Below are 57,671 nucleotides of genomic sequence, written 5' to 3'. Positions count from 1 at the left end.
ATATTGGGGATTGATGCCTCAAAAGTCGGTATTCAATTTGCAACGGAAACGGCAAGATTGAGTGATTATAAAACAGCAGCTTTTGAGTATCCCTGGCAGGAGGGAATGAATCGCCTGTTCGTTTACCAAAGCCTGTAAAAGTGTGTATTTGAGAGGAAGAAAATGATGAGAAAAGTAATTGGTGTTATGCCACTGTATGATAGAGAAAAGAAATGTTATTGGATACAGCCGGATTATCTGGAAATGTTGGAAGCAGAAAATGCGATACCTATGTTACTTCCTTTAACAAGTAACCATAATGAGTTAGATTATTTCCTTGAAATATGCGGTGGATTCTTATTAACCGGAGGACCGGATGTGGCGCCTTCTATTTATAAAGAGGAGCAAAAACCATGGTGTGGAACTTTGTGTGAGGCACGAGATGAAATGGAACAGTATATTTTAAAGAAAGCAGTCGAAAAAGACCGTTCTGTTTTAGGTGTCTGCCGTGGTATACAGCTAATGAATGTCTGTTACGGGGGAACTTTGTATCAAGACCTGAAGTCGGAATATGATAGTGATCTCGACCATCGTATACAACCGTCATACAATGAAATGATACATTTTAATACAATACAAAAAGATACCCCGCTTTATGATCTTTTAGGTAAAGAGCAAATGAAAGTGAACAGCTACCATCATCAGGCAGTTAAAAAATTATCGCCTCAATTTAAGCAAATGGCAATTTCAGAAGACGGCTTGATCGAGAGCATTTATATGCCGGATCGTAAATATGTAGTTGGTGTTCAGTGGCATCCTGAATTTTTATATCAGAAAGATGAAAACAACCGAAAGATTATATGCTCTTTTGTTGATTCAATATAGATGAGAAGTAGAATTTTATAGAAAAATCTTGACTTTACAGTTGTAAAGAAGTAGAAGAACAACGTGTTTGACGGCTTACCAGGAGGCAGGCCGTCATTTTATTGATAATGAAGAGTATGGTCTTTCCCATGTAGTGTGCCCGGGAAGCTGCAGCAGATATGAGTTTGCAAGAACGATCCTGAGTCTTACAGGAAAGACAGGAGAACTGGAATGGAATTGTATCCGGTTGTAAAGGAAGACGCTGCACGCCCGACTTATTCCGTTTTGGATAATATGATGCTCCGTCTCACAGGTATCGAGGAACCGCAAGATTAGAAAACAGCTTTGAAAGAATATCTGGATGAGACAGGAGGAATGGAATAATGACGAAAAATACTGCAGAAAAAACAAAGAAGAAACTTGGTATATCAAAAATCAGTTGACAAACAGAAAAGACACAGATAGAATGAAACTAACTGGAAGCGAGGAAGCTATGGCAGAGATGCTGTAGCTTTTTTATTTAAATAAGAAAGGTTGAGAGAATATGGAACTGAAAGCATTTGAGTATGAATTACCGGTACATTTGATTTTCGGAGCAGGAAAAGCAGAGTGCATTGGAAAAGAAGTAAAAAAATACGGAAAAAAAGTGTTGATCGTAACCGGACGTGGGAGTACAAAGCGTTCCGGATTACTGGATCGCGTAGAAAAAATGTTGGAGGCAGAAGGCCTGGAGCATTTGCTATTTGATGAGGTGGAACCAAACCCACTTGCATCTACGGCAGAAAAAGGAGCACAGATTGCACGTGAAAATGGCTGTGAAGTAGTACTTGGCCTGGGCGGTGGAAGTATTATGGACTGTTCGAAATCCATCGCATTTGCAGCAGTAAATGAAGGAAAAATATTTGATTATATTTATGGAAAAAAGACTGGTAAAGGAGCACTGCCGTTGATTCTTGTACCGACGACCTGCGGAACCGGAAGTGAAGGAAACTGTTTTGCAGTGCTGACAGATGATGAGACGAAGGACAAAAAGTCTTTGCGGGATTATTCTGTGATTGCCAAAGCATCTATTATTGATCCGGAACTGATGATGACAATGCCGAAGAAAGTTCTGGCATCGGTTGGCTTTGATGCGCTCTGCCATTGTATGGAAGCATATTTAAGCAAAGCATGTGCGTCGGTAACGGAATTATTTGCAAAAGAAGGAATCCGATTGATCGGTGAAAATCTGGTCAAAGCGTATGAAAATTATGAAGATAAAGATGCGTGGGGCGCGATTTCACTGGCAAGTACTTATGGCGGAATGGTGATCAATCAGGCAGGAGTTGCGGCACCTCATGGTCTGGAACATCCGGCAAGCGGGCTTAGAAATATTACACATGGAAGAGGACTTGCGGCGTTGACACCGGTTATTTATAAGAAGAGTATTCCGGCAGCACCGGAAAAATTTGCTGAAATTGCAAGACTTCTCGGCGGGAAAGATGAAAATGAACTGATTGATATTTTAGAGCAGTTATTGGAAACGCTGGAACTTAAAACATCTCTGGGCAACGAAGGTGTAAAAATGGAAGATGTAGACTGGATGACAGAGAATGCATTCAAGGTATCTCTTGCAAGCATTAATAATCACCCGAGAGTATTTACAAAAGAAGAAGTGCGGGAGATTTATATAGAAGCGATGTAATGCTGCCAGAGACAGTTTGTGGAAGCATGAAGTGAGTAAGAACCTGAGAGTATTATATTAAGTAAAGAATTATAATAAGGCGGTGGTATAGAATTGGACATCTATAGCACCGCCTTGTTTCATCGCTATGATTAAATTTAATGACGATTCATCGTCTGAAAAACTAAAACAGCAGATGAGGGACATAGAGTAATTTATATCTAAACTTTGTTTTTTGCATCCTTGCAGACAAGGATGTGATCCAGAATATGAAAAGCAACCTCTTCCTTGCTCATGATCGGAAGCTCTATAGTGGTATCTTTCGTCAGGATTGTCACGATATTCGTATCTGTTTCAAAACCGGCGCCGGCTTCTTTTAAGTTGTTAGCAATTACCATATCTAAATGTTTCTTATCCAGTTTCTTTCTGGAATTTTCAATCATGTTCTGCGTTTCCATAGAAAAGCCACATAAAAACTGCCCCGGTTTTTTGTGATCGCCGAGGTATTTTAAAATGTCATCGGTGCGTTCCAGTTCAATAGAAAGCTGTCCGTCTGCTTTTTTTGTCTTTTCAGAAGCAACAATAGCAGGACGGTAATCAGCGACAGCGGCAGCTTTGATGATGAGATCCATGTCGGCACTTCTCTCGGTGACTGCTTCGTACATATCACATGCAGTTACGACAGGAATCGTTTCAACAAAAAGCGGAGGAGTCAGGGATGTTTTTCCGGTTACGAGAGTGACATCCGCACCACGTAGCATACAGGCTCTGGCAAGATTATAGCCCATTTTCCCGGAAGAATGATTGGTAATATAACGGACTGGATCAATTGCCTCCTGGGTAGGTCCGGCTGTGATCAGTACTTTCATGCCTGTCATATCTTTTTCGCATGCACATGTTCTGTAAATATATTGAAGCAAAGTATCCGGTTCCGGCATTTTTCCGGCTCCGGTGTCACCACAGGCGAGACGTCCGCTTGCCGGTGTGATGACTTCCATTCCATAAGACTGCAGGCGTTTCAGATTATCCTGTGTGATTGGATTCTCATACATGGCGGTATTCATTGCCGGAGCAATCAGTTTTGGCGCTTTGCTTGCGAGAATCGTTGTTGTCAGCATATCATCAGCAAGACCGTGTGCCAGTTTTGCAATGACGTTTGCAGTTGCAGGGGCAACCATGATGACATCTGCCATCTGTGCAAGAGATACGTGTTCTACTTTAAATTCAAAATTGCGGTCGAAAGTATCAATGATACATTTGTGCCCGGTCAGAGTTTCAAATGTGACAGGTGTAATAAAATTTGTTGCATTTTCAGTCATGATCACATGGACATCTGCGCCGTTTTTTACAAGACTGCTTGCAAGAGTTGCAGTTTTGTATGCGGCAATGCCACCTGTTACGCCAAGTAAGACATGTTTATCTTTTAAGTTCATAAAAAACCTCTTTCTATTCTGATATTTTCTGATATTCTAATGTTCACTATATCGTTTTTTTCAGAATCTTGCAAGTGGATGACTTTCCTGTGGTATGAAATGCTTCATAATATGAAAGACAAACTTATACTAAACGCTAAATAATTTATAACATTTAGCGAAAACGATTGTTAAAATAATTGCAAAGATGACGATTTTCTTCTTTCATTCTGGCGGTGGTGTGACAATCAATGGTGGAGAAGTGCTTTTACGGGCAGATTTTGCACAGAAGATTCTGAAGTCCTGCATAGAACAGAGAATTAAAGAGAATCTGATTCGTTTAAATAAAGAATTTAAAGAAGATATCCATATAAGAATTTCGACGATTCTGACAGTAAATTTATCTGAAAAAAATATGAAAGAAATTCCTTCCGAAAATCTATCATAAAGCAAAGATTGTAGAATTATAAAGTACGTGAAATTATACAAGAAAATCCTTGTGCTATCGTGTCTGGGATGATACAATAACGAGCGTAATTGTATTGTATCCTGCAAGGCAGGAATGATAACAAGGAGGAATTGAATAATGAAAACAAAGAAACACGACACAAAGTGGATGGTAAGTGTTGCACTTATGGCAGCAATTGTAATCGTACTGGCGAACACACCGCTTGGGATGATCCAGCTTCCGATTATTAAGGCGACAACGGTACACATCCCGGTAATTCTCGGAGCAATTTTACTTGGACCGGCAGCAGGAGCAATTCTTGGCGGCGTATTTGGTATTTGCTCTCTGATCAGCAACACGATGGCTCCAACATTGTTATCCTTTGCATTCTCACCATTTATGAGCACAACAGGACTTACTGGTGTAGTAAAGGCAATCTGGATATCTGTAGGATGCAGAATTTTGATCGGAGTAGCTGCAGGATGGCTCTGGATTTTGTTTGAGAAGATTAAGATGAATGCAGTTATTGCACTTCCAATTGTTGGATTTGCAGGATCAATGGTGAATACAATCTGTGTGATGGGAAGTATTTATCTCTTGTTTGCAAAGCAGTATGCAGAAGCAAAAGATGTTGCGGTCAGTGCAGTATGGGGCCTTGTCATGGGAACCGTAACAGCATCCGGAATCCCGGAAGCGATTGCAGCAGCAGTGCTTGTACTCGCAATTGGAAAAGTCCTGCTCAGTGTATTCAAGAAGATGGATATCGGAATAGGACGTGCAGAAGTGGCAAAATAAATATAATACAGAATATAATTATAAGGCGGCAGATTTTTCTGTCGCCTTATTTATGCGATAGGAAATCATGCCTTCTAAATAAAGGGATATAAAAATTAAATGAAAAAATTTAGAAAAAGTATTGACATATAGTGCTAATCTGTGGTATAAATGTCTAGTGTCAATCACACAGACAAGCACATAGGGGATTGGTCAAGTGGTATGATAGGGGTCTCCAAAACCTTTGGCGGGAGTTCGATTCTCTCATCCCCTGCTCCTTAAGAATCTGAAAGTTAAGACTTTCAGATTCTTTTTGTTTTATAGAAGTTAACCCGGATCCTTCCGAAGCATTATGCGAAGATATGGTTTTGATACTGATGGGAACGAACAAAGTACCAGAAGAAATCTAAGAAAAATGAAAATGATTTCCAAATTATATTGACAAGATTAAATGCTGTGATAAAATGAAAACGATTTCCAAATTGAAGGGGAGAGATCGAAATGGCAAAAGCCAGATACAAGACAAAACAGATGACAGAGTTAGTTAATTATTTGAAATCTATACAAGGACAGCATGTTACTGTACAGGAAATTTTGTGTTAATAGCTGTAGTTTCTCTGTTTCCGGCATACTGTTGGATTTTGCTTACGTTCTCCTTGGTAAGCCAGAAGGTCAGGATGAATGATTGAATAAAACGTTTCTGGAAAATAGGATGGTATAAAAAGATACCGTCTTGTTTTTGTATGCTTTTTTAGAAAATATGCAAAATAACGGAGGGCTTTATTCATAAAAAAGCAAGAACATGGAACTGACCATGCTCCTTGATAATGGTGTGGATTTACACAGCTATCAACCGACAACAGCAGATCTTGCAAAAGTATCAGATTGTGATCTGTTCATCTATGTAGGAGGAGAGTCTGCTGCATGGGTAGACGGTGCACTGAAAGAAGCTTTGCAGTAGGAGGTTCCGATATGCAGACAGCTATACAAAAAGATTTTCCGAACAGGAAAGAAATAGTCAGGATGAATACCCCAAAGATGAGACAGAGATAGAGGTAACTGGTACATTCGAAACATATAAAGAATTCGAAGATGATATGTTGTATGGTCATCTTGTAAATTTAAAATTACAGATAAAATGAGAAAAGAAAAGAAAAAAATGAAACTGATTGCAAAGAAAATAAAAGAATACATAAAGAAAAGTAAAAGAGCAAAGCTATATGGAATATTCGGAATGATATATCTGATTATGGTTATATTTGTTATGAATGATGCCTGGTTGTATCAGACGCCGATTGCAAAACTGACAAAAGTTGAGACAAGCAAGGTGGGAGAGAATAAGAGCACCCGCGGAACACATGAGATCAAATATAAGCAAAAGATTCGGGGTGTCGTGCTGAATGGGAAAAATAAAGGAGAAGTTGTTGACTTTTCCAATGAATACACAGATACAGGAATGTTGAAACAGAAATATCACAAAGGCGATAAAGTACTGTTGAGTGGATCTTACAGTAATGTGGGTTCCGGTATTCAAGGAAAGAAAAGGGATGCTGAACTTGTCATATTATTGGGACTTTTGATATTTATATTGATGACCATTGCGGGAAAGAAAGGCATACTCACTATCGTGACGGTGGGAATCAACATCATAATATTTGCAATCGGATTTCTAAGTAGTAGTGATGAGGCAGACGTGGTAGCAATCTGTAATAAAATGGTAATTTTCTTTGCAGTTTTTACATTGGTTGGTTTAAACGGAATCCATAGAAAAACATGGGCAGCGCTAGTGTCAACATTGCTCGTACTGGCGATGATCATGGGAGTATTTGACGTTGTGATTCGTCATGTTGATGAGTTAGATTATTCTACGATGGAATATTTGGGAAGCATTGATACTCCAGACAAGATTTTTCATGCGGAGATTTTGTTGTCTGGACTTGGAGCAATTATGGATGTTGCAGTGGCAATTGCAGCGGCGCTGAGTGAACTTGTTACGAAGAAGCCGGAAGTTACATTCCGGGAGTTGTTTCGGTCCGGAAGAGAGATTGGATATGACATTATGGGAACAATGATTAATGTGTTGCTTTTTGTATTTGGATGTGGTTTGATTCCGATGTGTCTGATCAGAATGAATAACAGTGTTCGGCTTATGACGATTATCAGATTGCATATACCTTGCGAATTATGTAGATTCTTTGTAGAGAGTATTGGAATTGTATTGGCAATACCTGTATCCATTCTGATCACATCTGTGATGATGAAATTAACAGTGAGGAAGGTGAAGAAGACATGTTGATAATACTTGGTTTGCTGTTACTGTTCTTGATTGTCGTTATTGGTGGAGACAGAGGGGTTGTATCCATTATTTCATTGTGTGGAAATATGCTGTTTCTAAGTTTGGCAATCTGGCTCATGGCCGCGGGTGCACCGGTGCTTCTGGTTACAGTCGGAGCAGCTGTCATTATTTCCTGCATAACGTTATTTTATCAAAATGGCACAAATGTCAAGACAAAGAGTGCATTTATAGCAACATTACTGACAATGACAGTTCTATTTGTTTTTATCTATATAATAGTATGGAGCAGCGAAACGGGAGGGCTGAATGAGATTCAGGCGGCAGAAGAGGATGTGTTGTATTATAATATGGATCTTGATATCAATATGCGTAATGTTGCAATAGCTGTGATTATACTCAGTACATTAGGAGCTGTGCTTGATATGGCGCTTACTGTGACAACTTCTGTATATGAAATCAGCATTCATAAACCGGATATGAGTATTGTGGAAATTATAGAAAGTGGAATACAGATTGGAAGAGAAGTAATCGGAACAACAGTGAATACATTACTATTTGCTTATCTTGGAGAATCTTTATTGCTATTTTCGTATTTGAAGATGCGGAATTATACGCTGGAAACATTATTGAATTCAAAAATACTGTTTCAAAATTGTGTATCTATGATATTTGGTGCGATTGCATGCGTTATCGTGATGCCGATGGCGGCATTATTGATAGGCAAACAAAGCAGAAAAGCCTGAAAATAGATAAAAGACATTCGAATTATTTGACAAGGTATTCCTACTTTTGGTATCATGGTGACTGATTCATGTATCAATTTAGTCATGTGAAGTCCACAAAAGAAAAAGCAGGAGTGAGAAATATGAGAAACGTGGTGGAGATTCTGGATGAATTGCAGACAAGGGCAGGGAAGGATCCGGATTTGCGAAAACAGCTTCTTGGGACGCGCCTGGAATCCGATCCGGTGAGTGCTTTTTGCAGAACTTGCCGTGGGATGGGATACGAGCTATATGAGATGGAGCTGATTGCCAGTGGTGAAGAATTTCACGCGGCAATGAAACGCAGCACGAATGGCGGTGGTGAGAATTCCCCGATGCTGACAGCAGAAGATGACTTCTATGAATTATTTTTCTCTAGCCTGGAAAGCCTTGATGGAGCTAAGACTGAAGATACAGAGAAAAACTAAAGAATAGAGGAGAAATAAAAAATGTGGTTTTGGCTTGCATTGATTGCACTTCTTTGCTGGAGTGGCTCAGATCTTTTTTCGAAGATTGGCTGCCGTAATGGTAATGAAAAGTACAATCATTTAAAAATGGTAATTGCTGTTGGTGTAGTTATGGGTATCCATGCGGCGATTGAGATATTTGTTCAGGGAGTAGAGATTAACCTTCATGTAATCTGGACATATTTACCGGTATCTTTATTATATATCGGTTCTATGACACTGGGATATCTGGGACTGCAGTACATTGAATTGTCCATCTCTTCACCAATCTGTAATGCATCCGGCGCACTTGTAGCAGTAACAACGCTGGTAACCGGACAGTTTGATACAGAGCATAAGGCAATACTGATTGCAGTTATTCTTGTATGCGTCGGAGTAATCGGCCTGGGTGTTGTTGAGTCCAAAGAGGATGATGAGCTTCGCAAGAAGCGTCAGGAAGCAGGAAATTATCAATATGCGAAGAGTTGGCTGGCTCTGGCACTGCCGCTTGCATATTGCCTTTTGGATGCAGCAGGGACATATGCAGATAACCGTGTTCTTGAGACACTGAATGAAAGCAGTGCAAATGTAGCATATGAGCTGACATTCTTCATCGCAGCTGTTGTCTGCTTCATTTATGTGATTGTGATCAAGAAAGATCATTTTACATTGAAATTAGAAGTTCCAAAGTATACAGGAGCTATTTGTGAAACAGCAGGACAGTTGGCTTACATTTTTGCAATTGCAGACAGTAAGCATCTTACAATGAGCGCGCCGATGATCTCATCTTATTGCGTTGTGTCGGTTTTGTGGAGCCGTATCTTCCTAAAGGAGAAGCTTTCATGGAAGCATTATTTGATGATCCTGTTTGTCGCAATCGGTATTGTGATCATGGGAGTATATGACGTATAAGATTATTAGATTGCAGAATTCAGGCAGAATGTATACAAAAAGAGTATATAGAAAACAGAATAAATAATCAGTTATAAAAAGCAGATTCCGTATGAAGAGCATTCATACAGAATCTGCTTTTTGCGTCGCTATAATATTTATAGAAATCAGCCAGTGGCAGGTTCGGTAGGGTCTATTGTTATAATTATTCGGTTACCTTTGCAAACTGGCTGTTGTATAAGTCTTTGTAGAAACCGCCGGCGTGCATCAGTGCATCGTGTGTTCCCTGTTCGATTACTTTTCCGTCTTTCATCACAAGGATGAGATCGGCGCTTCGGATCGTTGAGAGACGGTGTGCAACGATGAAACTGGTACGTCCTTGCATGAGTCTGTCAAACGCTTCCTGAATCTGCACTTCTGTACGTGTGTCGATACTTGAAGTTGCCTCATCAAGAATCAGCATAGACGGCAGACAGAGCATGACACGCGTAATGCAAAGGAGCTGCCTTTGTCCCTGGCTTAAGCTGTCTTCGTGGAGCATCGTATCCAGCCCATCCGTCAGACGACGGATGAATCCAAGACTGTGGGATCGTTTAGCAGCTTCGAGAATTTCCTCATCTGTTGCGTCAGGCTTTCCAATACAGATATTCTCGCGGACAGTCCCGGATTTAATCCATGTATCCTGAAGAACCATACCAAAACTATGTCTCAGAGAATGGCGGGAAATCTCTTGAATGTTCTGTTCATCAATGGAAATAGAACCGCTCTGAACGTCATAGAACCGCATAAGCAGGTTAATAAGTGTTGTTTTTCCGCAGCCTGTAGGACCAACGATCGCTATACGCATACCCGGTGTTACGTTTAAATTAAAATCACGGATCAACTCTTTTGACGGATCATAACTGAAGGATACGTTATCAATGGTCACTTCTCCTTTTATATCTGTCAGCTCATTTGCTGAATCCGCAGATTCCGGCTCTGCTTCCAGAAGCTCAAAAATGTGGGAAGCACATGCAAGCGCATTCTGCAGCTCTGTAATGACGGAACTGATATCGTTAAATGGTTTCATATACTGGTTTGCATAGGAGAGCATAACGGACAGCCCGCCGACGGTCAACATTCCATAAGGAACAAGGAAGGCACCTAGAAGCGCTACACCTGCGTAAATGATGTTGTTGACAAAACGTGTGGACGGATTTGTCAGACTGCTGTAAAAGACAGCTTTCTGGCTGTATTCTTTCAGATCCTGATTGATCTCATCAAAGCGTGTAGATGCTGTGGTTTCATATCCAAAAGCATGTACGATTTTCTGGTTTCCAATCATTTCTTCAATAAGAGCTGTCTGCTTTCCACGTGTAGTACTTTGCTTGTGGAACATCTCATAAGAACGAGAAGAAATAAATTTCGCAACAAAGAAACTAAACGGTGTCAATACGATGACAAGTAAAGTAATCCAGATATTTTTGGATAACATGAAAAGTAAAGTTACAATAATTGTTACAATTCCGGAAAACAACTGAGTGAAGCCAAGAAGCAGACCATCAGATAATATGTCTGTGTCTGCAATGACACGGCTTACAATGTCTCCGGTACTGTGTCCGTCCAGATAAGAAAGTGGCAGACGCTGAATCTGCCGGATCGCTTTTGAACGGATATCCTGTACGGTACGGTAAGTCAGCTGGTTATTGATCATATTCATAAACCAGGTAATGATACTGGAAAGGATAACCAGAGTTGTTATGCGACCGAGGAAATATATCATTTTATGGAAATGTACCTGATGCTCCGCGATGATCTGGTCAATCGCATCTCCGAACAGGATTGGCACATATAACTGCATGACGACAGTGATGCAGGCAAACAGGATAGACAGAATCAGAAGGAAGCGATATCTTCCGATAAAACGTAATACTTTCCAGAGAGTTGTTAAGCTTTTCTGGTTGGAGCTGTTTTTGTTCGGGTTCATACGTTTGCCTCCTTTCTTCCTTTATTGCGTTCTTCCGGAAATTGCGAATAATAGATTTCCTGATAAATACTGCAATGTTCTAATAAGTCATCATGAGTTCCGGTACCGACAAGAGATCCATCATCCAGTACAAGGATGAGATTTGCCTGACGGATGCTGGCTGCACGCTGGGAAACAAGGAAAGTTGTTGTTCCTTTGCAGTAATTATGCAGTGCTTTTCGAAGTGCTGCGTCTGTGGCAAAATCAAGTGCGCTGGCACTGTCGTCCAGAATTAGAAGCTCCGGATGTTTGACAAGTGCACGGGCGATCGTCAGACGCTGACGTTGTCCGCCGGAGAGGTTACGTCCGTTCTGTGCAATATCAAAATTAAGACAACCTTCTTTTGCTTCTACAACATCTCTTGCCTGTGCAACATCCAGTGCATTCCAGAGCTCCTCATCTGTTGCATCCGGATTGCCCCAGTGGAGATTATCGCGGATGGTGCCTTTGAACAGAACGGATTTCTGCGGAACGACGCCGATTCTGTCGCAGAGATCATTGCGGCTGTAATCTTTTATGTTTTTTCCATTTAAAAAAACTGAACCGGCAGTTGCATCGTAGAATCTGGCGATCAGATTTACCAGTGTAGACTTACCACTTCCGGTACTGCCGATAATGCCGACGGTTTGTCCCCTCTTTACAGAAAATGAAACGTCACTCAGGCTAGCGGCACCTGCGCCCTCATAAGTAAAGCTGACATGCTCAAAAGCAACGGCTGTGTCGGTATTGTCATTGTCCGCTTTTGTTTCTTCCGGATAAGTCATGGAAGAAGAAAGGTTGAAGACAGAAGCTACACGATCTGCGCATGCCATGGATTTATTCAGAGTGATAATGAGGGAAGCCAGTTTGATGAGCTCTACAATAATCTGAGCCATGTAGTTATAAAGGGCAACGACCTGTCCCTGCTTTAAATTTCCAAGATTTACTTCAATTCCGGCTTTGTAGATCAGAAAGACCGTTGCCATATTGATCAACAGATAAGTCAGTGGATTTAACAATGCAGAAATACGTCCGACAAATTCATTTAATTTTGTCAGAGCGAGGTTGGCACTGTCAAAGTCGCGGACAGAGCTTTCTTCCTGGGAGAAAGCCCGGATAACACGTACACCGGTTAAATTCTCGCGCGTAAGCCCGGTTACATGATCTAAGTGTCCCTGTACTTTTTTGAAAAGCGGGATGCTGACAAGCATGATTGAAAATACGACGACAAATAAAATCGGGATCGCCAGAACAAAGATCAGGGCACAGCGCACATTGATCATAAATGCCATAACCATTGCACCGATTACAATGAAAGGACTTCTAAGAAGAAGACGAAGCCCAAGATTCAGACCGTTCTGTACCTGGTTTACATCATCGGTGATCCTTGTGATCAGCGTGTCTGTACCAAGTGTATCCAGCTCTGTAAAGGAAAGCGTCTGAATATGGTCGAACAGAGCCTGTCTTACTTTTGTAGCAAAGCCTACGCTGGCTCTTGCGGCGTAAAATTGTGCCGTAAAGCTGCAGGCAAGTCCGATCGCTGCCATCAGGAGCAGGATAAGAAATTGCTGTAAAATGTAAATACGGTCATTGTTCACAATGCCCACGTCGATGATCCGTGCCACAACCAGTGGTACGATCAGATCGAAAACGACTTCCAGAAGTTTGAAAAAGGGAGCCAGAAAGCTCTCTTTTTTATAACTCGAAAGATAAATTACAAGTTTTCGCATAAAGAATCCTCCATAGTTATTTGATATTACATAAATTGTGCAAATATGGATGCACCGATAACTGTGATAAGTCCCGACACCGCAATGGAAAGACTGCTCATTGCACCTTCAATCTCGCCCATTTCCATAGCTCTTGCAGTACCGATGGCGTGCGAAGCACTTCCAATAGCAATTCCGCGTGCAATCGGTTCTGTAATTCGGAAATGGCGACAGATAAACGGCGCAATAATATTACCGAGAATACCGGTCAGGATAATTACGGCAACCGTTAATGTCACATATCCGCCAAGCTCTTCTGATACACCAATGCCAATTGCTGTTGTAATAGACTTCGGAAGGAATGTAATGTATTCTTTGTGGGATAAGCCGAAGAATACAGCCATTGCAAGAATGGAACATAAGGATGCAAAAACTCCGGAGAAGATTCCACATATGACAGCGGCCAGATTTTTCTTCAGCAGCTCGAACTGTTCATACAATGGAATTGCCAGACAGACGGTTGCAGGCGTGAGCAGATAACTCAGGTACTGTGCGCCACTGTAATAAGCTTTGTAATCAATGTGGGTGACCGCAAGCAGGGCGATAATAGATGCCACAGAGATGAGGAGCGGGTTCAGTATAGCCAGCTTAAACTTGCCCTGTAGGGCGTGACCAAAGCCATAAGCGATCAGACTTATTGTGACGCCGAAGAAGACAGAGTTTTCAAAAAAATTCATGAGTCCTTCCTTTCCTGATTGTCTTTGCTTTTTGAAAAGCGGATAAATGCCTGTGTCGTGTGACCGGCGACAATCATAACAAAGATGGTAGATAATACCGTTATAATAAGGTAAGTTCCGATTTTGGAACCAATGGTTTTCCAGGATTCAATCAGACCTACGGCCGCAGGAATGAACATGAGTGGCATGATTTCTATGAGAAATTTGCCGGAATCCTTCACGGAATCAATATGTACAATTCCAAAATGCAGACAGAGAAGCATCAGAACAAGACCGTAGATACTTGCCGGAACCGGGAGAGGAATCAGATAATTCATAATCTCTCCGATAAAAGAGATGGCAAGAATAATGCCAAATTGTTTAATAAATTTCATTTGTTACAACTCCTGTGATTGATTTTCTGTTGTTTGACCAGAGCGATTTTCCAAAAGGTCGGCTAAGGTAATGCCAAAAAAGAAATCATGCACCATAGAATCGAATTTTTGCCACATTGGTAATGTGAGACAGCACGAAGCACGGTCACAGGATTCAGCATCCGGTGCAAGACAGGCTACGGAAGATAAATTACCTTCGGTAAGCATGAGAATCTCGCCAACGGTATAGTCTTTCGGTGCGCGTGTCAGCTGATATCCGCCGCCTTTTCCACGCATACCCCGTAATAGTTTCTGTTTTACAAGTGTTTTCAGGATGATCTCCAGATATTTTTCTGAGAGTTCCTGCCTTGAGGCAATTTCCTTCAGCGGAATATAACGCTCAGGATCCTGCATGGCAAGATCTAACATAACGCGAAGGGCATACCTGCCTTTTGTAGAAATCATATTTTTTTCCTCCAATCATCAATAACCTATTATAGCGGAGGGTAATAGGGGATTCAAGACAAGAATCAAAAAAAGTTGACAATGAAAGGAAAAAGAAAGTATGATAACACCAAATGCCACACAGGAAGGAGCAGGGAGGATGACACTGGCACAATTAAAATATGTAGTTACAGTTGCAAAGGCAGGTACGATGACAGAAGCTGCAAAAGAACTGTTTATTTCACAGCCGAGTCTGACAAAATCAATCAAAGAGCTGGAAAAAGAAATGCATGTGCGGATCTTTGATCGGACCAACAAAGGAATTGTTGTATCAAAAGACGGTGAAGAATTTCTTGCATATGCAAGACAGGTGTTGGAACAGGCAGAACTTCTGGAAGAAAAATACATGAATAAAAGTGCCAGAAAACAGGAATTCTGTGTATCGACGCAACATTATTCTTTCGCAGTAAACGCTTTTGTTGACTTGATTAAAGAATATGGAAATGAAAAATATGATTTTTCTCTACGCGAAACGCAGACATATGAAATCATTGAAGATGTGGCAAGTCTGAAAAGTGAAATCGGAATCTTATATAAGAACTGCTTTAATGAAGCGGTGATCGACAAGCTTCTGAAGTCGAATGATCTCCGCTTTGAGAGACTGTTTGTCGCACGACCGCATATTTTTGTAAGTTCCGGAAGTCCGCTTGCAGGCAGGAAAAGCGTGACAATGGAAGAACTGAAACCATATCCGTACCTGTCGTTTGAACAGGGAGAGCATAATGCATTTTATTTTTCGGAGGAAATATTCAGCATGGTAGAGCGTCCGAAAAATATTCGTGTAAGAGACCGGGCAACATTATTTAATCTGCTGATCGGTCTGAATGGATATACGGTGTGCAGTGGTGTGATTGATGAAGATCTGAATAGTTCAGACATTGTTGCAGTTCCGCTGGATGAAGAAGGTGAGATGGAGATTGGAATTCTGTTGCATAAGAAATTTCATCCGAGTAAACTTGGAGATGCGTATCTTAAGGCACTGCGGAAATATGCTACAAATCCGCTGTCACCATAGTTTTTTAGAGTTTAATTATAAATAATGCGTATAAGAAATAGTTGCTTGATATAGCTTAAAGTTATGACAAACAACTATTTTTGTGTATTTTACGAATAACAGGAATGCCGATATAATAGCCATTGTACACAAGATACCAAAGCAAATAAAAATAGATTACAGAGGAGGAATTACAATGGCAAAACAGAACACACCATTTCGATATGATTATGTAGGAAGCTTTTTGCGTCCGGAAGCGCTGAAAGTGGCAAGAAGCAAATATGAGGCAGGAACCATTACAAAAGAAGAACTGACAAGTGTAGAAGATCAGGAAATCCGCGCACTGGTTGAAAAACAGAAGGCAGCAGGATACAAAGTGCTCACAGACGGAGAGTTCAGAAGAGCAACCTGGCATCTGGATTTCATGTGGGGATTTGACGGAGTCGGACACAGCAAAACAGAGACAGGACTTCCGTTCCACGGGGAAGCAGCTATGATCGATGACACTTACCTGACAGGAAAAGTAGCTGTAACAGGAGAGCATCCGTTTGTAGAGCATTTCCGTTTTGTGAAAGCACTGGAAGATGAAAACACAGTTGCAAAACAGACAATTCCTGCTCCGGCACAGTTTTTAGAACAGATGATCATGCCATTTGCAATGCCGAATACGAGCAAATATTATGAAGATACAGAAGAATTGGTGCAGGATATTGCAGAAGGATACCGTAAAGTGATCAAAGATCTGTATGCAGCAGGATGCAGAAATTTACAGTTAGATGACTGCTCCTGGGGCATGCTGGTAGATCCAAATGCAAAAGCATTTTTCGGAACAGATGAAGAAGGATTGGAAGCGATCAAAGAGCAGCTTGTTCGTATTAATAATCTTGCAATTGAAGGAAAACCAGAGGATATGATCATCAATACACATGTATGTCGCGGTAATTTTCATTCTACTTATGCAAGCAGCGGAGCATATGACAGCGTTGCAAAAGTATTATTTGCAAGAGAAAATGTAGACGCATATTATCTGGAATTTGACGATGAGCGCTCCGGTGGATTTGAGCCATTGGCAGCCGTATCGGGCGAGAAGAAAGTTGTACTCGGACTTGTGACAACAAAATCTGCGCAACTGGAAGACAAAGACAAGATCATTGCAAGAATTCATGAAGCTGCAAAATATATACCACTTTCCCGTCTGTGTTTAAGTCCGCAGTGTGGATTCGCTTCCTGCGAGATTGGAAACAAACTTACAGAAGAAGAACAATGGGCAAAACTTGCACTCGTTAAAGAAGTAGCAGAAGAAGTGTGGGGATAAAACTCTCTCTTGACAGATTCTTGCGCAGTGCTATAATAAAGGCAGTCAATTGAATAACTATCTTCAGGGCAGGGTGTAAGTCCCTACCGGCGGTAAAGCCCGCGAGCCGTAAGGTATGATTCGGTGAGATTCCGAAGCCGACAGTATAGTCTGGATGAAAGAAGATGAGAAGAATCTTTGATAAGCAATACGAAGAATCAGATTTGAACATTTAGCTCTGGAATGAACATCCATTTCAGAGCTTTTTATATTTTATATCTGATAAAATAATCAAAAGAAACTTTTAAATGTCTTGAATGAGGTAGAATTCAAGGCATTTTCTTTTTTGTTATGGCGACGAGGAAAATGCGCCATGCTTGAATGGTTGCATTTAACGACCCGCTAATCAGCAAATAAAACTCGCAAAACGTGTTTTATTGCTGTAGAAAACAGGAGGTGAAAAAGGAATGACAGATGAGAAAGAATTTTATATGCAGCGTGCGATTACGCTTGCTGAAAAAGGAAAGGGAAGAGTGAACCCGAATCCGCTGGTAGGTGCTGTGGTTGTCAAAGACGGAAAGATTATCGGGGAAGGTTATCACGAATATTATGGCGGACTGCATGCAGAGCGCAATGCATTAAAGAACTGCAAAGAATCTTCGGAAGGAGCAACTCTTTATGTGACTTTGGAACCTTGTTGTCATTATGGAAAGACGCCGCCATGTACGGAAGCAATCTTAGAACACAGGATTCGAAAAGTTGTTGTAGGAATGACAGATCCGAATCCTTTGATGGCAGGAAAAAGTATTGCGCTTTTGAAATCAAAAGGCGTGGAAGTAGAAGTTGGGGTTCTGGAAAAAGAATGCATGGAACTGACACATATTTTTCGGAAATATATAACAACAAAAATTCCTTATATATTAATGAAATATGCAATGACGATGGACGGAAAGATTGCAACTGCAAGCGGAAAATCCAAATGGATTACCGGTGAGACGGCAAGAATGTGCATTCAGAAAACAAGACTGGAATATCAGGCGATCATGGTAGGAAGTGAAACAGTCAGAAAAGATGATCCGCTTTTGACCTGCCGGATTGCCAATGGAAAAGATCCGGTCCGTATCATTTGTGATACGTCACTTCGCACTTCAACGGATTCGCAGATTGTGAAGACAGCAAGGCAGGTAAGGACAATTTTTGCAACATGTGAAATAAACCGGGAGAAAATAGAACTTTATCAAAAAGCAGGCTGTGAAGTTCTGGTGGTCAGTAAGAAGAATGGGAAAATAGATCTTAAAGAGCTTGTACAGAAAATCGGAGCACTTGGAATTGACAGCATTTTGGTGGAAGGAGGCGGCACATTAAATGCAAGTGCATTAGAAGCACAGATTGTGGACCGTGTACAGACTTATATTGCACCGAAGATTTTCGGGGGCACCGGAATCGGACCGGTAGGCGGTATGGGCGTTGATGAACCGGCAGATGCATATCAACTGGTGAACAGTCGGCTCAAACAGATCGGAGAAGATTTTTTAATAGAAAGCGATGTGAAATATAAATGTTTACAGGAATCATAGAAGAGGTTGGAAAGGTAAGCAGTATCCGGACAGAAGATGCCTCAATCCGTCTTCAGATCCAGACAAAGGAAATATTAAAAGATATTCATATAGGAGACAGCATCGCCGTCAACGGTATTTGTCTGACAGTGACGAAATATGACACGGACAGTTTTTGTGCAGATGTTATGCATGAGACAATGAACCGGACTTCCCTTAAACTTCTTAGAAGAGGAAGCAAAGTGAATCTGGAACGGGCAATGGCGGCAAACGGAAGATTTGGCGGTCACATTGTCAGCGGACATATCGATGGGACAGGCACAATCCGCAAAATGCAAAGAGACAGTATTGCAATATGGTATACGATTGAAACAACAGCTGGGATACTACACTATATAGTAGAAAAAGGATCGATCACAATCGATGGAATCAGTCTGACAGTAGCGGCAGTTGACGATAAAACCTTTCAGGTATCTGTTATTCCACATACACTGAGTCATACTGCATTGCAGGAAAAGAAAGTGGGGGATCCGGTAAACCTGGAAACAGACTGTATCGGAAAATATGTGGAAAAATTCTTGCGGGAAAGGAACAGTAATTTGCAGAAACCAGAAGGAAATACAGATAGAAAAAATGGTAAATCTTCAAAATCAGGTGGAATTACAGCAGAATTTCTGGAACGTTACGGGTATTAACAGACAGGAGATCAAGAGGAAACTGTCGATGACAGGTTCAGCAGAGAATTAATAATTTAGTCAAATAGAAGGAGAGAAACTATGAAATTTCAAAAGATAGAAAATGCTTTACAAGCATTGCGGGATGGGAAAAATATTCTTGTTATGGATGACGAGACCAGAGAGAATGAAGGTGATCTGATCTGTGCGGCACAGTATGCGACAACAGAAAATGTAAACTTTATGGCAGTGCATGCGAAAGGGCTAATCTGTATGCCGATGAGCAAAGAAGTAGCAGCAAGCCTTTCACTGGCACCAATGGTTACACACAATACAGATAATCATGAAACTGCGTTTACCGTATCTATTGACCATGTGGATACAACAACCGGAATATCAGCAGAGGAACGTGGATTTACAGCAAGAAAATGCATTGAAGACGGTGCAAAACCGGAAGATTTCAGGCGACCGGGACATATGTTCCCGCTGGTTGCAAGAGACGGCGGTGTACTGGTACGGAACGGACATACAGAAGCAACCGTAGATCTTATGCGCTTAGCCGGGCTTAAAGAATGTGGGTTATGTTGTGAGATCATGAGGGAAGACGGTACGATGATGCGTACAAGCGAATTAAAAGCATTTGCAGAAAAACATGGAATTCCGACAATGACCATCAAAGAGCTGCAGGAGTACAGAAAAGTAAAAGAAACACTCGTTTCCTGCGAGGCGGTAACGAAGATGCCGACAAAATACGGATTATTTACTGCGTATTGTTATGTGAATAAATTGAATCAGGAACATCATATTGCGCTTGTTATGGGCGAGATTGGAGAGGGAGAAAATGTGTTATGCCGGGTACATTCGGAGTGCCTTACCGGAGATGTATTTGGATCTCTCCGTTGCGACTGTGGACAGCAGTTTGACTGTTCCATGAAAGAAATTGCAAAAGAAGGACGCGGAGTACTTTTATATATGCGGCAGGAAGGACGCGGAATCGGTCTGGTTAATAAATTAAAGGCTTATTGTCTGCAGGATAATGGAATGGATACACTGGATGCAAATCTGGCACTGGGATTTGAGGCAGACCAGAGAGAGTACTATATCGGAGCACAGATTTTAAGAGAGCTTGGAATCCATTCGCTTCGTCTTCTGACAAACAATCCGGATAAAGTATATCAGCTCCAGGATTACGGAATGGAGATCAGCAAGCGCGTGCCGATCCAGATGGATGCAACGAATTATGATTTGAAATATTTGAAGACAAAGCAGGAACGTATGGGACATTTATTACAATTTTAAATAGACAAAACAGAGAGATAATTTTGACAGAAGCAGATTGTTCAGGAACAATACATAAATAAAACAGAGCTGGAAATGACTCTGAAAAAGAAAAGAGGATAAGACATGAATACATTAGAAGGAAAATTAGTTGCAACAGACATGAAAGTAGGAATCGTAGCAGGACGATTTAATGAATTTATCACATCAAAGCTGGTAGGCGGAGCAATGGATGGATTGCTCAGACATGATGTGAAAGACGAAGATGTAGATATCGCATGGGTACCGGGAGCATTTGAAATCCCACTGGTTGCATCGAAAATGGCAAAAAGCGGAAAGTACGATGCAGTGATTTGTCTTGGCGCGGTTATCCGCGGAGATACAACGCATTATGATTACGTTTGCAATGAAGTGTCCAAAGGAATTGCGACAGTTTCCCTGGAAAGCGGAATACCGGTTATGTTTGGAGTGCTTACAACAGAAAACATTGAACAGGCAATTGCGCGCGCCGGAAGTAAAGGCGGAAATAAAGGATATGATTGTGCACTTGGCGCGGTTGAGATGGTTAATCTGCTCAGAACAATATAAGCGAGAAGGAAGTAGCAGAAAATTTATATTTTCCTTTACCTGTTTATGCGAAATGATATAAAATATAAAGTACAAAAACCTGCATGAAAGGTCAGAGAGGAAAAGAAATAAATGAAGCAATCATTTTTTTCAAAGGATCCGGTGTTTTACCGGTCCTTTTTCAAGTTGATGGCAGTGATCGCATTGCAGAATTTGGTAGCATACAGTGTCAACATGCATTGAAAGCCCCCTTATTGTCTATGTACCGGTTAAGTGCGCAGGCAACTTTATATGCAGATCATTTTATGATGATCATGAGTGTGGTTATGGTTGGAATGGCGTATCAAATGCCGGTTGGAGTGGGGCTCATTCAAGGTGGTGGAGATACAAAATTTTCCATGTATCTTAACCTGATCTCGGTTTGGGGGATTGTCATGCCATTATCCTTTTTAACTGCATTTTACTGGAAACTTCCAGTTGAAATAGTAGTGATCGCAGTTCAGTCAGATCAGATATTTAAGTGTCTGCCGATTTTTCTGCGTTTTAAAAGTTATAAATGGATTCATAAGCTAACAGGCTAACTCCCTGATCTTTGGATCCTTCTTTCAATTATATTTATAGTGACAAAGATTGCACTAAGCCACAGGTAGTTGGTGATGTGTTTAGTGGTAACGTGGTTGTCAGTGTATTTGTTGTATCACTGCTGTTGAGTTTATTATTACCAAAAGAAGGAGGAAGCATAGGATGAAAGTATTAATGATCAATGGAAGTCCACATGTAAAAGGAAACACAAAAGTTGCTTTAGAAGAGATGGTGAAGATTTTTCATGAAGAGGGAATCGAGACAGAGATTCTCGATATCGGAAACAAAGACATCCGAGGATGTGTTGCCTGTTATACATGTATGGAAAAAGGAAAATGTGTTTTTGATGATATTGTAAATGAATCCGCAGCAAAATTTGAAGCATGTGACGGTCTTGTAATTGCGAGTCCTGTTTATTATGCATCCGCAAATGCAACATTGATCGCTTATCTGGATCGTCTGTTCTACAGTACACATTTTGATAAGACGATGAAAGTCGGAGCCAGTGTAGTTGCCGCAAGAAGAGGCGGACTTTCAGCGACTTTTGATGAACTGAATAAATATTTTACAATCTCCGGAATGCCGGTCGCATCCAGCCAGTACTGGAACAGTATCCATGGAAGAGAACCACAGGAAGCTTGTCAGGATGCGGAAGGACTGCAGACAATGCGTACACTTGCAAGAAATATGACATTCTTAATGAAGAGTATCAAGCTTGGAAAAGAAGCATATGGACTGCCGGAAAAAGAAGCAAGACGGGGAACAAACTTTATACGATGATTTACAGTCATCAAATGATGTCGCACGAGAAAGGGCGTATTTACTCGCTGTCATAAAAAAGGATTCGAGAAATGAAATCTCGAATCCTTTTTTACGCGATCATTATTGATTAAATAGTTTATTCCTTGTGAGGAAGTATGCAGTCAAAACCATTGTTCCGGTAAGTACCCAGGAAATCGGGTAAATCCAGATCAGCAAAGTGTAATTGTGCCAGATACGGATGGCAGTTGCGATCCAGATCAGACGCAGAACACAGGAACCAAAGACTGTAAGTGCGGCAGGTGTCATTGAGTGTCCCATTCCACGAAGTGCAGCGCCGCTGATTTCATAAGTACTTGTCAGAAGTTCCAGAGAAGTAATAATCACAAGGCGGATCATTGCATAGTGGATGACATCCGGATCTGTCGTATACAGACCGATAAAAAAGTTACGTCCGAGAACAAAGACCATACTTAAAATCCCGCAGAAAATCATACTTGCAAGCATGGCTTCCCGAAAGACTTTCTTGCAACGGTCATACATTTTTCCACTGTAATTCTGACTTGTGAAAGTCACTGTTGTCTGTGCAAATGCATTTACGATAAAATAAGTAATGTATTCAAAATTTAACGCAGTAGAAGATCCGGCAATCGCCTTTGAGCCAAAACTGTTGATGGAAGACTGGATACAGACATTGGCAACAGAAAAGACCATGCCCTGCAGTCCGGCAGGAACACCGATTTTTAAAATACGGATAAGTTCCGAAGTGTTGATTTCGAGCTTTTTAAAAGAAACCCGGATCGGTTCTTCTTCATGCAGTAAAAACCAGATGACAAGCAGTGCACTTACACCATTTGCAACAACTGTAGCAATACCGGCACCGGCAACATCCATGTGGAAACCGGCAACAAGCAGGAAATTTAAAATTACATTTACCACACCGGAAACAATTAATGCCAGAAGTGGTCGTCTTGTATCTCCGATACTCCGAAGAATCGATGCGCCGAAATCATAGAGCATCATGAATGGCATACCGAGAAAATAGATCCGCAGATAAACGGTTGCCAGATGAAGGACATCCTTCGGTGCGCCCATGAGCAGCAAGATTGGATGTGAAATGATCTGACCAAGCAGAAGTAATAGTATTCCGCTTATAAGTGCCAGCGTAACGGCAGTATGTACAACGCTTGGAATCTTTTGCTGATTGCCTTCGCCGATATAGCCGGCGATGATTACATTTGATCCAAGTGAAATGCCGGAAAATAATGTAACCAGCAGGTTAATAACAGCCCCATTGCTGCCAACGGCAGCGAGCGCTTCACTTCCAGCAAAACGACCGACAACGGCGACACCGACAGAATTAAATAACTGCTGCATGATACTGCAGGCGGCGAGCGGAAGTGCAACGATCAGCATATTTTTGAAAATTTTTCCATGGAGCATATCCATCTGGCGCGATTCTTTTTTCGTAGTTTCATTCATATTATTAAATCTCCTGTTAAAATCGATCAATTTGTATTTATAATTACAGTAAAGTACTATAATTCTATCTGGCAAATACATTATAGATTTCAGAAAAAAGAAATACAACCCTGATTGCAAAATTATGCGGATATGCTTATAATCTGAAATAGAGAATTCCGGCAAGGGTGATAAAAGAAAGGAAGTAGTGTAGAAATGACAGAGAACGTAAAAACTTATGTAACAGAAAAAACAAAAGAACTGATCGCGGCAACATCCTGCTCAGCAGAAGCAAAAGAAGCAGCAAATGCATGGCTTGAAGCAGTTGGGACAGAGAAAGAAGCAGAAGTAACAAAGAATTATATTGCAGAACTGGAAGAAGATATCATGCCGATCGATGGACTGATTGCATTTGCAGGATCTGATATGGGAGCAAAAGTATTCGGAGATGCTGCAAAAGGTGTACTTGCTCATGCAGAAGAGATCAAAGCAGCAGGTGCGAAGTATTGTGACTGTCCGGCATGTGCGGCATGCGAAGCAATTCTGGCAAAGAAAGAAGAGATATTAGCATAATTGCGATGATGTCAGAAATCTTGATATCATAAATAAAAAACTGACATAAGAAACAGAAAGGTTTACAAGATGATAAAAGCAGTTATATTTGACATGGATGGAGTACTGATCGACACAGAGCCACTGCATTACCGATGCTGGAAAGAGATCTTAAAAGAACACTATGATGTGGAGTTTGATTATGATATTTATTTACCATGTATCGGATCAACCAGACAGTTTTTCAGAGATCTGGTAAAGGAGCATTATGGAGTGGATTTTCCGGATCTGGATGAAATGAATCGGATTATGAAGGTGAAGAAATCACAGATTGTTAAGGCAGAAGGATTTCCGGAGATGCCAGGAGTAGAAAATGCTTTAAAACAATTAAAAGAAATGGGATACAAGCTTGCAGTTGCTTCTTCCTCACCAGAGAGTGAGATTATGGATGCAATGACAAGACTTGGTTTGATGCCGTATTTTGATAGTATTACAAGCGGAGATCATGTAGAACATCCAAAGCCGGAACCGGATACGTTCCTGCTTGCGGCAGAACGGCTGAATGTTCCGACAGATAACTGCCTTGTCATTGAGGATTCTACGAATGGCGGCAGAGCAGCACTGGCAGCGAAGATGGATTGCGTATGGCTGCATAATCCACACTCCGGACATCAGGACATCCCGAATGCAATTCTGGAGATCCCGGCGTGGACGGAAGATGGCATAGAGAAGCTGGTTAAGCTGATACAGGAAATGTAAGAAAAATAGTTATTGCGTTGATTAACAGACAATAAAAGCGGTTTAGAGGAACGCGGGTGAGAAAATGATAAGACTCAGAGATATTCTTGCCATGGATATATTTCGGGATTTTAAGATTATAGCCGGGAAAAACGGCAGTGATCGAGAAGTGAAAACGGTCAGTGTTATGGATGCGCCGGATATTTATAAGTGGATGAAAGGCGGTGAGTTTTTGATTACATCTGGTTATGTAGTCAAAGATCAGCCGGAATATTTAGCTTTTCTAATTGAAAATCTGGACAAACATGGAGCATGTGCTCTGGGAATAAAGTTAGACCGGTTTATTTATGAATATCCGCAAGATGCAATAGAAAAGGCAAATAAATTGAACTTTCCCATTATTGCTATTCCATTCGAATTTGCATTTACAGATGTGATCAATCCAGTGCTGCAGGAGGTGATTAATCATCAATCCAGAATCCTGCAGTATTCGGAACGAGTGCATCAGGCTTATACAAAGATGGTATTGGAAGATAAAGACATTTCTACTATTTTATCTTTTCTGGAAGAACATATTCATCAGGAAGCCGCATTTGTAGATACCTGTTTTGATAAAACTTATTATACGAAAGACACCGCCCAGGGGAGAATAGAAGAAACAGGGCGGTATCGGATTCATATCAATGAAGAAGAATACGGATACCTTGTATTTGGAAGTAAATGGAACGACTATGATGAATCCTTTCGGGATTATTATCAGATTGCGATTGAGCAGGCGGGCACTATTTTAATATTAAAATTACAGAAAAAACTTACAGCGCGCCAAATTGAAGCTGATTACAGAGAGCAGTTTGTGCAGGACATGTTAACCAGAAATATTAGCTCTAAAGAAGAAATCATAAATCGTGCGATGATCTATAACTGGGATTTTTATCTTGGTGGAGTCGTATTTATTGTAGATATTGATCATTTTAAAAAACAGTATTTAAAACATCTGGATGAAAATGTAAACAGACGTATGATGGAAATGATGACACGGGTTTTGTTAATCAGCAAACAGCGTGTCGGACAGGAATATGCACACTATGTGTATAGTAAATTAAGTGATCAGATTGTATTTATTATTACGGAAAAATACGAGGATGAAGAGACGTTTAGAGGAAACTTAAAGAAACTGGCAAAGGAAATTAAAGATGAGATTGCTCGTGTAATTCCATTTACGGCGACTATCGGAATTGGAAATTACAGAAAAGATATAAGCCAGATTCATGACAGTTGGGAAGAAGCCAGAAAAGCGATAGAAATTATCCGTAGTATGGAACGTGAAGATACGGTTGTATTTTATGATGAACTTGGGATTTTTAAGTTGCTGTCACTGGTAAGTCATAGTGCAGAAGCGAAAGAGTTTGAAAAACAATATATCGAAAAAATTTGTACATATGATCGAAAGCATCATACAGATATGATGGATACTTTTATTGCTCTGGTAACGAATGGATGGAATTTAAAAGTAACTTCAGAAAAGTTATTTATTCATTACAATTCTATGAAATACCGATATCGTAAACTGGGAATGATATTAGAACTGGATCTGCAGGATCAGGAAGAACGTTTAAATCTGGAACTCGCATTGAAGTTATATCAGATGCATGAAAAATAAAAATATACAGCTAATAAATTTTGTAAATAGGAATTTATTAGCTGTATATTTTTTCGAATATTTTTCGCTGTTGTCCACTTGGTACAATAATTTACTGAGAAAATAGTATCAAAAAGATGAAGAAAGTCAAAATAAAGTCTGGTATACTACGTCACATAAATAACAATACAGTATTCAAAGAAGGAGGCAGACAAATGTACGAAAACAAAGTAGGATTTTTGGACGGAGCACTGGCAACTGTAAAAAAGAATCAGATGCAGGATACAATCGGGCAGATACAAAAGAGCGGACGGTTAATTTTAAAGGGCGGACATGTTGTTGATCCAAAGAATAAAGTAGACAAACAGACCGATATCCTGATTGCAGATGGGATTGTCTGTCAGGTCGCAGATGATATCGCAGCAGAGACCGGTGATCGCGTAATTGATTGCGAAGGACTTACTGTTATGCCGGGATTGGTTGACATGCATTTACATCTTGGCGATTTATTTGAAGTAAGTACAAATCCAATTTTCTGTGCAGCAGAAGATGGCGTGACATTAGGATTATCACCGGGAGCCGGAAATACATTTATGGCACCATCTCTTCTTGGTGCGGAAGTAGATCATGGAGTTCCGATTAACCTTGGCGTTTATCTTGGAGCTGCAAATGTACTTGGAACACAGATGTCAGTAGATGAGTTGATTCGTATGTTTAAAGGCGAGATAGATGCAGATACATTATCTACAAAGATGACAAGAAATGGAATTACCAATACAACGGCTGCTTTAACGGTTGGAATTAAAGATCATATGGGACATTTTATTATGTCTGATGAAAATATTGATAAGATTTATGAAATTACTTCAAAAGCAAATCTGATTTATATGTCCCATACACAGGACCCAGAACATGCGGAAAGACTGGTATCACTTGCAAAAGGACGTCCATTACATCTGGCACATGCTACAGCGGCAGGATGTGGAACACACATGGGAGCAGCAGAAGGTATGAAACGTGTTCTTGATCTGGTAAATGGAGACAATATTTCCGCAGAGTTTGTTACAACCATGCTTCGTGCAGGACGAGGAAGTCGTGAAGGGCTTCAACTTCCAAAAGAATCGCAGAAATTAGCATATGATGCATTGGAATCAGGAAAAGTAAAGATTCTGATTTCGGATGGACAGAATCAGGGAACAATGAAAGGATTCGGGGATACACGAGATAATATTCCGGCTATTATAGAACTTTCACAAAGTGGAGTTTTAAGCCTGAGTGATGCAGTTGCGACAATGACCTGTAATCCGGCAGCGTTAATCGGAAATAGAACAGCAAATAATTGGTGGACAGATAAGATTGGTCATCTTGGTGTTGGCGCACTTGCAAATGTTACAGTTGTAGATATGGACGATAAACTTGCAACGTACACAATCGTAAATGGAGAAATTGTATCCTTTGAAAACCGTGCGGTGAGAAGAAACTGTGGAGCAGGTGGATGGATTAGCAAATTTGGTATGGTAAGAAAGACCGGAGTAGGTGAGCTTGTAATGTTTTCGTACCAGAAATAAAGGGGAGAAGACAGTTGAAAAAAGAAAATGATAACAAGTATGCACAGATAACAACTGAACAATGCAAACAAATTCTTCAGAAATTGGTGCAGATCAATACTTGCCAGCCGGAAGGAAATGAAGGGAAACTTGCGGATGTCATATTAGAAATGTTACCAGAAAACATCGTATATAAAAAAATTAATCATTCAAAAACCCGAGCGTCTCTGATCATAAAAGTAAATGGAGAAACAGAGGAAGGCGGTATCGCATTTGTCGGTCATATGGATACGGTTGCATGTGGAGATTACAGTCAATGGAGTTATCCGCCACATGATGCTATTGTAAAAGGTGATATTCTCTATGGACGCGGATCTGCTGATATGAAGGGTGGAGACGCGGCCATGATATTGGCATTAAAATGGATGCTGGAAACAAAAAAAAGACCAAAGAAACCTATTTATTTCTGCTTTACTGCGGATGAAGAAAGTAAGGGAAGCGGAATTTGCGGAATTGTAGAAGATGGTACGGTGAATAAAGTTGATGAAATAATTATATGCGAACCTTCAGATGAGAAAATAGGTACTTGTGAAAAAGGTGCATTTTGGTTGAAAATTACGGTGCAAGGGAAGCAGTCGCATGCATCCAGACCAGACCTTGGGATTAATGCTGTTGAGTATGTAGAAAAATTAGTCGCAGAGTTAAAAGAACAAGTGGAAACCGGGGAGCTGCATCCGATTCTGGGAACGACAACAGCATCCGTTACAAAACTGTGTGGCGGAATTATGACGAATATTATTCCACCAACTGCAGAAGCAGAATTGGATATACGCACAGTTCCGGGAGTCAGTCATGAACATATTTTAAAATGTACAGAAGAGATTGCAGACCGATTCAGAAAAGAAATACCGGGAATTCAAATTACCATTGAAGTGATGAATGACAGACCGGCATTGGAGACATCAAAAGATAGCCCGCTGGTGAAACAGATCATGAAAACAGCACAGATGGTGGGAATTTCAACAGAAGATAAAGGACATTATTTCTATACAGATGCATCACAGATCATTCCTGAAATATCTGTACCATTTGTAATCGCAGGACCAGGAGATGATGCACTTGCACATTGTATTAATGAACATATTTCTCTGGAAAGCGTAAGAAGATATGCAAAATTGTATCAGAAATATCTGGAAAAATATTATCTATGAGGAGGTAAAAATGGGTGAGACAGTAAAGACGAAAGAAAAAATGACTGGCGCATTACCGGGATTTATCATAAGTATAGTCATTGGATTTGCATTTTATTTTGGCTTAAAAGCAATAAGCGGTAATAATGCAGTATTTGATTATAATAATATGATTTCTGGAATTTTGGATTCTGTGCCAAAACAGATTGCCTGGTTCTTTATGAATTTTACAGAAGCACAGTTTTATGCAAGTGTATTTGCCGGAATAGGAATTATACTTGGAGGAATTGTAGCATGGATATTGGCGATCAAAAATTCAAAATATGCAGGATTTGATGTCTGCTATGGAAGTAGTACCTTATTCCCGTGGGTGTTGGCATCACAGCTCATCTCCCTGGGACTGGCAATTTTTGTATTTCGTTATATTAATGGATTTGCAGATTCATCCGTAACATGGATCGCAACATTTATTACTGTAGTAGGTGCTCCACCGGCAGTTATGTTGCTTTACGGTCCAAGCGTTCCGGCATTATTGACATCTTCCATTATCGGTGGTTTAATCTGTGCCCCTACTGCAATATGGATTGGAAACGCAATTGTGACTCCGTGGAAACTTCCGGGAGTCGTAGCAAATGTGTCAACGATGGCAATTACGGGAATTATTGTATGTATGGTTTGTAAGATTCTTCCGTGGGTAAAACCTGTGCCGGTGAAACCACATCGGACGGAGGCAGCACCGGCAGATGATGTATATAGTACAAGCTGGTTTGTACGCAGGGTTTTTGCAGATTTTACAGAAGCACAGTTTTATGGAAATGAAGTGGCATCTGCATTTTTGCTGGCAGGCGCAGTGATTGGCGCAATCGTATGTGGAAATCATGGAGCATATGGCTCAGGAGCTGTACCGGCTATAATTTTATCACAGTTTGTCGGAGCGGCAACGGGAGTGTTCCTGTATGCAGGAAAATTTGATAATGGTGGCTGGTATGCAACGTATGTTCCGGTTGTCAGTGTCGGACCGGCATGTGTTCTAATGTATGGTGCGAATATTCCGGTAGCGGTATTTGCAGGTGTTCTCGGTGGAATTATAGGAGGACCGATTGCACAGTTTTTCTCAGAAAAACTGCCGGAGGGTGTACATGGAACAGTAGCGAATGTAACATCTATGACAATTTCAACAATTACGGTATCTGTTGTAATCAGTGCTCTTCCATGGTTTTAATTAATGGATATTATTATTAAAAAAAAGATACTATAAAAAGAAAATAAAAAGAACCATTGCGTGATAGATAGATTTCGATGTAATATCTATTACACAATGGTTCTTTTCTCTATTATTTTTCACTTGGTGAATAATTATTATAGCATGAAAAAAAGCAAATGAATGAAACAGATATTTTCAGCAGGTTATTCAACATAATTGGCAGATAAAAACAGAGAAAATAAGTCAGAAAATAATAATATTGTAAAGAAATAAAGGAATCAAGAAACAGGAAGGATTTTGAAATCATGAAAGAAATGTCATGGGAAGCATTTGAAAGGCAGTTTCCTGTACAATTAAATGAACAACAAAAGCAAGCGGTAAAAAGTGTAGACGGACCGATACTTCTCTTAGCAGTACCAGGATCCGGTAAAACGACCGTACTGGTTACAAGGCTTGGATATATGATTTTCTGTAAAGGAATCGCACCGGAGAAAATCTTGACAGTGACATACACAGTCGCAGCAACAAAAGATATGTCCAGGAGGTTTGCATCTTATTTTGGAGAAGAACTGGCTGAACGGTTAGAATTTCGCACAATCAATGGAATCTGTGCAAAAATTATACAATATTACAGCCGGAGTGTCGGTAAATCTGCATTTGAACTGGTGCAGGATGAAAAGATCATCCTTCATTTTCTGATAGAAATCTATCAGGAAACAGAACACAGTTACCCGACAGAAAGTGATCTGAAAAATGTGAGGACATTGATTACATACATAAAAAACATGATGCTGACAGAAGAAGAAATCCGGCATTTAGAAGAAAAAGAAGAATTAAAATTGTTGGAAATCTATCAGGCATACTGTGTAAAAATGCGGAAAGAAGGTCTGATGGATTATGACGACCAGATGGTATACGCTTACAATATGCTTCGTAAATTTCCTGATTTACTGGCATATTTTCAGAGACTTTATCCGTATATTTGTGTGGATGAGGCGCAGGATACATCCAGAATTCAGCATGCAATTATAAAACTTCTTGCATCTGGAACAGAACAGTTATTCATGGTGGGGGATGAAGACCAGAGTATCTATGGCTTTCGTGCAGCTTATCCGAAAGCATTGCTTTCGTTTGAAAAAGATCATCCGAGAGCAAAAGTACTCCTGATGGAAGAAAATTTCCGTTCTAATGCAAAAATCGTAGAAGCGGCAGACCGGTTTATTCAGGAGAATCAATTCCGACATGAGAAACATATGCGGGCATCAAAAAAAGCAGAAAGAGAGATACGGGAAATAGCTTTGAAAAGCAGAAGAGCACAATATCAGTATCTGTTAAAAGTAGCAAAACGTTGTGAAATCCAGACAGCTGTTTTGTACCGGGATCATGAATGTGCAATTCCGCTTATTGATCTTTTGGAACGGCAGGAAATTCCATATCGGATGCGGAACGCAGAAGTGACTTTCTTCACGAATCGGGTTGTTCTTGATATTGTTCATATCATTCAATTTGCTGCAAATCCGAGCGATGAAGAACTGTTCCTGCAGATTTATTATAAACTGAGACTATATTTAAGCCGGAAAGAAGCGTTGGAAATTATAGAAATCAGCCGTGAAAGAGATTTGCCGATCTTGGATGCTGCGCTTGTAAGTTCCAAGCTTGATGAATATAAAAAAAGCAATGCAAAAGCAATGCGAACACATTTGAAACATCTGTTACAGGAACCGGGTGACAAGGCAGTGAATCGCATTACAAATTATATGGGGTATCAAGATTATTTACAAAGAAACGAAATAAATGACAGTAAGCTGGAAGTTGTGAAGATTATTGGGAAATTAGAGCCTACGGCAGAGGATCTGATCCGGCGCCTGGATGAATTGAAAGAAATCATTCAAACTAAGAAAACATCGGAAGACTGTCCGTTTATTCTTTCTACGATTCATGCAAGTAAAGGGTTAGAATATGAAATTGTATATATGTTAGATGTAGTGGATGGGATCCTGCCGGCACAGATCCCGAGGAGCCTTCATAGTTCAAAGCCTTCTCGAGAAGAAATGGAAACATACGAGGAAGAGAGACGTTTATTTTATGTAGGAGCAACAAGAGCGAAGCAGGATTTACGGCTTATGACAACGAATCGAAAGAGCAGTTTTTGCGAGGAACTTCTTGGAAAACAAGAGAAGACAAACACTCGCTCCGGGAAAAAAGAAAGCGTTTATAGTAGCTTGTCGAACAGCGCAACCGGAAATAGAAAAAACGGAAACAGATCGAATAATAGTAGGGCAGGAAGAAATGGGGAGCCCGCAGGATATAAGAAAGACGGGGTATATCTGACATATGCATCTCATGCAGCCAAAAAAGATTCTGCTACTGGAACGCAGCATAAGATAGAAAAAATTCATCCTGGCATAACTGTTGTGCATCGGAAATTCGGAACTGGAACCGTGATTGCTGTAGATGAAAAGAATGTGCAGATACGGTTCAAGGATAAGATACGAAAATTAAACCTGGCAGTTGTTGCAAGTGGAGGGTGGTTGCAGATATAACTTCTATATCAGGGGAATAGGGGTAGATAATTCCCTGATACGGAAGTATATTTATAGAGACAGAATCCTTATACTTAGAATCAACAAAAGTAAAAAAGACAAGCATTTCAATTACATTTTCACAAAATGCAATGTCATAAGGAGGAAAAAACGATGAAAGAGTTTAAAGAGATTGAAACAACAAAGGAAAACGGAGAAACAAAAATGAACATGAAAGAAACATCGAAAAAAGCAGCGAAAAAAGTGAAAACAATTTGTATTAGCCTGGTTGTTGGAATTGTCATTGGAGCAGTTGGTGGAATTAATATTTACAATTCAATGACTAAGACAGAAGTTACCAATGATTATATTTCTGGAAAACTGGAAGACGTTGGTGAACTCGCAACACAGCAGGTTACCTATTCGTCCACAGAGCAGATGGAAGATGGAAGTATTCCGTTTATTAATAAGAAAAGTTTTTTGATGCATTACAGCGCAACTTTAAAAGCCGGAATCCAGATGGATGAGGTGAAAGAAAAGATTACAGACAAAGAAGTAATTGTTACGATTCCACATGCAAAAGTGTTAGGAAAACCACAGGTGGATCCGGATTCCATCAAGTTCATGGATGAAAAGAGAGCCATTTTTAACTGGCAGACAAAAGAGGATGCCAAGAAGGCAATTTCTTTAGCAGAAAAAGATATAGAGAACAATGATGATATAGATACATCCTCATTTCTGGAGAAAGCAGATGACCATGCAAAAGAACTGATCCATAAGATCCTTGACGGCTCGGTAGGCGGACGTAAGGTCGTAGTACAGTTTAAATAGAGGTCTGATTTTTAATGGTGAGCCCGTCTACTTCAAAACAAGTAAGCCATGGATAAGTTACATAATTTACAGAAATATCTCCCGTGGCAATAACTCCATCAGAGCGATAATACACATTACCAAGAGGACTTCGCTCGCAGACATAACCATCTGCCAGTAAGTCCTCTTTTTTCTTATCAGTAAATCCTACTGATATCTCCAGACGCGGAGGCGCACATCAACTGGTAATCTTTTCTATCGAGAGAAGAATATCTTTGTGATTATATTTCTGCATATAAGCGATAGCTTCTGGATTGAGATGAACCATATCGTGTGCCCTCCTGTCTGAGTTTATGTTTATTAATTTCCATTATAAACGTTCAGAATTATCGTGCAAGTGGATATATTCAGCAACAGAACGGTCGAATGTTTTAATGTGATGGAATAACCAGTCTACAACGTTACGTTTTACCTGTTCAATAAATTGCTCATTCGGACCTTCATTTTCATTGAGAAAATCATACAGCTCCTGAATAGATTTCTTGAACTCTTCATGTTTTGCATGATGATTTGCTAGCTCAGGATATGCAACTTTTTCCTGAAGAGTCTCTTCCTCTTTAAAATGAAAATCTGTATATGCGTCAAGATAATCGAGCATTTTAATTGCTTTTATTTTCCCGTCGCCGGATTCACAGGCAGTCACAAACTGCTGGATACGATCAATCAGTTCTTTATGCTGTGTGTCAATTGTTTCATTCCCTGTAATTAAATTATTATCAAAAGTAATTGTCATAATAAAAACCTCCGTATTTTCGTTGAAAGACTCATATATCTGCCCTATAATAGCTATTAACAAAGATCCGGGTTCATATCCTTAATTGCCGGGCATATCAGAGAGAAGGGCAAAATATATGAAATTAGAACAGTTGCAGATATTTCATAACCTGACAGAAGATGAGATGCAGAAAAGCTTGATCTGTTCTCAGGCTGTCGTACAGAAATATCAAAAAAATGAATATATATTCAGGCAGGGTGACCGCCCTGAAAAACTTTATTTTCTGTTAAATGGAGATGTGGAAGTCGGCAGTATCAATCTGAATGGTAAAGTCACAAGAATCGGTCAGGTAACAGAAGGAGAAGATTTTGGCGAAATTGAATTGTTTCTCCATCAATCGGCTTATTCGGGCTATGCAAAAGCTAAAAATGAAGTAAAAGTTCTGGAAGTATCGAAAAATTTTTTTGGAGGCAGATGCGGAAATAATTGTGTTCATCACAGCAAAGTTGTTTTCAATATGCTTCAGGTCTTTGCAGAAAAAGCCGATAAAAATAATCATCAAATTGAAGTACTGACCAGTGGAAATCTCCGTCAGCGAGTTGCTACATATCTTCTGGAAAACTGCAATGCAGATAATCAAGTGAATTTGCAAATGAATCGTGAAGATCTTGCATCTTATCTTAATACAACCAGACCATCGTTATCGCGGATGCTTCTTAACCTTCAGGAAGAAGGAACGATCCGTCTGGCAGGTAGAAAGACAATTGAGGTTTTGGATCATGCGTCTTTGCAGTTAGAAGAATAGCGCAATTGCTTTACATCAAACGGAACTTGGTTTGCCCGGAAGAAGCATTAAGCTTCTTCTGGAACAAATACTTCTTTTCCCATTCCACAGATCGGACATACCCAGTCGTCCGGCAGGTCTTCAAAAGGAGTTCCCGGTGCAACACCATTATCTGGATCTCCAACAGCTGGATCATATTCATAGCCACATGGTTCACATACATATTTTTTCATAATTAAAATCTCCTTTTTTTAATTTATAAGTTAAGGTGTTGTTTCTTAACTTGTGATTGTAGTATAACGAAGAATGAAGAAAATAGATGTAACAAATGTTACGAAAAGGAAATTATTGTAAAAAGTTTAAAAATATCCTTTAAATATCTTTAAAAATATCCGTTTGAGGACTTTTTATTGGACAGCTATGGAAATAGAGTATAACCAGTGAGAAACAGATAGGGAAAACCAATACTTATTTTGGAAGGAGAACAAGATTATGAGAAAAGAAGGACATAGCAGCAGAGGATTTTTTGGAAATATTAATCATTATGATGCCAGCGGACATAAAATCGGAGAGAGCCGGAGAAATTTCTGGGGCGGCATGACGAACTACGATGCCAACGGACACAAAATCGGAGAAAGCAGAAGAGGCTTCTTTGGCGGTGTAAATCATTATGATAACAGCGGGCATAAGACAGGACATAGCAGTCCGGGATTTTTCAGCGGTGTGAATCATTATGATAACAGCGGGCATAAGACAGGACATAGCAGTCCGGGATTTTTCGGTGGCTGGAATCACTATGATGATTAACCGGGATTCGGGAAGAGGGCAGAAGCTATGAATGAAGACAATTTTTACCGATGATCAGATTCATGACAGACTTGTCGGAAAGTATGATGAACTGTTTGAAAATTGTGTAATAAAAGAGAGACCAAGAGCAGATTATGAGTGGCCTGATACAAATGAAGAAAGGAGTTTGCCGATGAAAAAGAAGTGTGAAGTGAAGATAGATACGCCCTATGATAGAAGAGAAAATGACTGGCTCGCATTTGCCAGACAACAGGCAGAATTTTATCAATATGCCAAGCAGTATATTGCAAATCTGCAAATAAGAACAGAAGAGATTGACCAGGAGATTGAAGAGATTGAGGATATTTTACAGGTTACGGAGGGAGAGCAGAATGATGCCGAATGTGAGACTATACTGACAGAAGAGCCGATGGTGGGGTAAAAGAAAAATGATTTATTTAAGCAGTTTTAAATTAAGCGACAGGAAGATAAAGAATCCCAATATTTATCCATATTCTGTATTCCGAGATAAATACACAGAGCCATTTGTATTTGCACCAATTACGATTTTATATGGAAATAATGGATCTGGGAAATCTACGATATTGAATCTTATAGCGGATAAGCTAGAGATAAAAGGCAGGGAGCGGGCAACAAGCAATTCTTTTGGAATAACAGATTATGTGGAACAATTTATAGAAGAATGTGGCATTGCATATGGAGAAGATGAGGATGGAGAGCCGTACTACAAGGTTCCGGATACCAGCCGTTATATAAAAAGTGAAGACGTCCTTTATGAAATTAAAAAGATTCAGCAAAGGAAGGTCTTAGGCGAGGGAATGGTTTATGACATGGTGCGGGAAGGCTGGAAGAAGCAGGAAGCGGAGAAGTTCCTGGCTTCAAAAGATGGCTATATGCAGAAACAATATATTGAATTTGCACAGGAAAAATATTCCAATGGTGAGACATCCATGCAATACTTTGATGCATATCTCCAGCCGGACGCCTTATATTTGTTGGATGAGCCGGAAGTGTCACTGTCGCCTGCCAATCAGGTGAAGCTCGCAGAAGAGATTAATAAGTTAGCCAGATTGCTTGGATGTCAGTTTATTATAGCAACACATTCACCTTTTATGCTGGGAACACTGCAGGCGAAGATCTATAATATTGATTTGAAGGAATACGAAGTTGTAAAGTGGAGCAAGTTGGAAAATATCCGATATTTTTACGATTTCTTTAAGAAGCATGAAGGGGAATTTGAGTAAACGATAAGTTCATATCTAGGGATGGGAGATCAATAAGCAGGAGGGAAAATAATTGTTGAGCATGAACAAAAAAATAATGATCGGGCTGATTATGGAAAACAGACCTTAAAGCAACTTTCTAAAGAGTTAACGAAAGAATTTGGAAAAGGTTTTTCTGTATCGAATTTTCAAATTATGCGACGCTTTTATCAAAGTTATGAAATTCAACAGACAGTGTCTGTTAAATTGTCATGGTCGCATTATTGCGAGTTACTGACGATTTCAGATCCGGACAAAAGAAGCTTTTATGAAAAAGAAGCTATTAATTCCGGGTGGTCTACACGTGAATTAAAGCGACAGATTTCTACTTCGCTCTATGAACGATTATTACTGTCAGAGGGAAAAACGAATAAGGAAACCGTTCTTGCGCTTGCAGAAAAGGAAATTGAGATGTCCACTCCGTTAGATATTATCAAAGACCCTTACGTATTTGAATTTCTGGGCGTACCAGAAAATAAGCCCATGCTAGAAAGTGATCTTGAAAAAGCGCTTGTCGCACAGATAGAGAAATTTCTTCTGGAATTAGGACGAGGTTTTATGTTTGTGGGAACGCAACAGCGTATTACATTGAACAATACTCATTATTATGCGGATATGGTTTTTTATAATAAAATTCTTCGTGCGTATGTACTGATCGAATTAAAGACAACTAAGCTTACACCGGAAGCGGCAGGACAGCTTAATATGTATCTGAATTATTATGCTGCAGAAGTGAATGATGAACATGATAACCCACCAATTGGTATTATCCTTTGTACGGACAAAGACAGTATAGCGGCTGAATATGCACTTGGTGGTTTATCTAACAATATTTTTGCTTCGCGCTATGTTTCTTATATCCCAAATAAAGAGCAGCTAATTGCACAGGTGGAAGCTGTTTTGAATGAATGGCATAAACAGAAAAAAGAATAACAGCAGAAGAAACAAGCAGGGGCTGTCGCAATTATTATCAATCAAGTGAAATATATAAAAAATTCTATATAATACTTTCAATATGCAACCATTAGTTGCTAGAAATGTTCTCTCTGGTTGGTGGAATAATCAGCTCATATTTTATAAGATATTCTTATCAAAGATAAATATACGGAGGGACATGTTATGAAATTAGGTCAAAATATCGCAATATACAGAAAGGAAGCAGGGCTTACACAGGAACAGCTTGCGGAAAAGTGTGAGGTTTCGCGACAGGCAGTAACGAAATGGGAAAGTGGTATCAGTGAACCTTCGCTAGAGAAAATAATTTGTTTGTCAGAGATATTTTCGGTAAGTATAGATACTCTTTTGAATGGGAAAAAAGAAGAAGCAAAATTAAATCATGCATATTACCGCTTTATTTATATGGCAATAATGATTTTATGGGGCGCAGATAAAGATGAAAAATTGAAAGAATCGGAGCGTGTGTTGGCTTTAAAAGCTTTGTACGAAGTTGTAGAAACGGAATTCATAAATGAACAAGGAAAAATATACGAGAAATATCTTGTGAAAAACACAACGGAAGAGGAAAGGAAAAATTACATCAGAATGCCAAATAGAATTATTACTCCAAAAGAGGAGTGGAATCCTTTTGACGATTACATAGAAGGAAAATGTGAAGTTACTGTGGGACTTCAGGAAATAGAAGAACGGCTTGAAAAGGAATTGAATGCACTGCAACCAGGAGAATAAAAGAATATATACATACCACCATTGAAGAAATCCTCGTCATTGACGGGGATTTCGCCATGTTTACACAGCTCATTCTTGCAGTGAAAAAAAGAAGAGAGTATAATTGTATGGCATATCTGAAGCAAAGTCATATTTACACTATGAAATACGCATCAAGATAAAAGATTGATAACCATACAATGAAAGGAAAGGTTTTATAATGAACATTATAGACAAATTTGGAAATATGGTGAGCAGTGCTACCTTGAAAGACTCAGAAAAAGCTCGCCGCCTTCTTCTCGCGGGATACCGCCTGCAGGAGAAACGGTTATGCCTTTTTCCGGATCGTGCACTTCCATCATCAGGTCGCTATGTGGCGAAAATAGTTATGAAAAATATTATTCAGGCACTGTCCAGACCGGAAAATTCCGCGATGGTCAGTATTTTTGTGCCGGGAGAACTGCTGACGGCAGCAGGATTAACACCGTATTCGGTTGAGGCAATGTCCTGTTTTATGGCAGGAACAAATTGTGAACAGACATTTCTTAGAAGAACGGAAGAAGAAGGATTTCCGGAGACGATGTGCTCTTATCATCGTGTGTTTTTAGGGGCTGCTCTGACAGGATTCCTGCCAAAGCCGAAATGCACGATTTATACAAATCTTGCCTGTGATGGCAATATGATGACATTCCCTTATTTGAAAGAAAAATATCATGTGCCGGGATTTTATATTGATGTCCCGTATGAGAAGAATCAGGAAGCAATCGAATATGTTGCGGAACAGCTGCGTGAGCTGACGATATTTTTGGAGGATGTAACTAAGAGAAAGATTTCCAGTGAGGCAGTGGAAAAAGCAGTTGCAAACAGTAGAAAAGCATCTGAATATTATCAGCAGCAGCTCGCACTTCGCAAAGATCATGATCCGGTGACTTCTCTGACAAATGAATTATATGCAATTTTTATGTGTCATCTTCTGGCAGGTTCAGAAGAGGCAGTGAAATATACAGAATTACTGTTAAAAGATGTGAAGAAAGCTCCAAAAGGCGGTGGTTTGCATGTCCTCTGGATGCATATTATGCCATTTTTACAGCAGCCGGTGAAAGATGTCTTCAACTATAATCCGAAGATGCACATCAGTGCCTGCGACTTTGTCGCGGATGGATTTCAGAAAATGCATGCGTCGGATCCATATGAGGCTCTGGCTGAAAAAATGGTCAATTGCATTTACAACGGAAGTGTAGATCAGAGAATCCAGGTTGCAGAAAAACTTGCGAAAGAGACGAATGCAGACGGTGGAATCTTATTTGCACACTGGGGCTGCAAAGGAACGATCGGCGCCTCTAGCTTGATAAAAAGTTCATTGGAGGAAGCAGGACTTCCAACGATGATTCTTGACGGAGACGGCTGTAACCCTGCAAATACCAGTGATGGTCAGGTGTCTACGAGATTACAGGCATTTATGGAAATGCTGGAAAAAGGCAAGGAGGATAGATAGTCATGATATATTATGTCTGTAAATATACACCGATAGAATTATTTGAAGGTTTTGGTGAAACCTGTGCCGTTCTGGAAGAAATGCCGGAGAATTTTGAAGAGTCGGATCAGATTGCACACGCAAATTTATGTGGATTCGGAAAATCTGTCATTCAGGCAGTTCTGGAAGGAAAAGCAGATGAGCTGGTTCTTGTGAATTGCTGTGATTCGATGCGCCGCGTGTATGATATTGTAAAAAATACAAAGAAATGCAAATTCATTTACATGCTGGATCTGCCTCATGACGATAATGAATGTGAAAAGGAAAAATTTGCCCGCGCAATTTGTGGATTGAAGGATGCCTATGAGAAATATTCGGGGAAAACATTTGACAAAACACGATTTATAAATAGTTTTGCAACATTTCATGCAAAAAATAATCCTTATATCGGAGTGATGGGGGTACGCGTCAGTGGCGTTTTGGAAGAAATGATCCAGGAAAATATACAGATGGATGTGAAAAACCTTACTTGTACAGGAGGAAGAAAACTATCTGTATTGCCGGATGAAATGAAAAAACTGGATGAAAATGAATTATTTCTTGCATATGCGGATGCACTTCTTGGACAGCTTCCGTGTTTCCGTATGAACCAAAGTTCCAGAAGAAATGAGCTTTATCTCGATCCGAACCTGAAAGGAATTATTTATCATACGATCAAATTCTGTGATTATTATGGGTTTGAATATGCAAGTATAAAGAAGAATATGAAAGTTCCACTTCTTAAAATAGAAACTGATTTTACAAGCCAGAGTGCCGGACAGCTGTTGACGAGGATTCAGGCTTTTTCAGAAACAATTGAAGGATCAGAAGATATGGATGCAGCAAAAGGAATCAGCGAGGAGGCAAAAGAAAAAATGAAATCAGGAGTCTATTATGTAGCGGGAATTGACAGTGGATCAACAAGTACAGATGTTGTTATTTTAGATCAGGATGGAAAAATCAAATCTACGATGATCATTCCGACCGGCGGCGGTGCGATGATGAGCGCGGAGAAGAGTTTAGAGAAAGCAGTAGAGAAAGCCGAAATTAACAAGGATGATATCGTGCGTATTGTCACAACCGGATATGGACGTGCTTATATTGACAGCGGTGATGACAGTATCACGGAGATCACCTGTCATGCGAAGGGTGCGCATTATCTGAATCCGAATGTCCGCACGGTCATTGATATCGGTGGACAGGATATTAAAGCAATCAGTATTGATGAAAACGGAGCGGTTACGAATTTCCTTATGAATGATAAATGTGCAGCCGGAACCGGACGTTTTCTGGAAATGATGGCGAGAACGCTTGGAATGCCGCTGGAAGAGATGAGTACCAAAGGTCTGGAATGGAAAGAAAATATCGTTATTTCCAGCATGTGTACTGTATTTGCCGAATCAGAAGTGGTGTCACTTGTTGCGCAGAATAAAAATGTTGCAGATATTATCCACGGATTAAATGTGTCTGTAGCATCGAAAGTCGGTGCACTTGCAGCGCGTCTCGGCAAGAAAAATCCGGGTGAATATATGATGACCGGAGGAGTTGCGAAAAATAAAGGTATTATTCAGGCACTGGAAGAAAAGCTTGGAGCAAAACTGTATATTTGCGATGAAGCACAGCTTTGCGGAGCGCTTGGAGCAGCATTATTTGCATATAAGAAATGCAAAAACGAGGAATAAAAATGACGAAAGAAGAATGGTATGAGCAGTTATTTGACCGGTTGGAACATTCCAAATTCCGTAGCGGTTTTCATTTGAAAAAGAAAGATATTGATTATATTAATGAAAAAGGACTGGATACGATCCGGGAGCATGCAAGAGACTTTATCGCAAAGCGGGAAGCACCGGCAGTTATTCCAAATGATGGGAAACAGACACCAATGCAGGGACATCCGGTATTTATCGCTCAGCATGCGACAGCTACCTGCTGTCGGGAATGTATCCGCAAGTGGCATAAGATGCGCCCTGGACGGGAATTAAGCCCGGTACAGCAGGAGTATCTGGTGGATGTGATCATGACGTGGATTCAGAAAGAGATGGAAGCATATAAAAACGTGCATAAGAAGTAAAGCTGGCATTTCTGTAAGTATAGGCAGATAGTAAGGAGAATGCAGATGGAATATACAGTTATCCGTTCCGGAAGAAAAACGGTGGCAATTCAGTTAAATCAGGACTTAACGGTAACAGTACGGGCACCATGGCGTGCTTCCAAAAGCGAGATTGAACGAATCTTACAGGAGAAAAAACCATGGATCGAAAAGCATCTTGCTCAGATGAGAAGAAGAAAAGAGCATTATGATGCATCCGGAACGGATAAATTGACTGATGAAGAGATACAAGAATTAGCGAACAAAGCATTGAAGTACATACCGGAGCGGGTGGCATATTTTTCAAAAATCATAGGAGTTACTTACGGAAGAATTACGATTCGTAACCAAAAGACAAGATGGGGAAGCTGCAGCAGCAAGGGGAATCTGAGTTTTAACTGTCTGTTAATGCTTGCCCCACCGGAAATCATAGATTATGTTGTCGTTCATGAACTTTGCCACAGAAAAGAAATGAATCATTCAAAAAATTTCTGGAGAGAAGTAGAGAGGATACTTCCGGATTATAAAAAATCGGTGTTGTGGTTAAAGAATGAAGGCAGTATGATAATGGCAAGGCGGTAGAAAAGTGTGTTGTATACGGCATAGAAGTAAGAACGGAGGAAATGGAAATGAGTAAAGCAGACAGGGCAGAAGAATTATTCAGAATGGGTTACAATTGCAGTCAATCTGTTTATGCAGCTTTTGCAGAAGAGCTTGGTATAAGTATCGAAGAGGCGGCGAAAAAAGCCAGTCCATTTGGAGCAGGATTCGGAAAACTTCGGGAAGTGTGCGGCGCTGTGACGGGGATGACTATGGTACTTGGCGAGCTATATGGATATGAGAATCCGAAAGATGCCGCCGGAAAGAAAGAGCTTTATGCACTTGTGCAGAAATTATGTGGCTCTTTTGAAGAATCGGAAGGAAGTCTGATTTGCAGAGAGCTTCTCGGTTTGAAAAAAGGAGAAGCTCTAGAAGAGCCTGCAGTAAGAACAGAAGAATATTATCAGAGCAGACCTTGTGTGAGAGCCTGTAGAAGAGCAGCAGAGATTCTGGAAACTTATATAGATTCATGCGTTGCATGACGCGCATCTCGCATCAAGAATGCCGAAGACATTCTTGCAAAATTTAGAAAAATAAGATGTATGGAGACAAATTTTCAGATGTTAAATATAATCGAAATAAATGACTTTCATTGTTCGGAGCTGGATATTTATGCCAGATATACCGAGGCGCAGTTGCTGAATAAAGATCATCCGGAAGACGGAATATTCATTGCGGAAAGTCCCAAAGTGATTGGCAGGGCACTGGATGCAGGATATGAGCCAGTGTCTGTTCTTGTTGAAAAGAAGCAGATAAAGGATAATGAAGAAACAAAAAAATTGCTTCAAAAATTTGAAAATACAGAAGTTCCGGTTTTTACTGCGGAATTTGACGTACTGTCGAAGCTGACAGGATTCAAGCTGACAAGAGGCATGTTATGTGCAATGAGACGGAAGAAACCGGTGAGATTTCATGATGTGTGTGCGGGAAAGCAGAGGATTGCGATACTGGAAAATGTAATGAATCCCACGAATGTCGGTGCTATTTTCCGCTCGGCAGCAGCCTTAAATATGGAAGCAGTGCTTCTGACACCGGGATGCAGTGATCCCTTATATAGAAGAGCGTCCAGAGTCAGCATGGGTACTGTATTTCAAGTGCCATGGACATTTATTCAGGATGATAATGAAATGCGCTGTGAGCGGGAGAATCTCTGGCCAGAGCAGGCAATCATGGAGCTTAGAGATTTGGGTTATAAGACTGTGGCGCTTGCGTTGACGGATGATTCTGTCAGTATCGATGATCCGGTATTAGTGCAGGAAGAAAAGCTGGCAGTAATCCTGGGCACCGAAGGTGAAGGACTTATGGATAAGACCATCGAGTTGTGCGATTATACGGCGAAAATACCGATGAGCCACGGCGTAGATTCCCTGAATGTCGCAGCAGCGAGCGCGGTTGCGTTCTGGCAGCTGGGGCGAAAGTAGAATAAGAAAGTAGAAATCCTTTGGCAGGTGAGAGGATTTCTACTTTTATTCTACATAGAAAATTGATAATTCTCAGAAATGCTATACAATAGTATTAGCAAGTAACGGAGGATAATCATGAAGGACTATAGTTTGGGAAATTTTATCAGTGCATTAAGAGAGAAAAAAGGCCTGTCTCAATATCAGTTGGGTGCACTCGTAGGTGTCACAGATAAAGCAGTGTCAAAGTGGGAAAATGGAGCTTCTAAGCCAAGAATCAACACAGTAAAAAAACTGGCACAAGTATTAGATGTGGGCATAGACGAGCTGTTGACTTGCGAATATGCTACTTTCGGTAGAAAAAGGAAGGACCTATTTGCAATGAAAAATGATATATTAAAAATAGCAGAAGAGAGGGTAAAAGAAATATATGGAGAAAACCCACCGCTTGATGTAGTAAATCGTTTTCAAACAGAAGAATTGCTACTTGAAGATCGAGAAATTCTTTTATGGATGGGCTTCTTTGGAAAATTGCAGGAAGTGTTTGAAAAGGATAATGGATATGCGCTTGTACGCGGAGGTCAGTTGGGTGCATCTTTTATTGCGTGGATTTTGGGTGGAACCATTGTTAATCCATTACCTGCGCACTATTATTGTCCTGCATGTAAAAAGATGGAGTTTTTTAAAGAAACAAAATGTGGAATTGATTTACCGGATAAAAAGTGTTCCTGTGGTGAAAAGCTAAAAAAAGATGGATTTGGAATTGCTACTGTAAATATATTTCCATTAAGAAAATGGATGGAGATTACAGTTTCAAAAAATGGAACAGGATTGGTAAAAAAATGTTTGGATAATTATTTTAAAGAATATGGTGTGGTGCGAGAAGTTATAATTTCTAACAACGTTAAGGGCGAGGATGCATTTGATCGATTTAACGTCAAAAGGTATATGGTAGTTTCGGAAGAATTGAATAAACGATTTCCAGAAAAAATTGTCAGATTGTCATTCGAGGAATATTATAATACAGCACATGATATATTAGGCATAACGGTTGTAGAAGCGGATAAAAGCGTTGAGTTTAAATATGTAGATATAGAATTTTCAAAGAAACAGATAAAAGAATATTACAATTATGCTAAAGAAAACGATATTTTTGATGATCCTGTCAGAAATATACATTTACCAAAGATTTTAGCAGATATAAAGGAACCAAGTTTCGGCGATTTGGTTGCAATAAATGGCTTTTTGCATGGGACAGGAGTATGGGAAAATAATGCAGAATATTTATACAAAAAAGGCATTCCATTGCAGGATATGATTTATTGTTGTGAAGATGTGTATTCTTATTTATATGATAAACTTAAAGGCGTAAATTCTGATAATCTTTCTGGTCTTATTTGTGAAATAAAAAATTCTGTATGTAAGGGAAAATATTTGAAAAATACAATGCCGCAAGAAATAGAAAAACTTCTTGATGAGAATGAAGTACCTGAATGGTATATAGAAAGCATGAAAAAAATACGATATTTGTTTCCAAAAGCACATATAATAGCTTCGTTAAAAAAGGATATAGAGGAATTTCTTATATTGGAGAAAAATAGGAAACTGTATTAAAAGCCGATGAAAATAATTTGTGTCCGTATCACAAGAGGAATCATGGACGTCTATTTTTTATTGACAACATGATTCCTTTTATATTATTATAAATTAACGCAATGCGTATATTAGCTAGGAGGAGAATAAAAATGAGCAGAGGAAGAGAAGTAAAAGAATTAAGAGAAAAGATGGGAATGAACAGACGGGAATTTAGTGATTATTATGGAATACCATATCGTACAGTTCAGGATTGGGAAGCGGAGAAGCGGGAGCTGCCGGAATATTTGCTGCGATTGCTGAAATATAGAGCAGAGGCAGAGTGTAGGATTAGAAGTGAAGATGAATAGGCAGGGCAGGGAGGTAAATTTGGAAAGAAAAGTAGATGTAGTAGAGGATTTAGATGGCAAGAAAACAGTATTTATTCATGATATTTTGTTTAAAGGGAAACGAACAATAAATTGGGGTGAGGTTGAACGGTATTTAAAACGATATGTGGGAGAAATTTACACTGTTGCTGCTAGCAATGATGTTGTTTATATTGGTCCTGATTTACCAGATGAATATGCACATTCTAATTATACACATATTTTACGGGGAACAAATGCTAAAGCAAAAGCAAATGCAGTGCAAGGATTGCCAGAACTCATGGAAGTAGCAAATGGAAAGAGCTATACAGAAAATTACAAAACGAAACATAATACAGATGCTATGTATGGTTGGTACCGTTATGAGTCAAGATTTGCTTTACCTGTGTTTGATGCCAACGGGGAGATTACAAGATATAATATTTTTAATGTAATTATGGTTATCAGACATGCGAAGGACGGGAAAAAGTATCTTTATGATATTATAAACATAAAAAAAGAAACGAGCACCCTTTTCCAGTCCGAAGACATTACTCAGTAAAAAACCCATTTCTTGTGTTGTATTATAACCGGATGATGCTAAAATGTCAACTACAATAGATGTGATTTAGCTTAGAGTGACAGGATTCACAGTTTGAATGTGTTTATGCTTATTATGAAAAAATAAATAAAGTGGCTTAATTCATAAATGAAATTAAGACAAAAAATTTTATACTACAAGTTCAATGACAGGTGAGATACTCTCCTTTACAATTGTTTTTAGGTGTGGTAGACGCATATGTGAAAGAAAATACCACAGAACTTGTGGATCCGTTGGATGTAAAGAAGAAGGTTGAACTTTTGGAAGAAAAGAGGAATATTCTGCTTACAGAACTGGACACACAGATTAAAGTATCCAACGCAACTACTTTTATTGAAATAGAATAAAAAGATTGCTTGCATTACGAAAATCCTGAACTTAGTTTCCCTGTAACAGGGTTAAGTTACAAGAAGAATATGCAAATTCTGATTAAATAGGATAGCTCAAGGAAGCGGCGCAATGGGTAGCGCATATGGCTGATAACCATATTGTTGCGGGTTCGAGTTCTGTCTTCATAAAACTGAGTTTATGAATAGTATTAAGAACATAAGGACAGTTAATCATTTTTTGTAATATTTAAACTGTAAAGCGTGAATAGTTAATGATTTTGCTTTTGAATAGTTATGGATAAACAGAAAACTTTTCTTCAGGCATAGAGATATGCTGAAATCCATGGAACAGGTTGGGGTGTTAAATTAATTGACCGAGGATCAGCCTCATGGCTGTAATGCAGGCAATATAAGATAAATAGTGAGCAAAGGATTTATACTATGAGTATAATGACTTCTTCGATAATGCAGATATAATAGAAGACAACAAGATACAATGTTTAAGATAGATGTGGATGAAAGATCAATAATGTTTACGAATAAGGAAGTGATAGAATGATTTATATAACTGGCGACTGTCATCGGAATTTTGAGAGATTTAATACAAGGAATTTTCCAGAACAAAAGGAAATGTCAAAAGAAGATTATGTAATTATCTGTGGAGATTTTGGAGGAATCTGGGATCAGGAAGAGGAAAGTAAAGAAGAAACAATGCTCATGGACTGGCTGGATTGTAAATCATTTACCACTTTATTTGTAGATGGTAATCATGAGAATTTTGACAGACTCTATGAGTATCCGGTAGAGGAATGGCATGGCGGAAAAGTTCATAAGATCAGACCATCTGTCATTCACCTGATGCGCGGCCAGATATTTGAAATTGAAGGAAAAAGTATATTTACATTTGGTGGTGCGAGCAGTCATGATATTGATGGAGGGATTTTGGATCTGGACGATCCTGACTATAAGAACAAGAAGAAAAGGCTTGATCGCGGATGGAAGCCTTATCGACTTAATCATGTGAGCTGGTGGCAGCAGGAGCTTCCAGCCATAGAAGAGATGGAAGAGGGACGAAAGAATCTGACAGCACATGATAATTCGGTGGATTTTATCGTGACACATTGCTGTGCGTCGAGCACACAGATTCAGTTAGGCGGAAGTATGTACAAGCCAGACATATTAACAACTTATTTTGAAGAGATCAGGCAGAATACAAAGTTCAAGAAATGGTTCTTCGGGCATTATCATGATAATCAGAATGTGAGTGCGGAAGAGATATTGCTCTATGAGCAGATTATAAGAATTGTGTAACAGGAGATAATTAGAAATTAAGCCGGCTAGAGCAGAGATGTTCTGGCTGGCTTTATTGCTATAAAAAAAGAATGCGGATGTAGAACTTGAGCAATTGAATAAAAGGGTGGTGACAACAAATTTAAAAGGTTAATGGAAATTTTTGGTGAATACAGAAAACGCTATATAAATTCCAGTGTAGTAATGATACAATTAATATAAGAATGTTTAATTGCGGTTTACGGCGCTCAGCAGTCACTATTCCGTTTTAGAACGACCGCTTTCCGAAGTGAACTTGATGTGCCTGTGTTAAAGCGAGAGATAATGGAAGAATTAGACACAGAAGTAACTGTTGGAGAATGGATTGAAACAATAGAATATGATTATCCGATGTTTCATCTTTCCATGGATTGTTTTTGGTGTGAGATTGTAAAAGGGAATTTGGTGTTAGAGGAACATGAGGCAGCAAGATGGTTAAGTGAAGAGCAGCTAGATGAAGTAGAATGGTTACCGGCAGATGTGACACTTATTGAGAAGATTAGAAAGGAAATGAATGGGTAATAGGGTATGATTTCAGCAAAACCAACTAAAAATTTTGTATAGAGGTAGATTTTTCACGGCGGACTGAAGCATATATAAGAGGATGAGTTATGAGGAAAAAGAGAATTATATTAAAAAGAAGTATTTCTGCATTAGTAATTGGTGCAGTGACGATTTCAATTCTGGCAGGAGCGACATCCGCATCAAGCAGCGTGAATGCAGATGATGCGACGGCAAGTGTAGCTGTGTTTGAAAATCTGTTGAACGATCGCTCTTTTGTAGTCGATACATTTACGCAAGATACGATGCCGGAATCTAATCCATATGGAAGACTGGATGGAGTTGCAAATACAGATTATCTGTCTACGGATTTTCTGAAACAATATGAGAATGATCCGATTTTTAAAAGTGGTGTGAGTCTTTATTACAGAATGAACCATACAGGGGAGACAATCAGTGAGATTCCATCGGTACTTCTGGATGTTTTTGCAACGGATGCAGACTGGACAAAATTCTGCGCTGGTGCAAAGAGCAAAAATTATGATTCTCTGCTAACAAGCATTTATCAGAATGATTACAAATCCGTTTCAGGTAATTCTATTGGCAGTGAAGAGGAAGGTATGCAGACATTGCGGGCATATTCTGATTTATTGGACAATTCAAAAACCAAAGATGCATCAAAATGGTTGAATGACTATTTAGGAGCCATTACAGATGTTAATGATATAGATAAATATAATTACCTGTTAAAAAATACGGAGCTATACGATGAAAATCTGACAAAGTATGTATCAAATGTGAAAAAAACATTGCTTCAGGCATCAAAAAATTCAGATGGCAAAAAAGAGATGAAAGATTTTTCGGATTTGTATGAAGCGCAGTTTTATGCGGATTACGGCGCGGGCGATATACCGCAGAAATGGGATGATCAGTATAAGACCATGCAGATTGATAAATATGGCAGCAAAATTAAGAAAATTGCCAAAAGCGTAAAAACAGTGATCAGCACAGGTGTATCAACCGTTAATAATATCGTGATGATGGAAAATCTCTACAGAAATCAGGAGTCCATGCACGATACGCTGGTACGTGTACGCAGTAATGCAACGAAAAATAATGATAACACATTTATCCGTGCGTCATCTTCTTATCTGAGTCTGCTGGAATCCGATGAGCTTGGTGACAATGTTATTAGAAGTGCAGCGCTGAAATCTATTTACGATTATGGCAGCGACGAGCTTGGCAAATATGTATGGGACACTGCAAAGGGTGGTGTCAGAGATGAAGCTGCGATTATGGTTGCCAGAAAAACAGGGATGGACACATTGAGCTCCAAAATGGCGGTATCTGCAGCAGTCGGCAGAGCCAATGCGATACTGGCTGTAGGAAAAGACCTTATTAATTATGGAACCGGTTTTGATGATGTCTGTGAAAAAATATATTTAATGAAATATCTGCAGGAAATAAAACAGTACGCAGTTGATGCATTTAATGATGATAAGAATAATTATAATAAATATAAAAGTCAGGCTGATATGAAAAATATGGATATCTGGGCATCGGCAGCAATAGATGATCTGCAATTTATTAAAAGAATTGTGCTGCTCCAGAATGATCTGGGATACCAAACTGCAAATGCGCAGATTGGCAGCAAATATGGAGAAATCCTTTCGTGGATTGATGGATGCAATGACGCAGCAGGATTGGAAGCAAGATACACGAATCTTCAAAATGCACTTGTGGATACGACGATCAATCCGGTTTCCACAAATCCGATTTCAGTTGACGAAGGCTGCACTTTGCAGATTATCCACTCAACAGACAGTGACTTGCAGACATATGCAGTTTATACGAACAGAAGTGGACAGAAGTGTTCCATTGCAGAATTTGAAAATGTGATGCTTGCCGGTATTCGGATCAACGGTGGTACATTGAAGATCAGTGACCAGTCGAAAGAAGAAATGAAGTTTAATGGTTTATTTGTAACGGATAAGGCAGGAAATCTTGAAATTACCGGCAACGGCGGAGAGATTTATGTCGGCAGACTGGATATCAATGGATTTTTACAGATAAATGATAAATGCTCGAAAAAGATTAATGTAGCAAGTAACCTTAATATCAGAAACTATGTAAGCATTAAGAACATGGATATCCATGTGGCTGGAAACTGCAATGTGGCTGGAAGTCTGGAATTTGCTAGCAGTGAACTGGTTGTAGATGGAAATATGGAGGCTGACAATGGGTATTTGCAGATGCAGGATACAGAAGACAAACTGCTTGTGAAAGGGAATCTGACGTTAGGTGAAACATATGGAAGCAGTAAGGGGGAGTGTTTAACAAATGGAACAGTAGAAGTAAAAGGAGATTTCACCTCGAACTATAAGGAAACAGGCTCCAACTGGTATGGCTATTATGAGACAAATATGCATAAGACGATATTTTCAGGAGAGAAGACACAGAAGATTAGCTTTAAAGAGCCAAGTCGGGTAAATAGATTTAGTGAGAATCTGGAACTTCAAAATACAGACATTAATTTTGCAACTCCGCTCTATTCATTGACGCTGAATCAGGATACCGTATTGATTCACACAGATTTGTTAAAGATTAATGAGTTCCTGAATCTGAACGGACATAAACTGGCAACTACAGGAAAAACAGAGTGTAGCAATGTAGCCGAAAATGGTGGAACATTAGAAGAAAATCCGAAATTTGGACATAATTATTATAATCAATTGAAACCGGCTGATTTAAAAGATCATGATATTAAATATGCGGATGAAGCGTGGGTATGTACAAGCTGTGGAAAAATATTTACGGATGCAGAAGGAATTGTGGAATATGATCCAGATCCATGCAAAGACGGCCATACAATCGTGATTGATCAGGGAAAGGCGGCAACCTGCACTACCGACGGACTTACAGAAGGCAAGCATTGCAGCGTCTGCAAAACCGTTCTTGTACCACAGGAAGTAATTCCTGCAAGTCATAATTGGGAAGAAGATTTCACAATTGACAAAGAACCAAGCTGCACAACGGAAGGAAGAAAATCTATCCATTGCAAGAAATGTGGCGAAACAAAGGATGAGCAGGTTATTCCGGCAACAGGTCATGATTTTACCGAATGGGAGACGATTGAAGAAACCAGTTGCACAAAAGAAGGAATTACACAGCGCCGATGTAAAATTTGTGGCTTCACAGAGACGAAAAAACTGGATAAAAAGGCGCATGAATGGGGAACAGAATATACGGTAGATCAGCCGGCAACATTTGCAGCAGATGGAAGTAAGTCTATCCACTGTAAGAATTGTGAAACGATTTCAGAAGCAATCGCAATTCCAAGGATAAACTCTGTAAAAATTTCGGCAACGGCTTATACTTATTCAGGTGGAGTAAAAACACCGTCTGTAACAGTAAAAGATGCGAACGGAAATGCATTGCACAACAAAACAGATTATATAGTGCAATATGCATCCGGCAGAAAAAATGTAGGAACATATAAAGTAATTGTAACTTTTAAAGATAATTACAGTGGTAAAAAGACGTTATCATATACCATTAATCCGAAAGGCACCGCTATAAGCAGTTTAAGTAAATCGAAAAAAGCATTTACTGCAAAATGGAAGAAGCAGAGTGCACAGACATCCGGTTACCAGTTACTCTATTCTACAAATAGTAAGTTCAAATCCCGAAATAAGTATGTCACAGTCAGCAGTTATAAAACAACTTCGAAAACTATTAAAAAGCTGGCGGCAAAGAAGAAATATTATGTGAAAATCCGTACTTATAAGAGTGTTTCCGGTAAAAAATATTATTCCGGATGGTCGGCAGCAAAAACAGTAGTGACGAAATAAGAGCAGAAAGGATAAAGCACATTATGAACAAGCTGGTGATATTTGACGCTGCTGGCAACGAAATCGGGATGATACTTCAAAAAGTAATAGAAAAATCATACGTAAAGGGATATATTTGAACATAGGAATGAAAAAGAAAAAAGAATTAAGTGAACAGTTGAATATCGTCATATTTCTGCTGCTTGTGATTGCCGCATTGGTCTGTCGCTGGCTGGGGAAGATGAGCGCCGGTCGCATCTTCTTTGGCACACTTCGGACGGTGATCTACATCGGCTTATATATCGGGTGGGCGATCAGCATTCATAAGAGAGTCATTCAAAAATCAGTGAGAAATACATTGCTGTTAGTCGCAGGTCTGATGGTATTTTGGTTTGTTGTACGCACGACAAAATATTTTTTCACCTATGATCTGCAGATCTCGCGCTACCTTTGGTATTGCTACTACATACCAATGCTGTTTATTCCGCTGACTGCATTGCAGGCGGCATTTCTTCTTGGTCAGCCGGAAGAATACAGGCTGCCGGGGTGGCTGAAAGGATTATGCATTCCGACGGGGATTCTTAGTATATTTGTGCTGACGAATGATCTTCACCAGCTTGTCTTTGCCTTCCCGGAAGGAGCGGCATGGTCGGATAGCAATTATACATATGGATGGGGCTATTATGCAGTGATTTTGTGGGAAATTGTCTGTGCATTGATCGGCTTCCTTTTGATGCTCTATAAATGCAGACATTCCCGAAAGAAGAAATATTTACCGCTGATCGGAATCAGTGCAACTGTACTTTACGCAGTCATTTACGTAAGCGGTGTGGAATGGATGAAGAAAATAGGTGGAGACATTACCGCAGTTTTATGTTTATTTTTTGTGGGCATACTGGAAAGCTGTGTACGTTGCGGATTGATCCAGACAAATACAGGGTATGAGCGGCTGTTTGAAGTCTGCACATTGGGAGCCCAGATTACAGATCAGGACTATAATGTCTGCTACACATCCTCCAATGCAATGCCTTTATCTAAGAAAATAATGAAGGAAGCGATGGAGAAAGAAGTCGTGATCGATAAGAAGACACTGATACAGAACCGGGATATCCTGGGCGGTCATGTCCTCTGGCAGGAAGATATCGAAGACATCATCCAGCTTCTTGAGAGACTGGAAGAAAACAGAAAGACAATCGAAGAAAGTAACTGTATTGAGCAGGAAAATTATCAGACAAAGGCAGCCATCAATATGCTGCGTGAGAAGAATCGCTTATTTGACAAGCTACAGACACAGACCGCAAAACAGATCGATCTGTTAAATGACCTGCTCCACCACTATGACGAGGAAGAAAATCAGGAGAAAAGCCGTAGGCTTTTAGCGAAGATCAGTCTTGTCGGAACGTATATAAAAAGACGCGGAAATCTGGAATTTATCGAAGAGAGATCAAAAATATCCGATGCCGCCGAACTGGAAGCCTGCATAGAAGAATCTTTTTCCAGCTTGCGATTGATGGACATCGACTGTGCCTGTTCGTTCCCAACCGGTGAGGAGATTTATGTAAGTGACGCTGTGTCGATGTATCAGTTTTTTGAAACAGTGGTGGAAAAATGCGTGGACACATGCGATTCTCTGTGGATAAAGCTTCGAAGCCAGGGAGAAAAGCTTCTCTTCTGTATGGAAATAGAAAGCAAGATGGATCTTACCATTTTTTCGAAAATGGTGCAGTCCTGTACATGTGAAGATGGGATATGGCGTTTTACATTTGCCGTGGAAAAGGCAGGTGAACCGTAATGCAGACATTTTTAATGATCGTTATTTTATTAAGTCTCGTAGTGAATATGATTCTGTTGTTTGCTTTTCAAAATATGAAGCTGGATGATCGAAAATGGTATATCAACATTGCACTTTTTGTGTTTTTATTTCTGCTTTTAAATGCGTTGGCCTATTCATTCGAGGCGGACCATGGAGGAGAAATATATTTGCAAATGCCATCTGTTCCGATCGGAGTATGGTGGTGTGTTGTCGGTGTGATCGATGCGTTACTTATCTGGGAAGGACTTCGGCTGAAAAAGATGAGAACAGAAACTATCAGGCAAAATTCCATCAAAGAGGCGATGAACGTACTGCCGATCGGAATCTGTTATTTTATGGATGATGGAATGTTGAAGCTTTGCAATGAGCAGATGTATCGCCTTTTTCAGACGCTCACTCACAGAGATCTGCAAAAGCAAGAAGAATTAAAAGAAGCGCTTCAGCAATGTGAGCGCTACGGTGTGAGTCGGATCAACAACAAAGAAATCTACCTTTTCCCTGACGGGAAGGCATGGAGCTATCGGGAAAATGAAGTGACAGATCGAAAGGGAAAGGTATATACAGAAGCTATTTTTCTGGACATTACGAAACAATATGAGGAAAAAATAAATCTGACAAAGCAGACCGAAAAGTTAAAAGAAATATCAAAAGAACTCCGCTATCTGTCGGACAATGTATTGATCCTGACACGTGAGCGGGAAGTGCTTGCGGCAAAGACAAAGCTTCACGATCAGATGGGAGCCGGTCTTACTGCGATCCGCCAGAGTCTGACGCAGGAGAACTCAGATTATAAAGATGCGGTGCGCTTGCTTCGGCAGGCCGTAAATGCAATCTGGAATGACAACCAGTATCCGCTGGAAGAAGGCGATTTTGAAAGATTTCTGCAGGATGCAAAGACACTTGGCGTGGAGGTAGTGTGCGAGGGAACATTGCCGGAGTCAGAGGAACTGGCTAATATCTGCGTCCTTGCAATGCGCGAGTGTCTGACAAATGGCGTCTGCCATGCCGGTGCGACAAAGCTTTGGATCGAGATGCAGAATGAAAATCAGCAATGTCGCATCCGTATCACGAATAACGGAGAGACACCGGATAAAGAGATTGTTCCAAAAGGCGGATTGTATAATATTTCCAGACATGTATTTGACTATGGCGGAGAAATGCAGATACAGTCATTTCCGTATTTTGCATTGACGATTGCATTTCAAAAGGAGAGAGTATGAAACAGGTATTAATCGTTGAGGATCAGAGGATGCCTCGTGAAAATATGGAGAGAGTCATTTCAGAAAGTGACAATTATACGCTTTCTGCCAGCGTAAATGGGGCAGATGTTGCACTTGCCATATGCAGAAGACAGCGTATCGATCTTATATTGATGGATGTATGTACGTCCGGAAATAAAGACGGGATCGAAGCGGCAGCAGAGATAAAGGCAGAGCTTCCAAATATAAAAATCATTATCGTAACTTCTATGGTGGAAGTCGGATATTTGCAGCGGGCAAGAGAGGCGAAAGTAGACAGCTTCTGGTATAAGGATATCAGTCCGGAAAGGCTGATCGATGTTATGGATCGAACGATGGACGGAGAGCGTGTATTTCCGGATAAAACACCGAGTGTACAGTTGGGACTTGCCGACAGTTCGGAGCTTACAGCCAAGGAAATCGAAGTGTTACGCTATGTCTGCGATGGACTCGAATACAGTGAAATCGCAGAGCAGATGAACATCTCACTGCGGACAGTGAAATTTCACATCTCGAATATTTTGTCCAAAACAGGATATGCAAATAAGACGAGACTTGCAATCGCAGTGACAAATAAGAACTTCATCATACCGAGCAGTCAGGGAAAAAATCAATAATATTCCTTGTATGTTCAGATAATATTTATCTGATAGACAAAATTCTCAGTAAAAGTAACGAAAACCTGTCCATGTGGACAGGTTTTATTTTTTGTCTCTCTGTTATAATCTATTATAAGAAAACTATGTCGTTTGAGGAGGTAAAGACCAGTAACTTAGTTGGAAAAGAAGAAGGAGGGATATGTTATGAGAAACTGGAAATCGGGACGAATATGTAACTATCTAATGAAAGGATTGTTGTTGTGCGCCCTGGTTGTAGGTGGCTGGTTCACTGCGGGTATTGGAGCGAAAGCGGAATCGCTTACTCACTCAGTGGAATTTAAATCTGAAGAATCACAAATAGTACAATTTAAGAGAGCAGATGGGCTTGAGCAGCATATTGAAGTAACG

At 39.9% G+C, this 57,671-nt stretch carries 56 protein-coding genes, 2 tRNA genes, 2 pseudogenes and 1 riboswitch (2 of these 61 cut by a window edge); of the genes and pseudogenes, 51 read left to right on the top strand and 9 right to left on the bottom strand.

Going from position 1 to position 57,671, the window contains the following annotated elements; translation table 11 throughout:
• The 4 genes from DWY31_RS14530 to DWY31_RS10155 all read left to right on the top strand — a co-directional run.
• Nucleotides 1-138, top strand: partial view of a hypothetical protein gene (locus tag DWY31_RS14530; protein ID WP_243060538.1) — the 3' portion only. It extends 24 nt beyond the left edge of the window; 138 of the gene's 162 nt are visible here — the last part of the coding sequence; its start codon lies beyond the left edge, outside the window; the stop codon is at nt 136-138.
• 24 nt (nt 139-162) lie between these two features.
• Nucleotides 163-864, top strand: a complete 702-nt coding sequence (locus DWY31_RS10160) for a gamma-glutamyl-gamma-aminobutyrate hydrolase family protein (RefSeq protein ID WP_243060536.1) — start codon at nt 163-165, stop codon at nt 862-864.
• 67 nt (nt 865-931) lie between these two features.
• The gene (locus tag DWY31_RS13950; RefSeq protein WP_158575511.1) at nt 932-1,096 is read left to right on the top strand and encodes a hypothetical protein; all 165 of its coding nucleotides are present in this window, start codon (nt 932-934) and stop codon (nt 1,094-1,096) included.
• Between the two features lie 291 nt (nt 1,097-1,387).
• A complete protein-coding gene (locus DWY31_RS10155; RefSeq protein ID WP_118520395.1) occupies nt 1,388-2,527 on the top strand; it encodes an iron-containing alcohol dehydrogenase in 1,140 nt (379 codons plus the stop codon).
• A 200-nt stretch (nt 2,528-2,727) separates the two neighbouring features.
• Here the strand turns inward: DWY31_RS10155 and coaBC are convergent, their stop codons facing one another.
• Nucleotides 2,728-3,939: a bifunctional phosphopantothenoylcysteine decarboxylase/phosphopantothenate--cysteine ligase CoaBC gene (gene coaBC, locus DWY31_RS10150; protein ID WP_118520393.1), complete on the bottom strand. Its 1,212-nt coding sequence runs from the start codon at nt 3,937-3,939 to the stop codon at nt 2,728-2,730.
• Nucleotides 3,940-4,504: 565 nt separating this feature from the next.
• On the opposite strand from coaBC, the gene DWY31_RS10140 reads away from it, so the two are divergent.
• The 7 genes and pseudogenes from DWY31_RS10140 (at nt 4,505) to DWY31_RS10100 (ending at nt 9,555) form a co-directional block, all read left to right on the top strand.
• The gene (locus DWY31_RS10140; protein WP_118520389.1) at nt 4,505-5,161 is read left to right on the top strand and encodes an ECF transporter S component; all 657 of its coding nucleotides are present in this window, start codon (nt 4,505-4,507) and stop codon (nt 5,159-5,161) included.
• A gap of 182 nt (nt 5,162-5,343) precedes the next feature.
• Nucleotides 5,344-5,414 (top strand) — tRNA-Trp (locus DWY31_RS10135).
• Nucleotides 5,415-5,939: 525 nt separating this feature from the next.
• Nucleotides 5,940-6,092, top strand: a pseudogene (locus DWY31_RS10120) (metal ABC transporter solute-binding protein, Zn/Mn family); the annotation flags it as partial.
• Nucleotides 6,093-6,299: 207 nt separating this feature from the next.
• Complete coding sequence (locus tag DWY31_RS10115; RefSeq protein WP_021860029.1) at nt 6,300-7,436, top strand: YibE/F family protein; 1,137 nt, start codon at nt 6,300-6,302, stop codon at nt 7,434-7,436.
• Nucleotides 7,430-8,179: a YibE/F family protein gene (locus tag DWY31_RS10110; RefSeq protein ID WP_021860028.1), complete on the top strand. Its 750-nt coding sequence runs from the start codon at nt 7,430-7,432 to the stop codon at nt 8,177-8,179. Before DWY31_RS10115 ends, DWY31_RS10110 begins: the two co-directional genes overlap by 7 nt.
• A 122-nt stretch (nt 8,180-8,301) precedes the next feature.
• Nucleotides 8,302-8,625, top strand: a complete 324-nt coding sequence (locus DWY31_RS10105) for a hypothetical protein (RefSeq protein ID WP_118288645.1) — start codon at nt 8,302-8,304, stop codon at nt 8,623-8,625.
• 21 nt (nt 8,626-8,646) lie between these two features.
• Nucleotides 8,647-9,555, top strand: coding sequence for an EamA family transporter (locus DWY31_RS10100; protein ID WP_118520385.1), 909 nt, complete (start codon nt 8,647-8,649; stop codon nt 9,553-9,555).
• 184 nt (nt 9,556-9,739) lie between these two features.
• Here DWY31_RS10100 and DWY31_RS10095 read toward each other — a convergent pair whose 3' ends face one another.
• From DWY31_RS10095 to DWY31_RS10075, 5 genes are read right to left on the bottom strand one after another with little or no spacing between them, the layout of a single operon-like run.
• Nucleotides 9,740-11,500, bottom strand: coding sequence for an ABC transporter ATP-binding protein (locus DWY31_RS10095; RefSeq protein WP_118520383.1), 1,761 nt, complete (start codon nt 11,498-11,500; stop codon nt 9,740-9,742).
• A complete protein-coding gene (locus DWY31_RS10090; protein WP_021860024.1) occupies nt 11,497-13,248 on the bottom strand; it encodes an ABC transporter ATP-binding protein in 1,752 nt (583 codons plus the stop codon). Before DWY31_RS10090 ends, DWY31_RS10095 begins: the two co-directional genes overlap by 4 nt.
• Nucleotides 13,249-13,274: 26 nt before the next feature.
• Entirely contained in the window at nt 13,275-13,964 is a 690-nt protein-coding gene (locus tag DWY31_RS10085) for an LrgB family protein (RefSeq protein WP_021860023.1), read from the bottom strand.
• Nucleotides 13,961-14,338: a CidA/LrgA family protein gene (locus DWY31_RS10080; protein WP_021860022.1), complete on the bottom strand. Its 378-nt coding sequence runs from the start codon at nt 14,336-14,338 to the stop codon at nt 13,961-13,963. The genes DWY31_RS10085 and DWY31_RS10080 overlap by 4 nt, the downstream gene beginning before the upstream one ends.
• 3 nt (nt 14,339-14,341) lie before the next feature.
• Complete coding sequence (locus tag DWY31_RS10075; protein WP_021860021.1) at nt 14,342-14,782, bottom strand: RrF2 family transcriptional regulator; 441 nt, start codon at nt 14,780-14,782, stop codon at nt 14,342-14,344.
• 139 nt (nt 14,783-14,921) lie between these two features.
• On the opposite strand from DWY31_RS10075, the gene DWY31_RS10070 reads away from it, so the two are divergent.
• The 8 genes from DWY31_RS10070 to DWY31_RS10035 all read left to right on the top strand — a co-directional run bounded on the left by DWY31_RS10070 (nt 14,922) and on the right by DWY31_RS10035 (nt 22,546).
• Nucleotides 14,922-15,836 carry a LysR family transcriptional regulator gene (locus DWY31_RS10070; protein ID WP_117538082.1) on the top strand — a complete coding sequence of 305 codons (915 nt, stop codon included), beginning with the start codon at nt 14,922-14,924 and terminating at the stop codon, nt 15,834-15,836.
• Between the two features lie 175 nt (nt 15,837-16,011).
• On the top strand, nt 16,012-17,130 hold the full coding sequence (locus DWY31_RS10065; RefSeq protein ID WP_118520381.1) for a 5-methyltetrahydropteroyltriglutamate--homocysteine S-methyltransferase: 1,119 nt from the start codon (nt 16,012-16,014) through the stop codon (nt 17,128-17,130).
• Nucleotides 17,131-17,185: 55 nt separating this feature from the next.
• A riboswitch (FMN riboswitch) is annotated at nt 17,186-17,300 on the top strand.
• Nucleotides 17,301-17,576: 276 nt separating this feature from the next.
• Nucleotides 17,577-18,686, top strand: coding sequence for a bifunctional diaminohydroxyphosphoribosylaminopyrimidine deaminase/5-amino-6-(5-phosphoribosylamino)uracil reductase RibD (gene ribD, locus DWY31_RS10060; RefSeq protein ID WP_118520379.1), 1,110 nt, complete (start codon nt 17,577-17,579; stop codon nt 18,684-18,686).
• Nucleotides 18,668-19,360: a riboflavin synthase gene (ribE, locus tag DWY31_RS10055; protein WP_118288638.1), complete on the top strand. Its 693-nt coding sequence runs from the start codon at nt 18,668-18,670 to the stop codon at nt 19,358-19,360. Before ribD ends, ribE begins: the two co-directional genes overlap by 19 nt.
• An 81-nt stretch (nt 19,361-19,441) precedes the next feature.
• Nucleotides 19,442-20,638: a bifunctional 3,4-dihydroxy-2-butanone-4-phosphate synthase/GTP cyclohydrolase II gene (locus DWY31_RS10050; protein ID WP_118520377.1), complete on the top strand. Its 1,197-nt coding sequence runs from the start codon at nt 19,442-19,444 to the stop codon at nt 20,636-20,638.
• 105 nt (nt 20,639-20,743) lie between these two features.
• Complete coding sequence (ribH, locus tag DWY31_RS10045) at nt 20,744-21,205, top strand: 6,7-dimethyl-8-ribityllumazine synthase (protein WP_021860297.1); 462 nt, start codon at nt 20,744-20,746, stop codon at nt 21,203-21,205.
• Nucleotides 21,206-21,288: 83 nt separating this feature from the next.
• Entirely contained in the window at nt 21,289-21,765 is a 477-nt protein-coding gene (locus tag DWY31_RS10040) for an MATE family efflux transporter (RefSeq protein WP_118520375.1), read from the top strand.
• 163 nt (nt 21,766-21,928) lie between these two features.
• Entirely contained in the window at nt 21,929-22,546 is a 618-nt protein-coding gene (locus DWY31_RS10035; RefSeq protein ID WP_117538018.1) for a flavodoxin family protein, read from the top strand.
• Between the two features lie 102 nt (nt 22,547-22,648).
• Here the strand turns inward: DWY31_RS10035 and DWY31_RS10030 are convergent, their stop codons facing one another.
• Nucleotides 22,649-24,007: an MATE family efflux transporter gene (locus DWY31_RS10030; RefSeq protein ID WP_243060534.1), complete on the bottom strand. Its 1,359-nt coding sequence runs from the start codon at nt 24,005-24,007 to the stop codon at nt 22,649-22,651.
• A 195-nt stretch (nt 24,008-24,202) separates the two neighbouring features.
• On the opposite strand from DWY31_RS10030, the gene DWY31_RS10025 reads away from it, so the two are divergent.
• From DWY31_RS10025 to DWY31_RS09990, 8 genes are all read left to right on the top strand, one after another.
• On the top strand, nt 24,203-24,559 hold the full coding sequence (locus DWY31_RS10025; RefSeq protein WP_118520373.1) for a molecular chaperone Hsp90: 357 nt from the start codon (nt 24,203-24,205) through the stop codon (nt 24,557-24,559).
• 69 nt (nt 24,560-24,628) lie between these two features.
• Nucleotides 24,629-25,297, top strand: coding sequence for an HAD family hydrolase (locus DWY31_RS10020; RefSeq protein WP_021860302.1), 669 nt, complete (start codon nt 24,629-24,631; stop codon nt 25,295-25,297).
• Between the two features lie 64 nt (nt 25,298-25,361).
• On the top strand, nt 25,362-26,936 hold the full coding sequence (locus tag DWY31_RS10015; RefSeq protein WP_118520371.1) for a PucR family transcriptional regulator: 1,575 nt from the start codon (nt 25,362-25,364) through the stop codon (nt 26,934-26,936).
• Between the two features lie 194 nt (nt 26,937-27,130).
• A complete protein-coding gene (locus DWY31_RS10010) occupies nt 27,131-28,483 on the top strand; it encodes an amidohydrolase family protein (RefSeq protein WP_117538021.1) in 1,353 nt (450 codons plus the stop codon).
• Between the two features lie 14 nt (nt 28,484-28,497).
• The gene (locus tag DWY31_RS10005) at nt 28,498-29,673 is read left to right on the top strand and encodes a M20 family metallopeptidase (protein ID WP_158575510.1); all 1,176 of its coding nucleotides are present in this window, start codon (nt 28,498-28,500) and stop codon (nt 29,671-29,673) included.
• 10 nt (nt 29,674-29,683) lie between these two features.
• Nucleotides 29,684-30,874 (top strand): hypothetical protein, encoded by a 1,191-nt coding sequence (locus DWY31_RS14200; RefSeq protein WP_118520367.1) that lies wholly within the window; start codon nt 29,684-29,686, stop codon nt 30,872-30,874.
• A 287-nt stretch (nt 30,875-31,161) separates the two neighbouring features.
• A complete protein-coding gene (locus DWY31_RS09995; protein WP_021860307.1) occupies nt 31,162-33,399 on the top strand; it encodes an ATP-dependent helicase in 2,238 nt (745 codons plus the stop codon).
• A 153-nt stretch (nt 33,400-33,552) separates the two neighbouring features.
• Nucleotides 33,553-34,209, top strand: a complete 657-nt coding sequence (locus tag DWY31_RS09990) for a DUF4230 domain-containing protein (RefSeq protein ID WP_158575509.1) — start codon at nt 33,553-33,555, stop codon at nt 34,207-34,209.
• Nucleotides 34,210-34,558: 349 nt separating this feature from the next.
• Here DWY31_RS09990 and DWY31_RS09980 read toward each other — a convergent pair whose 3' ends face one another.
• The gene (locus tag DWY31_RS09980) at nt 34,559-34,981 is read right to left on the bottom strand and encodes a bacteriohemerythrin (RefSeq protein WP_118520363.1); all 423 of its coding nucleotides are present in this window, start codon (nt 34,979-34,981) and stop codon (nt 34,559-34,561) included.
• Nucleotides 34,982-35,099: 118 nt separating this feature from the next.
• Here DWY31_RS09980 and DWY31_RS09975 point away from each other — a divergent pair, with 118 nt between their 5' ends.
• Complete coding sequence (locus DWY31_RS09975; protein WP_118520361.1) at nt 35,100-35,768, top strand: Crp/Fnr family transcriptional regulator; 669 nt, start codon at nt 35,100-35,102, stop codon at nt 35,766-35,768.
• 47 nt (nt 35,769-35,815) lie between these two features.
• Here the strand turns inward: DWY31_RS09975 and rd are convergent, their stop codons facing one another.
• A complete protein-coding gene (gene rd, locus DWY31_RS09970) occupies nt 35,816-35,980 on the bottom strand; it encodes a rubredoxin (RefSeq protein ID WP_021860312.1) in 165 nt (54 codons plus the stop codon).
• A 259-nt stretch (nt 35,981-36,239) separates the two neighbouring features.
• Between rd and DWY31_RS09965 the strand changes: the two genes are divergently transcribed.
• From DWY31_RS09965 to DWY31_RS09860, 23 genes and pseudogenes are all read left to right on the top strand, one after another.
• Nucleotides 36,240-36,554: a hypothetical protein gene (locus DWY31_RS09965; protein WP_243060531.1), complete on the top strand. Its 315-nt coding sequence runs from the start codon at nt 36,240-36,242 to the stop codon at nt 36,552-36,554.
• Between the two features lie 31 nt (nt 36,555-36,585).
• Nucleotides 36,586-36,975 carry a hypothetical protein gene (locus DWY31_RS09960; protein ID WP_117538028.1) on the top strand — a complete coding sequence of 130 codons (390 nt, stop codon included), beginning with the start codon at nt 36,586-36,588 and terminating at the stop codon, nt 36,973-36,975.
• 7 nt (nt 36,976-36,982) lie between these two features.
• Nucleotides 36,983-37,798 carry an AAA family ATPase gene (locus DWY31_RS09955; protein WP_117538029.1) on the top strand — a complete coding sequence of 272 codons (816 nt, stop codon included), beginning with the start codon at nt 36,983-36,985 and terminating at the stop codon, nt 37,796-37,798.
• Nucleotides 37,799-37,846: 48 nt separating this feature from the next.
• Nucleotides 37,847-38,749, top strand: coding sequence for a PDDEXK nuclease domain-containing protein (locus tag DWY31_RS09950; protein WP_118520359.1), 903 nt, complete (start codon nt 37,847-37,849; stop codon nt 38,747-38,749).
• A 186-nt stretch (nt 38,750-38,935) separates the two neighbouring features.
• Complete coding sequence (locus DWY31_RS09945; RefSeq protein ID WP_118520357.1) at nt 38,936-39,502, top strand: helix-turn-helix domain-containing protein; 567 nt, start codon at nt 38,936-38,938, stop codon at nt 39,500-39,502.
• Between the two features lie 199 nt (nt 39,503-39,701).
• Nucleotides 39,702-40,976, top strand: coding sequence for a 2-hydroxyacyl-CoA dehydratase subunit D (locus DWY31_RS09940; protein WP_118520355.1), 1,275 nt, complete (start codon nt 39,702-39,704; stop codon nt 40,974-40,976).
• A 2-nt stretch (nt 40,977-40,978) separates the two neighbouring features.
• Nucleotides 40,979-42,676, top strand: coding sequence for an acyl-CoA dehydratase activase (locus DWY31_RS09935; protein ID WP_118520353.1), 1,698 nt, complete (start codon nt 40,979-40,981; stop codon nt 42,674-42,676).
• A gap of 2 nt (nt 42,677-42,678) precedes the next feature.
• Nucleotides 42,679-43,065: a DUF4186 domain-containing protein gene (locus tag DWY31_RS09930; protein WP_021860322.1), complete on the top strand. Its 387-nt coding sequence runs from the start codon at nt 42,679-42,681 to the stop codon at nt 43,063-43,065.
• A 45-nt stretch (nt 43,066-43,110) separates the two neighbouring features.
• Complete coding sequence (locus DWY31_RS09925; protein ID WP_118520351.1) at nt 43,111-43,665, top strand: M48 family metallopeptidase; 555 nt, start codon at nt 43,111-43,113, stop codon at nt 43,663-43,665.
• 47 nt (nt 43,666-43,712) lie between these two features.
• On the top strand, nt 43,713-44,165 hold the full coding sequence (locus tag DWY31_RS09920) for a C-GCAxxG-C-C family protein (protein WP_118520349.1): 453 nt from the start codon (nt 43,713-43,715) through the stop codon (nt 44,163-44,165).
• A gap of 78 nt (nt 44,166-44,243) precedes the next feature.
• On the top strand, nt 44,244-45,104 hold the full coding sequence (locus tag DWY31_RS09915) for a TrmH family RNA methyltransferase (RefSeq protein WP_118520421.1): 861 nt from the start codon (nt 44,244-44,246) through the stop codon (nt 45,102-45,104).
• Nucleotides 45,105-45,221: 117 nt separating this feature from the next.
• Nucleotides 45,222-46,697 (top strand): helix-turn-helix domain-containing protein, encoded by a 1,476-nt coding sequence (locus tag DWY31_RS09910; protein ID WP_118288631.1) that lies wholly within the window; start codon nt 45,222-45,224, stop codon nt 46,695-46,697.
• A 131-nt stretch (nt 46,698-46,828) separates the two neighbouring features.
• On the top strand, nt 46,829-47,026 hold the full coding sequence (locus DWY31_RS09905) for a helix-turn-helix domain-containing protein (protein ID WP_021860327.1): 198 nt from the start codon (nt 46,829-46,831) through the stop codon (nt 47,024-47,026).
• 19 nt (nt 47,027-47,045) lie between these two features.
• Nucleotides 47,046-47,585, top strand: coding sequence for a hypothetical protein (locus DWY31_RS09900; RefSeq protein ID WP_021860328.1), 540 nt, complete (start codon nt 47,046-47,048; stop codon nt 47,583-47,585).
• Between the two features lie 239 nt (nt 47,586-47,824).
• Nucleotides 47,825-47,971 (top strand): hypothetical protein, encoded by a 147-nt coding sequence (locus tag DWY31_RS14040; protein WP_186856230.1) that lies wholly within the window; start codon nt 47,825-47,827, stop codon nt 47,969-47,971.
• Nucleotides 47,972-48,069: 98 nt separating this feature from the next.
• Nucleotides 48,070-48,138 (top strand) — tRNA-Ile (locus DWY31_RS09895).
• Nucleotides 48,139-48,508: 370 nt separating this feature from the next.
• A complete protein-coding gene (locus DWY31_RS09890; protein WP_021860329.1) occupies nt 48,509-49,264 on the top strand; it encodes a metallophosphoesterase in 756 nt (251 codons plus the stop codon).
• Between the two features lie 288 nt (nt 49,265-49,552).
• Nucleotides 49,553-49,804, top strand: a pseudogene (locus tag DWY31_RS09885) (8-oxo-dGTP diphosphatase MutT); the annotation flags it as partial.
• Between the two features lie 89 nt (nt 49,805-49,893).
• Complete coding sequence (locus DWY31_RS09880; RefSeq protein WP_118520347.1) at nt 49,894-53,634, top strand: hypothetical protein; 3,741 nt, start codon at nt 49,894-49,896, stop codon at nt 53,632-53,634.
• Between the two features lie 127 nt (nt 53,635-53,761).
• Nucleotides 53,762-55,405 (top strand): histidine kinase N-terminal 7TM domain-containing protein, encoded by a 1,644-nt coding sequence (locus DWY31_RS09875; RefSeq protein ID WP_118520345.1) that lies wholly within the window; start codon nt 53,762-53,764, stop codon nt 55,403-55,405.
• Nucleotides 55,405-56,646 (top strand): sensor histidine kinase, encoded by a 1,242-nt coding sequence (locus DWY31_RS09870; RefSeq protein ID WP_118520343.1) that lies wholly within the window; start codon nt 55,405-55,407, stop codon nt 56,644-56,646. Before DWY31_RS09875 ends, DWY31_RS09870 begins: the two co-directional genes overlap by 1 nt.
• The gene (locus tag DWY31_RS09865) at nt 56,643-57,281 is read left to right on the top strand and encodes a response regulator transcription factor (protein ID WP_118520341.1); all 639 of its coding nucleotides are present in this window, start codon (nt 56,643-56,645) and stop codon (nt 57,279-57,281) included. Before DWY31_RS09870 ends, DWY31_RS09865 begins: the two co-directional genes overlap by 4 nt.
• Nucleotides 57,282-57,467: 186 nt before the next feature.
• Nucleotides 57,468-57,671, top strand: partial view of a fibronectin type III domain-containing protein gene (locus DWY31_RS09860; RefSeq protein WP_118520339.1) — the beginning only. The gene runs 1,539 nt beyond the window's last position; the window shows 204 of its 1,743 coding nt (coding positions 1-204); it begins with the start codon at nt 57,468-57,470; its stop codon lies beyond the right edge, outside the window.

Origin of the sequence: Dorea sp. AF24-7LB (assembly GCF_003478575.1) — a bacterium.
GTDB classification, from domain to species: domain Bacteria; phylum Bacillota; class Clostridia; order Lachnospirales; family Lachnospiraceae; genus Dorea_D; species Dorea_D hominis.
The sequence above is the reverse complement of the archived record's forward strand: the minus strand, read 5'-3'. Positions and strand labels throughout refer to the sequence as shown.

What these genes read in the sequence shown, in the direction of transcription:
- DWY31_RS10160 (WP_243060536.1), top strand. Translation starts at nt 163, where the DNA reads ATGATGAGAAAAGTAATTGGTGTTATGCCACTGTATGATAGAGAAAAG.
- DWY31_RS10155 (WP_118520395.1), top strand. Translation starts at nt 1,388, where the DNA reads ATGGAACTGAAAGCATTTGAGTATGAATTACCGGTACATTTGATTTTC.
- coaBC (WP_118520393.1), bottom strand. Translation starts at nt 3,939, where the DNA reads ATGAACTTAAAAGATAAACATGTCTTACTTGGCGTAACAGGTGGCATT.
- DWY31_RS10140 (WP_118520389.1), top strand. Translation starts at nt 4,505, where the DNA reads ATGAAAACAAAGAAACACGACACAAAGTGGATGGTAAGTGTTGCACTT.
- DWY31_RS10115 (WP_021860029.1), top strand. Translation starts at nt 6,300, where the DNA reads ATGAAACTGATTGCAAAGAAAATAAAAGAATACATAAAGAAAAGTAAA.
- DWY31_RS10110 (WP_021860028.1), top strand. Translation starts at nt 7,430, where the DNA reads ATGTTGATAATACTTGGTTTGCTGTTACTGTTCTTGATTGTCGTTATT.
- DWY31_RS10105 (WP_118288645.1), top strand. Translation starts at nt 8,302, where the DNA reads ATGAGAAACGTGGTGGAGATTCTGGATGAATTGCAGACAAGGGCAGGG.
- DWY31_RS10100 (WP_118520385.1), top strand. Translation starts at nt 8,647, where the DNA reads ATGTGGTTTTGGCTTGCATTGATTGCACTTCTTTGCTGGAGTGGCTCA.
- DWY31_RS10095 (WP_118520383.1), bottom strand. Translation starts at nt 11,500, where the DNA reads ATGAACCCGAACAAAAACAGCTCCAACCAGAAAAGCTTAACAACTCTC.
- DWY31_RS10090 (WP_021860024.1), bottom strand. Translation starts at nt 13,248, where the DNA reads ATGCGAAAACTTGTAATTTATCTTTCGAGTTATAAAAAAGAGAGCTTT.
- DWY31_RS10085 (WP_021860023.1), bottom strand. Translation starts at nt 13,964, where the DNA reads ATGAATTTTTTTGAAAACTCTGTCTTCTTCGGCGTCACAATAAGTCTG.
- DWY31_RS10080 (WP_021860022.1), bottom strand. Translation starts at nt 14,338, where the DNA reads ATGAAATTTATTAAACAATTTGGCATTATTCTTGCCATCTCTTTTATC.
- DWY31_RS10075 (WP_021860021.1), bottom strand. Translation starts at nt 14,782, where the DNA reads ATGATTTCTACAAAAGGCAGGTATGCCCTTCGCGTTATGTTAGATCTT.
- DWY31_RS10070 (WP_117538082.1), top strand. Translation starts at nt 14,922, where the DNA reads ATGACACTGGCACAATTAAAATATGTAGTTACAGTTGCAAAGGCAGGT.
- DWY31_RS10065 (WP_118520381.1), top strand. Translation starts at nt 16,012, where the DNA reads ATGGCAAAACAGAACACACCATTTCGATATGATTATGTAGGAAGCTTT.
- ribD (WP_118520379.1), top strand. Translation starts at nt 17,577, where the DNA reads ATGACAGATGAGAAAGAATTTTATATGCAGCGTGCGATTACGCTTGCT.
- ribE (WP_118288638.1), top strand. Translation starts at nt 18,668, where the DNA reads ATGTTTACAGGAATCATAGAAGAGGTTGGAAAGGTAAGCAGTATCCGG.
- DWY31_RS10050 (WP_118520377.1), top strand. Translation starts at nt 19,442, where the DNA reads ATGAAATTTCAAAAGATAGAAAATGCTTTACAAGCATTGCGGGATGGG.
- ribH (WP_021860297.1), top strand. Translation starts at nt 20,744, where the DNA reads ATGAATACATTAGAAGGAAAATTAGTTGCAACAGACATGAAAGTAGGA.
- DWY31_RS10040 (WP_118520375.1), top strand. Translation starts at nt 21,289, where the DNA reads ATGAAAGGTCAGAGAGGAAAAGAAATAAATGAAGCAATCATTTTTTTC.
- DWY31_RS10035 (WP_117538018.1), top strand. Translation starts at nt 21,929, where the DNA reads ATGAAAGTATTAATGATCAATGGAAGTCCACATGTAAAAGGAAACACA.
- DWY31_RS10030 (WP_243060534.1), bottom strand. Translation starts at nt 24,007, where the DNA reads ATGAATGAAACTACGAAAAAAGAATCGCGCCAGATGGATATGCTCCAT.
- DWY31_RS10025 (WP_118520373.1), top strand. Translation starts at nt 24,203, where the DNA reads ATGACAGAGAACGTAAAAACTTATGTAACAGAAAAAACAAAAGAACTG.
- DWY31_RS10020 (WP_021860302.1), top strand. Translation starts at nt 24,629, where the DNA reads ATGATAAAAGCAGTTATATTTGACATGGATGGAGTACTGATCGACACA.
- DWY31_RS10015 (WP_118520371.1), top strand. Translation starts at nt 25,362, where the DNA reads ATGATAAGACTCAGAGATATTCTTGCCATGGATATATTTCGGGATTTT.
- DWY31_RS10010 (WP_117538021.1), top strand. Translation starts at nt 27,131, where the DNA reads ATGTACGAAAACAAAGTAGGATTTTTGGACGGAGCACTGGCAACTGTA.
- DWY31_RS14200 (WP_118520367.1), top strand. Translation starts at nt 29,684, where the DNA reads ATGGGTGAGACAGTAAAGACGAAAGAAAAAATGACTGGCGCATTACCG.
- DWY31_RS09995 (WP_021860307.1), top strand. Translation starts at nt 31,162, where the DNA reads ATGAAAGAAATGTCATGGGAAGCATTTGAAAGGCAGTTTCCTGTACAA.
- DWY31_RS09990 (WP_158575509.1), top strand. Translation starts at nt 33,553, where the DNA reads ATGAAAGAGTTTAAAGAGATTGAAACAACAAAGGAAAACGGAGAAACA.
- DWY31_RS09980 (WP_118520363.1), bottom strand. Translation starts at nt 34,981, where the DNA reads ATGACAATTACTTTTGATAATAATTTAATTACAGGGAATGAAACAATT.
- DWY31_RS09975 (WP_118520361.1), top strand. Translation starts at nt 35,100, where the DNA reads ATGAAATTAGAACAGTTGCAGATATTTCATAACCTGACAGAAGATGAG.
- rd (WP_021860312.1), bottom strand. Translation starts at nt 35,980, where the DNA reads ATGAAAAAATATGTATGTGAACCATGTGGCTATGAATATGATCCAGCT.
- DWY31_RS09965 (WP_243060531.1), top strand. Translation starts at nt 36,240, where the DNA reads ATGAGAAAAGAAGGACATAGCAGCAGAGGATTTTTTGGAAATATTAAT.
- DWY31_RS09960 (WP_117538028.1), top strand. Translation starts at nt 36,586, where the DNA reads ATGAAGACAATTTTTACCGATGATCAGATTCATGACAGACTTGTCGGA.
- DWY31_RS09955 (WP_117538029.1), top strand. Translation starts at nt 36,983, where the DNA reads ATGATTTATTTAAGCAGTTTTAAATTAAGCGACAGGAAGATAAAGAAT.
- DWY31_RS09945 (WP_118520357.1), top strand. Translation starts at nt 38,936, where the DNA reads ATGAAATTAGGTCAAAATATCGCAATATACAGAAAGGAAGCAGGGCTT.
- DWY31_RS09940 (WP_118520355.1), top strand. Translation starts at nt 39,702, where the DNA reads ATGAACATTATAGACAAATTTGGAAATATGGTGAGCAGTGCTACCTTG.
- DWY31_RS09935 (WP_118520353.1), top strand. Translation starts at nt 40,979, where the DNA reads ATGATATATTATGTCTGTAAATATACACCGATAGAATTATTTGAAGGT.
- DWY31_RS09930 (WP_021860322.1), top strand. Translation starts at nt 42,679, where the DNA reads ATGACGAAAGAAGAATGGTATGAGCAGTTATTTGACCGGTTGGAACAT.
- DWY31_RS09925 (WP_118520351.1), top strand. Translation starts at nt 43,111, where the DNA reads ATGGAATATACAGTTATCCGTTCCGGAAGAAAAACGGTGGCAATTCAG.
- DWY31_RS09920 (WP_118520349.1), top strand. Translation starts at nt 43,713, where the DNA reads ATGAGTAAAGCAGACAGGGCAGAAGAATTATTCAGAATGGGTTACAAT.
- DWY31_RS09915 (WP_118520421.1), top strand. Translation starts at nt 44,244, where the DNA reads ATGTTAAATATAATCGAAATAAATGACTTTCATTGTTCGGAGCTGGAT.
- DWY31_RS09910 (WP_118288631.1), top strand. Translation starts at nt 45,222, where the DNA reads ATGAAGGACTATAGTTTGGGAAATTTTATCAGTGCATTAAGAGAGAAA.
- DWY31_RS09905 (WP_021860327.1), top strand. Translation starts at nt 46,829, where the DNA reads ATGAGCAGAGGAAGAGAAGTAAAAGAATTAAGAGAAAAGATGGGAATG.
- DWY31_RS09890 (WP_021860329.1), top strand. Translation starts at nt 48,509, where the DNA reads ATGATTTATATAACTGGCGACTGTCATCGGAATTTTGAGAGATTTAAT.
- DWY31_RS09880 (WP_118520347.1), top strand. Translation starts at nt 49,894, where the DNA reads ATGAGGAAAAAGAGAATTATATTAAAAAGAAGTATTTCTGCATTAGTA.
- DWY31_RS09875 (WP_118520345.1), top strand. Translation starts at nt 53,762, where the DNA reads ATGAAAAAGAAAAAAGAATTAAGTGAACAGTTGAATATCGTCATATTT.
- DWY31_RS09870 (WP_118520343.1), top strand. Translation starts at nt 55,405, where the DNA reads ATGCAGACATTTTTAATGATCGTTATTTTATTAAGTCTCGTAGTGAAT.
- DWY31_RS09865 (WP_118520341.1), top strand. Translation starts at nt 56,643, where the DNA reads ATGAAACAGGTATTAATCGTTGAGGATCAGAGGATGCCTCGTGAAAAT.